At 65.7% G+C, this 57,671-nt stretch carries 42 protein-coding genes (1 of these 42 running past the window's edge); 31 read left to right on the top strand and 11 right to left on the bottom strand.

Annotated features, from left to right (window positions below):
• The 4 genes from kduI to FHR21_RS17000 all read left to right on the top strand — a co-directional run.
• Positions 1–172: the final stretch of a 5-dehydro-4-deoxy-D-glucuronate isomerase gene (kduI, locus tag FHR21_RS17015; protein WP_184100572.1), read on the top strand. It extends 665 nt beyond the left edge of the window; 172 of the gene's 837 nt are visible here — the last part of the coding sequence; the start codon falls outside the window, past its left edge; it ends in the stop codon at positions 170–172.
• On the top strand, positions 172–927 hold the full coding sequence (gene kduD, locus FHR21_RS17010; protein ID WP_184100488.1) for a 2-dehydro-3-deoxy-D-gluconate 5-dehydrogenase KduD: 756 nt from the start codon (positions 172–174) through the stop codon (positions 925–927). The genes kduI and kduD overlap by 1 nt, the downstream gene beginning before the upstream one ends.
• Positions 928–1,059: 132 nt before the next feature.
• Positions 1,060–2,070, top strand: a complete 1,011-nt coding sequence (locus FHR21_RS17005) for a sugar kinase (RefSeq protein WP_184100486.1) — start codon at positions 1,060–1,062, stop codon at positions 2,068–2,070.
• Positions 2,057–3,562, top strand: a complete 1,506-nt coding sequence (locus tag FHR21_RS17000; protein ID WP_184100485.1) for a carboxylesterase/lipase family protein — start codon at positions 2,057–2,059, stop codon at positions 3,560–3,562. Before FHR21_RS17005 ends, FHR21_RS17000 begins: the two co-directional genes overlap by 14 nt.
• A gap of 207 nt (positions 3,563–3,769) precedes the next feature.
• Here the strand turns inward: FHR21_RS17000 and FHR21_RS16995 are convergent, their stop codons facing one another.
• The 3 genes from FHR21_RS16995 to FHR21_RS16985 are packed head-to-tail and all read right to left on the bottom strand — an operon-like array spanning position 3,770 to position 6,545.
• Positions 3,770–4,750, bottom strand: coding sequence for an alpha/beta fold hydrolase (locus FHR21_RS16995; RefSeq protein WP_184100483.1), 981 nt, complete (start codon positions 4,748–4,750; stop codon positions 3,770–3,772).
• Positions 4,747–5,157: a cupin domain-containing protein gene (locus tag FHR21_RS16990; RefSeq protein ID WP_184100481.1), complete on the bottom strand. Its 411-nt coding sequence runs from the start codon at positions 5,155–5,157 to the stop codon at positions 4,747–4,749. The genes FHR21_RS16995 and FHR21_RS16990 overlap by 4 nt, the downstream gene beginning before the upstream one ends.
• Complete coding sequence (locus FHR21_RS16985) at positions 5,154–6,545, bottom strand: pectate lyase family protein (RefSeq protein ID WP_420825296.1); 1,392 nt, start codon at positions 6,543–6,545, stop codon at positions 5,154–5,156. The genes FHR21_RS16990 and FHR21_RS16985 overlap by 4 nt, the downstream gene beginning before the upstream one ends.
• A gap of 263 nt (positions 6,546–6,808) precedes the next feature.
• Between FHR21_RS16985 and FHR21_RS16980 the strand changes: the two genes are divergently transcribed.
• A complete protein-coding gene (locus tag FHR21_RS16980; RefSeq protein ID WP_184100479.1) occupies positions 6,809–9,601 on the top strand; it encodes a TonB-dependent receptor in 2,793 nt (930 codons plus the stop codon).
• 90 nt (positions 9,602–9,691) lie between these two features.
• On the top strand, positions 9,692–11,302 hold the full coding sequence (locus FHR21_RS16975) for a family 43 glycosylhydrolase (protein WP_184100477.1): 1,611 nt from the start codon (positions 9,692–9,694) through the stop codon (positions 11,300–11,302).
• A 3-nt stretch (positions 11,303–11,305) separates the two neighbouring features.
• On the opposite strand, the gene FHR21_RS16970 is transcribed toward FHR21_RS16975, so the two are convergent.
• Positions 11,306–12,361 (bottom strand): LacI family DNA-binding transcriptional regulator, encoded by a 1,056-nt coding sequence (locus FHR21_RS16970; protein ID WP_184100475.1) that lies wholly within the window; start codon positions 12,359–12,361, stop codon positions 11,306–11,308.
• A gap of 169 nt (positions 12,362–12,530) precedes the next feature.
• Here FHR21_RS16970 and FHR21_RS16965 point away from each other — a divergent pair, with 169 nt between their 5' ends.
• From FHR21_RS16965 to FHR21_RS16880, 18 genes are all read left to right on the top strand, one after another.
• Complete coding sequence (locus FHR21_RS16965; RefSeq protein ID WP_246427291.1) at positions 12,531–13,328, top strand: 2-keto-4-pentenoate hydratase; 798 nt, start codon at positions 12,531–12,533, stop codon at positions 13,326–13,328.
• Positions 13,329–13,352: 24 nt separating this feature from the next.
• On the top strand, positions 13,353–14,639 hold the full coding sequence (locus tag FHR21_RS16960; RefSeq protein WP_221235234.1) for an MFS transporter: 1,287 nt from the start codon (positions 13,353–13,355) through the stop codon (positions 14,637–14,639).
• A gap of 125 nt (positions 14,640–14,764) precedes the next feature.
• On the top strand, positions 14,765–15,802 hold the full coding sequence (dgcN, locus tag FHR21_RS16955; RefSeq protein ID WP_184100472.1) for an N-acetyltransferase DgcN: 1,038 nt from the start codon (positions 14,765–14,767) through the stop codon (positions 15,800–15,802).
• Positions 15,760–16,749, top strand: a complete 990-nt coding sequence (dgcA, locus tag FHR21_RS16950; protein ID WP_184100470.1) for an N-acetyl-D-Glu racemase DgcA — start codon at positions 15,760–15,762, stop codon at positions 16,747–16,749. Before dgcN ends, dgcA begins: the two co-directional genes overlap by 43 nt.
• Positions 16,750–16,785: 36 nt before the next feature.
• Positions 16,786–18,426 carry an N-acyl-D-amino-acid deacylase family protein gene (locus tag FHR21_RS16945; RefSeq protein ID WP_184100468.1) on the top strand — a complete coding sequence of 547 codons (1,641 nt, stop codon included), beginning with the start codon at positions 16,786–16,788 and terminating at the stop codon, positions 18,424–18,426.
• 81 nt (positions 18,427–18,507) lie between these two features.
• Positions 18,508–21,333: a TonB-dependent receptor plug domain-containing protein gene (locus FHR21_RS16940; protein WP_184100466.1), complete on the top strand. Its 2,826-nt coding sequence runs from the start codon at positions 18,508–18,510 to the stop codon at positions 21,331–21,333.
• Positions 21,334–21,345: 12 nt separating this feature from the next.
• A complete protein-coding gene (locus FHR21_RS16935) occupies positions 21,346–22,920 on the top strand; it encodes an N-acyl-D-amino-acid deacylase family protein (protein ID WP_184100464.1) in 1,575 nt (524 codons plus the stop codon).
• A gap of 72 nt (positions 22,921–22,992) precedes the next feature.
• A complete protein-coding gene (locus FHR21_RS16930; protein ID WP_184100462.1) occupies positions 22,993–23,877 on the top strand; it encodes a LysR family transcriptional regulator in 885 nt (294 codons plus the stop codon).
• Between the two features lie 116 nt (positions 23,878–23,993).
• Positions 23,994–25,235 carry a dicarboxylate/amino acid:cation symporter gene (locus FHR21_RS16925; protein ID WP_184100460.1) on the top strand — a complete coding sequence of 414 codons (1,242 nt, stop codon included), beginning with the start codon at positions 23,994–23,996 and terminating at the stop codon, positions 25,233–25,235.
• A gap of 443 nt (positions 25,236–25,678) precedes the next feature.
• The gene (locus tag FHR21_RS16920) at positions 25,679–27,256 is read left to right on the top strand and encodes an alpha/beta hydrolase-fold protein (RefSeq protein WP_184100458.1); all 1,578 of its coding nucleotides are present in this window, start codon (positions 25,679–25,681) and stop codon (positions 27,254–27,256) included.
• Positions 27,257–27,266: 10 nt separating this feature from the next.
• Positions 27,267–27,992 (top strand): hypothetical protein, encoded by a 726-nt coding sequence (locus tag FHR21_RS16915; RefSeq protein WP_184100456.1) that lies wholly within the window; start codon positions 27,267–27,269, stop codon positions 27,990–27,992.
• A 147-nt stretch (positions 27,993–28,139) separates the two neighbouring features.
• Positions 28,140–28,709, top strand: a complete 570-nt coding sequence (locus FHR21_RS16910; protein ID WP_184100453.1) for an RNA polymerase sigma factor — start codon at positions 28,140–28,142, stop codon at positions 28,707–28,709.
• Positions 28,681–29,655, top strand: a complete 975-nt coding sequence (locus FHR21_RS16905) for a FecR domain-containing protein (RefSeq protein WP_184100451.1) — start codon at positions 28,681–28,683, stop codon at positions 29,653–29,655. Before FHR21_RS16910 ends, FHR21_RS16905 begins: the two co-directional genes overlap by 29 nt.
• Positions 29,656–29,733: 78 nt before the next feature.
• Complete coding sequence (locus tag FHR21_RS16900; protein WP_184100449.1) at positions 29,734–33,096, top strand: TonB-dependent receptor; 3,363 nt, start codon at positions 29,734–29,736, stop codon at positions 33,094–33,096.
• A gap of 56 nt (positions 33,097–33,152) precedes the next feature.
• Positions 33,153–35,081: a S9 family peptidase gene (locus FHR21_RS16895; RefSeq protein ID WP_184100447.1), complete on the top strand. Its 1,929-nt coding sequence runs from the start codon at positions 33,153–33,155 to the stop codon at positions 35,079–35,081.
• Positions 35,078–36,886 (top strand): DUF885 family protein, encoded by a 1,809-nt coding sequence (locus FHR21_RS16890; RefSeq protein ID WP_184100445.1) that lies wholly within the window; start codon positions 35,078–35,080, stop codon positions 36,884–36,886. Before FHR21_RS16895 ends, FHR21_RS16890 begins: the two co-directional genes overlap by 4 nt.
• Positions 36,883–38,691 (top strand): DUF885 domain-containing protein, encoded by a 1,809-nt coding sequence (locus FHR21_RS16885; protein ID WP_184100443.1) that lies wholly within the window; start codon positions 36,883–36,885, stop codon positions 38,689–38,691. Before FHR21_RS16890 ends, FHR21_RS16885 begins: the two co-directional genes overlap by 4 nt.
• On the top strand, positions 38,688–39,911 hold the full coding sequence (locus FHR21_RS16880) for a M1 aminopeptidase family protein (protein WP_184100441.1): 1,224 nt from the start codon (positions 38,688–38,690) through the stop codon (positions 39,909–39,911). The genes FHR21_RS16885 and FHR21_RS16880 overlap by 4 nt, the downstream gene beginning before the upstream one ends.
• 16 nt (positions 39,912–39,927) lie before the next feature.
• Here FHR21_RS16880 and FHR21_RS16875 read toward each other — a convergent pair whose 3' ends face one another.
• From FHR21_RS16875 to FHR21_RS16855, 5 genes are read right to left on the bottom strand one after another with little or no spacing between them, the layout of a single operon-like run.
• Positions 39,928–40,767 (bottom strand): ABC transporter permease, encoded by an 840-nt coding sequence (locus tag FHR21_RS16875; RefSeq protein WP_184100439.1) that lies wholly within the window; start codon positions 40,765–40,767, stop codon positions 39,928–39,930.
• A complete protein-coding gene (locus FHR21_RS16870; RefSeq protein ID WP_221235233.1) occupies positions 40,764–41,930 on the bottom strand; it encodes an ABC transporter permease in 1,167 nt (388 codons plus the stop codon). Before FHR21_RS16870 ends, FHR21_RS16875 begins: the two co-directional genes overlap by 4 nt.
• A 7-nt stretch (positions 41,931–41,937) precedes the next feature.
• Complete coding sequence (locus FHR21_RS16865; RefSeq protein WP_184100435.1) at positions 41,938–42,984, bottom strand: ABC transporter substrate-binding protein; 1,047 nt, start codon at positions 42,982–42,984, stop codon at positions 41,938–41,940.
• On the bottom strand, positions 42,984–44,102 hold the full coding sequence (locus FHR21_RS16860) for an ABC transporter ATP-binding protein (RefSeq protein ID WP_221235232.1): 1,119 nt from the start codon (positions 44,100–44,102) through the stop codon (positions 42,984–42,986). The genes FHR21_RS16865 and FHR21_RS16860 overlap by 1 nt, the downstream gene beginning before the upstream one ends.
• Positions 44,096–45,292: an aminotransferase-like domain-containing protein gene (locus tag FHR21_RS16855; protein ID WP_184100433.1), complete on the bottom strand. Its 1,197-nt coding sequence runs from the start codon at positions 45,290–45,292 to the stop codon at positions 44,096–44,098. The genes FHR21_RS16860 and FHR21_RS16855 overlap by 7 nt, the downstream gene beginning before the upstream one ends.
• 157 nt (positions 45,293–45,449) lie before the next feature.
• On the opposite strand from FHR21_RS16855, the gene FHR21_RS16850 reads away from it, so the two are divergent.
• The 5 genes from FHR21_RS16850 to FHR21_RS16830 are packed head-to-tail and all read left to right on the top strand — an operon-like array spanning position 45,450 to position 51,472.
• Entirely contained in the window at positions 45,450–46,835 is a 1,386-nt protein-coding gene (locus tag FHR21_RS16850) for an amidohydrolase (protein WP_184100431.1), read from the top strand.
• The gene (locus tag FHR21_RS21220) at positions 46,832–48,112 is read left to right on the top strand and encodes an amidohydrolase family protein (RefSeq protein WP_221235231.1); all 1,281 of its coding nucleotides are present in this window, start codon (positions 46,832–46,834) and stop codon (positions 48,110–48,112) included. Before FHR21_RS16850 ends, FHR21_RS21220 begins: the two co-directional genes overlap by 4 nt.
• Complete coding sequence (locus tag FHR21_RS16840) at positions 48,109–48,831, top strand: hypothetical protein (protein ID WP_221235230.1); 723 nt, start codon at positions 48,109–48,111, stop codon at positions 48,829–48,831. Before FHR21_RS21220 ends, FHR21_RS16840 begins: the two co-directional genes overlap by 4 nt.
• 14 nt (positions 48,832–48,845) lie before the next feature.
• Complete coding sequence (locus FHR21_RS16835; protein ID WP_246427290.1) at positions 48,846–50,219, top strand: amidohydrolase; 1,374 nt, start codon at positions 48,846–48,848, stop codon at positions 50,217–50,219.
• The gene (locus tag FHR21_RS16830) at positions 50,216–51,472 is read left to right on the top strand and encodes an amidohydrolase family protein (protein ID WP_184100427.1); all 1,257 of its coding nucleotides are present in this window, start codon (positions 50,216–50,218) and stop codon (positions 51,470–51,472) included. Before FHR21_RS16835 ends, FHR21_RS16830 begins: the two co-directional genes overlap by 4 nt.
• 8 nt (positions 51,473–51,480) lie before the next feature.
• Here the strand turns inward: FHR21_RS16830 and FHR21_RS16825 are convergent, their stop codons facing one another.
• Entirely contained in the window at positions 51,481–54,282 is a 2,802-nt protein-coding gene (locus tag FHR21_RS16825; RefSeq protein ID WP_184100426.1) for a M16 family metallopeptidase, read from the bottom strand.
• Between the two features lie 34 nt (positions 54,283–54,316).
• The gene (locus tag FHR21_RS16820) at positions 54,317–55,651 is read right to left on the bottom strand and encodes an amidohydrolase family protein (protein ID WP_184100425.1); all 1,335 of its coding nucleotides are present in this window, start codon (positions 55,649–55,651) and stop codon (positions 54,317–54,319) included.
• Between the two features lie 146 nt (positions 55,652–55,797).
• On the opposite strand from FHR21_RS16820, the gene FHR21_RS16815 reads away from it, so the two are divergent.
• Together FHR21_RS16815 and FHR21_RS16810 are read left to right on the top strand one after the other, a co-directional pair.
• The gene (locus FHR21_RS16815; RefSeq protein WP_184100424.1) at positions 55,798–56,721 is read left to right on the top strand and encodes a 4-hydroxy-tetrahydrodipicolinate synthase family protein; all 924 of its coding nucleotides are present in this window, start codon (positions 55,798–55,800) and stop codon (positions 56,719–56,721) included.
• 411 nt (positions 56,722–57,132) lie between these two features.
• Positions 57,133–57,671, top strand: a 539-nt coding sequence (locus FHR21_RS16810) for a S4 domain-containing protein (RefSeq protein ID WP_184100423.1), incomplete at its 3' end; no start/stop codon positions are given.

Here is a 57,671-nt window from a genome sequence, read left to right as displayed (position 1 = left end):
GCCGGATTCGATGCGGCACATCGTGATCGCGAACGAGGAGGCGGTGATCAGCCCGCCCTGGTCGATCCACATGGGATCGGGAACGAAGAAATATGCCTTCATCTGGGCGATGGGCGGAGAGAATCTCGACTATACCGACATGAACGTTCTCGACATCTGCCAGCTCAAGTGATGGTCGGCATGTTCGATCTTTCGGGCAAGGTCGCGCTGGTCACCGGCGCCAATACGGGCATTGGGCAGGGGATCGCGCTCGCGCTCGCCGAAGCCGGAGCCGATATCGCCGCCGCGGGTCGCTCGCCTGCGACCGAGACGGTCGAGAAGGCACGCGCGCTCGGCCGCAAGGCGGAGAATTTCGGCGCCGACCTGTCGAACGTCGCGGCGGTGCAGCCGCTCGTCGATGCGGTGCTTGGCCAATTCGGCCGCATCGACATCCTCGTCAACAATGCCGGCATCATCCGCCGCGCCGATGCGGTCGACTTCACCGAGGCCGATTGGGACGCGGTGATGGACACCAATTTGAAGACGCTCTTCTTCCTCTGCCAGGCGGTCGGCAAGCATATGATCGCGCGCGGTTCGGGCAAGATCATCAACATCGCCTCGATGCTGACCTTTCAGGGCGGTATCCGCGTGCCGAGCTATACCGCGTCGAAATCGGGGGTGGGCGGCCTGACCAAGCTGCTCGCCAACGAATGGGCGGCGAAGGGGGTGCAGGTCAATGCGATCGCGCCGGGCTATATCGCGACGAACAACACCGCCGCGCTGCAGGCGGACGCGACGCGCAATCGCCAGATCGTCGAGCGCATCCCGGCGGGGCGCTGGGGCGATCCCGCCGATATCGGCGGCGCGGCGGTCTTCCTCGCCTCAAAGGCTTCGGATTATGTTCAGGGTCATATCCTCGCGGTCGACGGCGGCTGGCTCGCGCGCTAACGAAGAGGTGCCTCAAAATTTCCGTTCGCCCTGAGCTTGTCGAAGGGCTGTCCTTATCTTGAATGGCCGGAAGGAAGAAAGAACGGTGCTTCGACCAGCTCAGCACGAACGGATTTGGGGAGGGACGCTGCGATGACCGGCCGTCTCGTCTTTTTCGGCGAATTGCTGATCCGCCTGACCGCGCCGGGCAATGAACTGCTGATGCAGTCGCCATCGCTGGCGCTGCATGTCGGCGGGGCAGAGGCCAATGTCGCGGTGGGGCTTGCGCATCTCGGCCATGATTGCGCGATGGCCAGCCGGGTTCCGGGCAATGCGCTGGGTCGCGGCGCGGTGGCGGCGGTGCGCGGCGCCGGCGTCGACTGCGCCGCAGTCTCGACCGGACCGGGTCGCATGGGCCTCTATTTCCTCAGCGTCGGTGCCGGACTGCGCGCGTCGGAGATCGTCTACGACCGCGCGGGGTCGAGCTTCGCGGCGACTGGGTCGGGGGATTATGACTGGGACGCGCTGCTGACCGGTGCGCGCCTGCTCCACCTGTCGGGCATCACGCCGGCGCTCGGGCCGCGCTCGGCCGACGCGACGCTTGCCGCAGCGCGCGCGGCGAAGCGACTCGGGGTGCCGATCAGCTTCGACGGCAATTACCGCGCGATGCTGTGGGAGGCGTGGGACAGCGACCCGCGCGCGATCCTTTCCGAGCTGATCGGGACCGCCGATATCCTCTTCGGCAACCACCGCGACCTGTCGCTGGTGCTTGGCCGCGACTTTTCGGGCGACGGCGCCGGTCGGCGGCGCGAGGCGGCGGAGGCGGGTTTCGCGGCCTTCCCTGATCTGAGGCTCATCGCCTCGACGGCGCGGCACACGGTCACCGCCGACCACCACCGCATCGCGGCGCGCGTCGACCTGCGGGATGGATCGCACCAGACCGACGAGGTCGACGTGACCGGCATCGTCGACCGCATCGGCGCTGGCGACGCCTTCGCCGCGGGGGTGCTCCACGCGCATCTGTCGGGCGGTGACGCGCGCGCGCTGGCCGAGACCGGCCTCGCGCTCACCTGTCTCAAGCATTCGCTGCCGGGCGATGCCAGCCGCTTCGGACAGGCCGACATCGACGCCTTCCACGGCGGCGGGCTCGATGTCCGCCGCTGACGGGATCGGCCGCCGGGCCGTTCTGGGCGCGGGTGCCTGGATCGGCCTCGGCGGCTTCACTTTCGGCGCGGGCGATGCGGCCGACGGCGTTACAACGCCCGACGGTTTCTACCGGAGCCGGGAAAATGTGCTGGTCGCCCATCCGCTGCGCTCCTTTCCGGGAATCCGCTATGGCCGGGCCGACCGCTTCCGGGCGCCGGTTCCGGTCCGCAGGGCCGAGCAGCAGGCCGGCGGTTTCGGTCCTGCCTGTCCGCAGCGCGGCGACCGCTACCGGCCGCAATCCGAGGATTGCCTGTTCCTCAATGTCTGGACGCCCGACCCAGAGGTGGCGGACAAGAAGCCGGTCATGGTCTATTTCCACGGCGGCGCCTATTCGACCGGCAGCGTCACCGACCCCATCAACGATGGCTCCCGCCTCGCGACGCGCGGCGATGTCGTCGTGGTCACCGTCAACCACCGGCTGGGCGCGCTTGGCTATCTCTATCTCGCGCGGCTCGATCCGCGCTTCCCCGATAGCGGCAATGCGGGGCAGCTCGACCTGATCGTCGCGCTCCAATGGATCCAGCGCAACATCGCGGCCTTCGGGGGCGATCCGGGCAATGTCACCCTCTTCGGGCAGTCGGGCGGCGGCGCGAAGATCGCGACGCTGATGGCAATGCCCGAGGCGAAGGGCCTGTTCCACAAGGCGATCACGATGAGCGGGCAGCAGGTCACCGCCTCGGGTCCGCTCAACGCCACCAAACGTGCCGAGGCGTTTCTCGCGCAGCTCGGCCCGGGCGTCGATCCCGCGACCGCGCCGGTCGAGCCGTTGATCGCGGCGCTCTCCGCGACCGACCCGATCCTCGGCGGCGGCGTCTATATGGGGCCGGTGCTCGACATGGCGCATCTGATGCGTCACCCCTTCTGGCCCGACGCCGCGCCGCAGTCGCTCGGCATCCCGATGATGCTCGGCAATGCGGTGATGGAAACGCGCGCCTTCTACGCGTCCGACAGCCGGCAGCTTGCCGGGCTGGACTTCGGCAATCTCGCCGCACGGATCGCGCCCGAGATGCGGATCGACATCCATTCCGAATGGGTCGTGGCGCAGTTCCGCGCGCGCTATCCCGACGCCGCGCCGCTCGAACTCTTCCACCGCATCGTCACCGCGGCGCGAAGCTGGCGCGGGCAGGTCGAGGAGGCCGAGGCGCGGGCGAAGGCGGGGGCGCCCGCCTTCGTCTATCAGCTCGATTTCGAGGCTGCGAAGCACACCGACGATATCGGCCTCAGCTTCGGCACCATCCCCGACCCGACGCCCGCGCAGCAAGCGATGAGCGATGTCATGATGGACGCTTTCGTCCGCTTCGCGCGCACCGGCGATCCAGGCTGGGCGGCCTATGATCTCGCGAAGCGGCAAACGATGATTTTCGATGCCGAGAGTCGCGCCGAGAATGATCCGCGTCGCTGGGAGCGTGAGCTGTTCGCGCGGGTGCCCTATATTCAGCCGGGGACGTAGACGAATCTGCGTCCGTACCTCTCCTCCCCCTTGATGGGGGAGGCAGCGAGACTTGCGAACTTGTTCGCTAGTCGCAGCGGTGGGGGTGCGGTGTCGGCCTTTGGCGACGGTGCGATGACGCACTCTCACCCCCATCCAACTTCGCCTAATCGCTTCGCGATAAGGCTCCATATCCTTCCCCCATCGAGGGGGAAGGGGGTGTGAATCTCAAACGATCCCATGACTGCCGAGCCAGGCCCACAGCAGTTCGGGCCACGCGGCGACCGGCAATCCCGCAGTCTTCATCAGTCCGAAGCCATGCCCTCCGCGCTCGAAGAAATGACTCTCGCATGGCGTGCCGACCGCGCGCGTCGCCGCACGCAAGCAAAAGCTGTTTTCGACCTTGACGACATTATCGTCCTCGGCGTGGAGCAGGAACAGCGGCGGCTGGTCGGGGCGGGCATTGCGTTCGGGTGAGTAGAGCGCCTCGCGCGCCGCTTCGGAAGCCGCCCCGAGCAACTTTGCGCGGCTCCCGGCATGGGCGATCGCCGGGTCCATCGACACCACCGGATAGAGGCCGGCGAGCGCATCGGGCCGCGCCGGGAGGACGTCGGCGCCATCGACCGGATCATAGACGCCGGCGTTGAAGCGCGTCAGCAGGCTGGTCGCGACATGACCCCCGGCCGAAAAGCCGCCAAAGGCGACGCGCGCCGGGTCGATGCCGTCCTGCCTGGCGCGGCTGCGCACCAGCCGCACCGCGCGCTGCGCGTCGGCGAGCGGCACGTCCGCGCCGTTCGTCCAGCCGTCGCCCGGCAGGCGATAGAAGAGGACATAGACGGTGACGCCGCGAGCCGCGAGCCAGCGCGCCAGTTCATAGCCCTCCTTGTCGATCACGACATAGCGATAGCCGCCGCCGGGCGCGAGGATCATGGCGGCCCCATTGGGGTTGGCTGGACGGAAGATGTCGAGCCGTGGCCGGACGATATGTTCGAGCATCCGGTCGCTGGCCTGCGGGTCGTCGCTGCGCTGGACGACGCGCTCGGTGAGGCCTTCAGGCGCGGTGAGATAGCGGTCGGGCCAGAGCGCGACGCTCGCGTCGGGCGCGAGGCCCGCGGGCCGCGTCCACGCCTCCTTCGCTCCGGTCGCGGCGGCGGTCGCGAAGGGCAGTACGAGGCCCGCGGCGAGCAGGCCGCGGCGGCCGAGCGTCACTGTCCGGCCTTCGGCGGATTGGGGTAGGCGACGATCAGCACCAGCGGCTCGTTTCCCGTCTGGCGGATGCCGACCTGCGCGCCCGTGTAGAGCCAGGCCGCCATGCCGGGCTTCAACGCTTTCTCCTCGCCGTCCGAATGGACGATGCCGGTGCCCGAGACGACATAATAGATTTCGTCGTGGGCGATTCGGTGCACGCCGATCGCGGCGCCGATGTGCAGCGCGCGCTTCCTGAACTCGAAGCTGCGCGGGGCGGGGACGGCGTCGCTGATCCGCCACGCGGTCGATAGGCCGATGGCGCCGTGCGGCGGCGCTTCCTCGCGCACCGTCGCCGCCTCGTCGATCACGATCATCGCGGGCGCGGGCGCCGCGGCACCGCCGAGCAGCAGCGCGAGCAACGCGCTCATTTCACGCCCCCGCGCGAATCCCCACGCGAATCGAGGTCGCGCGCCGACAGATGCTCCTGCGGCACCGGCGTGGTCTGCGCGGGGTAGCGGCCCGATTTCGGCTCCATCGTCGCGAGGTTCCATTCGGCCTCGACGAACGGTGCGCGCACGGGTTCCTCGACCTTGGGATAGGCGCTGACCTGCTTCTCGTCGTCGATGATCTCGCCGCGCCCTTCGGCGATGTAGAAGAGGATGCGAATTTCCTCGTCGTCGCGTGCCCAGGGCCGCGCGCCTGCGGTCGCGAGGACCGAGGTTTCGACATCGCGCGTCGGCAGGATGTCATAATCCGCGACTGGCGCCAGGGGCGCCTTGGCGCGGATCAACTCGGCGCGCGTCTCGCCATAGCGGCCGAATTCGGGGAGCGGATTGCCGTGGCGGTCGACCGCGATATTGTCCTTGCCATAATATTGCAGGTCGCCGTCGCCGCCGAGCATCAGGAAGGGCAGGCCCTCGTCGGTGTCGTTGCCGCCGCGCATCACATTGCCGATCGCTGTGATCTGGCCCGTGACATAGTCGTGCCCGACCCATTCGAGGTTCATCAGGTTGTAGTGCACCGCGCGGTGCCCGGGATTGTAGATCAGATTGTTGATCATCAGCACCTGTGCCCCGCCCTTCACCAGCGGCGCGCGCTCGACATTATGCGCCCAGATGTTGCGATAGAAGACGATGCCGGTGGTGTTGTCGTGGACGAGCGAGCCCTTGCTGTGCTCTCCCTTCGGATGGCTTGCGTCGGCAAGCCCCTCGGCGGCGAGATTGTTTGAAAAGGTGACATCGTGGCTGGTGCCCTCGCGCCATTCGGCGACGGTCTTGCCGTCGAAGCGCGGGCCCGACGCCGACATATTCTCATCGAGCGCCCACAGGAAAGTGCAATGGTCGATCACGACATTGTGTGCGCCCACGGTCGACAGCGCGTCGGCCTCCCATCCGCTGCGTTTCGGCTGACCATCGACCCCGGTATAGACGCGGAGGTGGCGCATCACGACGTCGTGGGTCTTCACGTCGATGCCGGTGCGGATCAGCGTGATCCCCGGTCCCGGCGCGGTCTGGCCGGCTATGGTCAGAAAGGGCTCGGTGATCGTCAGCGTCTTGCGTCCCATGTCGATCACGCCACCGACTTCGAACACGATAATGCGCGGCCCCTTCGCCTCGGCCGCCGCCTTGAACGAGCCCGGACCGTCGGGCGCCAGCGTCGTCACGCGGATGATCTTGCCGCCGCGCCCGCCCGGAGTCGCCGCCGCCGGACCGACCGCGCCGGGGAAGGCGAGCGCCGCCGAATCGGCCGCGAAAGCGGGGTTCGCGGGCAGGGCGGGGGCCATCAGAAGCGCGGCGACCAACAGCTTTTTCAGCATCCATTCTCTCCCGTATCTCTCATCGCGATTGGGGTCTTGACATAGGCGCGACAATCCTTCAATCATTTTTGACACCGGTTACCTAGACCGGCAAAGAGATAATGGGGGAGAGGGCGTCCCGACCGGCCGCATTCGGCACGGGCCCACGCACACTCCTGACAGATGATGGGACGAACGATCGGTTCGATTCGTTTGGTTCATGAAAGTAACCGGTGTCATTCCTTGCCAAAGGCAGGGATGCGCTGCGAAAAGGGAGGATGATGATGGCTATGCAGAATAAATGGGGCATTCGCAGTTGGACCCGGCTGGCGTGCGGCGCGTCGCTCGCGGCGCTGGCGGTCTCGCCGGGCCATGCGCAGGAGGCGGGCGCGACGGCCGCGAGCGGCGACGAGATCGTCGTCACCGGCTTCCGCGCCTCGCTCGACAAGGCGCTCGACCAGAAACGCAATGCGACCGGCGCGGTGGACGTGATCGTCGCCGAGGATATCGCCAAATTCCCCGACCAGAATCTCGCCGAATCGCTGCAACGCATTCCCGGCATCTCGATCCAGCGCGACGCCGGCGAGGGCCGCGCGATCACGGTGCGCGGCCTGGGCGCGCAATTCACCCGCGTCCGCCTGAACGGCATGGAAACGATCGCGACCTCGACCGACGGCGCGTCGGCGAACCGCGACCGCGCGTTCGACTTCAACGTCTTCGCGTCGGAACTGTTCACCTCGCTCGTCGTCCACAAGACGGCGTCGGCGTCGCTCGACGAAGGGTCATTGGGGGCGGTGGTCGATCTCAACACCGGAAATCCGCTGGCCGGCAAGGAAGGGCTGACGGCCGTGGTCTCGGTGCAGGGGCGCTACAATGATCTGACCAAGGATGTCGATCCACGCCTCGCGGGTCTTGTCGCCTGGGCCAATGCCGACCGCACTTTCGGCGTTTCGGCCTCGGTTGCCTGGGCCGACTATACGACGCACGAACTGGGCAACAACAGCGTCCGCTGGGCGCAGGCGCCGTTCCGCAGCGTCGATGGCGAGACCTGTCTTGCCGGCAGCGATTTCGTCGCCGACCCGTCGGCCGGCTGCATCGAAGTCGCCGAGGCCTTCCACCCGCGCATTCCGCGCTACGGCCTTGTCAGCCACGCGCGCGAGCGGCTCGGCGCCACCGCGTCGATCCAGTTCGAGCCGACCGAGAATACCAAGATCTCGATCGACGGCCTCTATTCGACCTTCAAAGAAACCCGCGACGAATATTGGGGCGAGGTGTTGCTGCGCAGCGAAGAGGCCGGCATCGACGTGTCCAACTACACGATCGACGCGGATAATAATCTGATCTCGGCCGATCTCGACAATGTCTATGTCCGCACCGAACGCTATTCGCGCCAGAGCAAGACCAAATTCTATCAGCTTTCGGGGCGGCTCGAACAGCGGCTGACCGACAGTTTCAAGCTCAACCTGCTCGGCGGCTTTTCGAAGTCGAAGGCCGATATCCCGGTCGAAACGACGCTCGCGTTCGACGACACCGACGCGACCGGCTATCATTACGACTATTCGAACATGAAATACCCGCTGCTCAGCTTCGGCGCGGGGATCGACGATCCGACCGCGTTCGAGCTGGCCGAGTTCCGCGACCGCCCGTCTTTCCTGACCAACAAGTTCAAGACCTTTGCCGCCGATTTCGACTGGGACGTCGCGGACCGCTTCAGCCTGCTCGGCGGCGGCTTCTTCCGCCAGTTCGATTTCGACACCATCGGCTATCGCCGCGACAGCAGCTATTGCGCGGCCTTCACCTGCGCGCCGGGGACGAACGGCCTGCCGGTCACCGGCGACATCGCGGAGATTTTCGAACTCGGCAAGGCGGGCCAGCCGTCAGGCAACACCAATGCCTGGGTCGTGCCCGACCTCGACGCCGGCACCGCGCTGGTCGACCTCTATGGCCGTCCCGCGGTGCTCCAGCAGGGCGAGCAGCGCTCGGTCACCGAAAAGACCTATGGCGGCTGGTTCATGACCGAGTTCGAGACCGATGTGCTCGGGATGCGCGTCACCGGCAACGCCGGGGTCCGCTATGCGAAGACCGACCAGAGCTCGTCGGGATTCAACAGCGGCACCTTCGTCACGGTCGAGCGCAGCTATGACGACTGGCTGCCCTCGTTCAACCTGAACCTGCACCCGACCGACAATATCATCCTGCGCGGCGCGATCGCGAAGGTCATCACCCGTCCGACGCTGGGCAGTCTGACGCCGGGCGGTTCGGTCGACCAGTTCAACTTCCGCATCACCTCTGGCAACCCCTTCCTCGACCCCTATCGGGCGACGACCTATGACCTTGCGGCCGAATGGTATTTCGCGCCGGGCGCGATCGCGTCGGTCGCGCTGTTCGTCAAGGATATCGTCAGCTTCCCGCTGTCCGATTCGTTCCAGGGCACCTATGCGGACAGCGGCCTGCCGACGTCGCTGCTGACCGTGAACACGCCAGCCTACAATGCGGTGGTGCGGGGCGACGATCCCAATCGCGAATTCGAATATCGCACGACGATCAACGGCCCCGGCGCGAATCTGAAGGGCGTCGAGCTGTCGCTCCAGCTTCCCTTCTCGGTTTTCTCCGACTCGCTGCGCCATTTCGGCGTGCTCGGCAACGCGACCTTCGTGAAGAGCGACGTCGACTATGCGATCCGCGGCGCGCTGGAATATGACCCGGCCGAGAATGATCTGGTGGCGCCCCCGGCGGGCACCTACACCCAGCCGCTGCTCGGCCTCGCCAAACGGGCGTGGAACGCCACAGTCTATTATGACGACGGCAAGCTGTCGGTCCGCACCTCGGCCGCGTGGCGCTCGGGCTACAACGACAGCACCAGCGGCAACAACAATGTGTTCGAAGGTTATGGCAGCTCGTTCAACCTCGATGCCTCGATCCGCTATGCGCTGACCGACCATATCGAACTGTCGATCGAGGGCACCAACCTGACCGACGATTACCGCTATCGCTTCGTCGACCTCGAGGCGAACCGCAATTACGAGAATAATCATTACGGCCGCACCTTCCTGTTCGGGGCGCGGTTCAAGATCTGATTGTGCAGACATAGTCCCTGGTACATCCCCATGACCCGGTCCTCGCTATCGAGGACCGGGTATTTTTTCGTCTAGGAAGGAAAAAAGCCGATGACCGACCGCCGCGACCTGCTCAAGCTGGCGGGGGCTGGCGTCTTCGCGTCGGGCTTCACCGGTCCTGCGGCCGCCGCCGCCGTGCAGCCGGCCGCGGCCTGCGCGCCGCTCGCCGCGCCGCGCTGGGCGCGCGGGCTCGATGGACAGCGCAAGGCCGATCTCGGCGACGGGCGCTTCCTCAACCCGATCATGGCCGGCGACCATCCCGACCCGTCGATCCTGAAGGACGGGCGCGATTATTACATGACCTTCTCGACCTTCGATTCCTATCCGGGGCTCGTCATCTGGCATTCGCGCGACCTGGTGAACTGGCGGCCGGTCGGGCCGGCGCTGACCAGGAACATCGGGTCGGTCTGGGCGCCCGAGCTCTGCAAGCATGATGGGCGCTATTATCTCTACATCCCGACCAAGGGGCCGAACACGAGCTGGGTGATCTGGGCTGATCGGATCGAGGGGCCGTGGAGCGACCCCGTCGACTTGCATCTGCCCGATCATATCGACCCCGGCCACGCGGTCGGCGAAGACGGGTCGCGCTGGCTGTTCCTGTCGGGCGGCGACCGGGTGCGCTTGTCGGACGATGGCCTCAGCCGCATCGGCGAGCCGGAGCATGTCTATGATCCGTGGCGCTATCCCGCCGACTGGGTGGTCGAGGGTTTTGCGCCCGAGGGGCCGAAGATCGCGCGCCACGGTGACTATTATTACCTGGTCACCGCGGTCGGCGGCACTGCGGGACCGCCGACCGGCCATATGGTGATCGCGGCGCGCTCGCGCTCGATCCACGGCCCGTGGGAGAACTGCCCGCACAATCCGCTCGTCCACACGAAGTCGAGCGCCGAGACCTGGTGGTCGCGCGGCCATGCGACGCTGGTCGAAGGGCCGGCGGGTGACTGGTGGAGCGTCTATCACGGCTATGAGGCGGGCTATTGGACGCTCGGGCGCCAGACCTTGCTCGACCCGGTCGAATGGACCGACGACGGCTGGTTCCGGATGCGCGGCGGCGACCTGTCGCAACCGCTCGCCAAGCCCGCGGGCGGCGCGGCGGGGCCGCACGGCATGGCGCTGTCGGACGATTTCGGCACCCTCGCGCTCGGCGCCAAATGGAATTTCTTCCGCCCCGCGGCCGACGAGCGCAGCCGCGCCCGCGTCGCGGACGGCGCGCTGATCCTGACCGCGCGCGGCACCGCGCCGGTCGATTCATCGCCGCTGCTGACGATCGCGGGTGACCAGGCCTATCGCTTCGAATGCGATATCGAGATCGCGCCGGGCGGCACCGCGGGACTGATCCTCTTTTACGACGACAGGCTCTATTGCGGCCTCGGCTTCGATGCGGAGCGTTTCGTCACTCATCAATATGGCATCGAGCGCGCGCGGCCAGCCAATCCGCACGGGCGCCGAATGCGGATGCGCGTCACCAACGACCGCCATATCATCACTTACGACACCAGCGGCGACGGCGGAAAGACGTGGACGCGCTTCGACCGCGGCATGGAGGTATCAGGCTATCACCACAATGTGCGCGGCGGTTTCCTGATGCTGCGTCCCGGCCTCTATTCGGCGGGGGAAGGGGAGGCGCGCTTCTCGAACTTCACCTACCGCGCGCGCGATTGAGGATCAGCGAGGCGGCGGCGGCGCGACCGACTGGCGCTCGATGAAGGTCGAGGGCAGCACCGGGCTTTCGTCCTCGGCAAGCTTCGCCTCCTTGCCCAGGAAATCGGCGACCAGCGTGCGCGCGGCGCGCACCCCCATCTCGCGGATCGGCCAGCGCACCGTGCTCAGCGTTGGCCAGATATGCGTCGCGGTCGGCGAATCGTCGAAGCCGATGATCGACAGCTCGCCCGGCACCGCCATGCCCTTGCCGTGCGCGACGCTCATCACCCCCGCCGCCATCTCGTCGTTCGAGCAGAAGATCGCCGTCGGCGGCTCGGCCAGCGACAGAATTTTCTCGCCTGCCTCGACCCCCGCGGTGTAGCGGTAATTGCCCGGCGCATAATGGTCGTCGGCGAGCGACAGGCCCGCCTCTTCGAGCGCCTCGTGAAAGCCCTTTTCGCGTTCGGCGGCCGAACGGAAGCCGGCGGGGCCGCGCACGAAGCCGATGCGGCGATGACCGAGCGCGATCAGCTTGCGCACCGCTTCCGCCACCACCTCGCGGTCGTTCGACGACACGCAATGCCGCGCATCGTCGAGCAACGCCGAGCCGACGCGGACATAGCGCACGCCCAGGCTCTCGCAGAGCGCCGCGAGTTCGTCATTCTCCGAAATCGGCGGCAGCAGCATCGCGCCGATCGGCCGCTGCTTTTCGAGGAAGATGCGGACATCCTCCAGCATCGCGCCCGACCCGCGGTCGACCGGGCGGACGAGCAGCGCAAGGTCGCTGTCCTTGATCGCGTCGAGCACGCCCTGCTGGAAATTGAGCACTGTCTGCGCGTTCGGATTGTCGTGGAGTAGCGCGATCAGGAAATTGCGGCGAAAGGCGAGCGCGCGCGCCTGTGGATTGGGGACGAAGCCCAGCGTCTCGATCGCCTGCTGCACCGCCAGTCGTGTCTTTTCGGTGATGAATTCAGATCGGTTGATGACGCGGCTGACCGTCTTCTTCGAAACCCCGGCGAGCGCTGCCACATCGTTGATTGTCGGTTGCTTTCCGCTCTTTCCGGTTGCGCGTGCCGCCATAGGGTCTGCTTTCCTTTGCCGGGGGATCGCCCGCGCCGGGCGTCGCCGCCGCGCGTTTTCCGCCCTTGGGCCATTGATGGGCGTTCGCAGGGGCAAAATCAACCGCATCGGCGATGGAGTGCTTGCTTTTGACACCGGTGTCTTTTACAGCATCCGGCACGAGAGGGAAATGACGACGATGCGGGCGACCGACGAACAGAAAAATGTGGCCCGCGCTTTCGTTGCGGCGCGCGCGGAAAAGACACCGCTTACCGTCTATCCCGGTGTTGTGCCGCGGACGATGGCCGACGCCTATGCGATCCAGGACGCGGCGATTGCGCTCGACGGGCGGCCGATCGGTGGCTGGAAGGTGGGCCGGATCGCGCCCGACCTCGTCGATCGGTACGGCGGCAACCGCTTGACCGGCCCGATCTTCGCCGACGAGATTATTGATGCTGGCGACGGCCATGTTCCCGCGATGGGCGTCTACGCTGGCGGTTTCGTCGCCGCCGAGGCCGAGGTGCTGCTTTGTTTCGGCGAGGTCGCGGAACAGGATTACGACATCGACAGCGTCAGGACCTGTATCACCGAAATCCGCACGGGTATCGAGATCGCGAGTTCGCCCTTCGCAGGGATCAACGCGCACGGTCCCGCGGTGACCGCGTCCGACTATGGCAACAACAAGGGGCTCGTGCTCGGCCCGCCGATCACTGACTGGCGCACCATCGACCTGATCGGCATGCCGGTCGAATTCCTGATCGACGGCGTATGCGTCGGCGCAGCGACCATGGCGACGATGCTCGATGGCCCGTTCGGCTCGGCGCTCTTCCTGATCCGCACGCTGCGGGAGCGCGGCATCGCGATCCCGCCGGGAACCTGGCTGTCGGCCGGCGCGATCACCGGCGTTCACGAAATTGCGGCGGGGCAGCGCGCCGACGCGCGCTTCGGCGGCACGATTTCGGTCGCCTGCACGGTGGCGCATCTTTGACGACATAACAAAGGGAGAGGGACATTGGCGCAGGCAATCGAGTCGGGAGGGGCGCCGCCGGCGCCCAATGTCGGACGCTATCGCTGGCTGATCGTCGGCCTGCTCTTCCTCGCCACCGCGATCAACTATGTCGACCGCCAGATGATCGGCGTCCTCAAGCCGACGCTGCAGCAGGAGATGGGCTGGACCGAGGGCGATTTCGCGACGATCGTCTTCTGGTTCCAGGTCGCCTATGCCATCGGCTATATCGGTTTCGGCCGCATCGTCGATCTGATCGGCGCGCGGCTCGGCTATGCGGTTGCGATCGTCATCTGGACGGTCAGCCACATGGCGCACGGGCTGGCGAATGGCGTTACCCAGTTCGCGCTCGCGCGCTTCGGCCTCGGTATCGGGGAATCGGGCAATTTCCCGGCGGGCATCCGCGCGGTGACCGACTGGTTCCCGCAAAAGGAACGCGCCTTCGCGATCGGCCTGTTCAACGCCGGCGCCAATGTCGGTGCGATTGTGACGCCGCTGCTCGTGCCCTTCCTGGTGCTGATGTTCGACTGGCGCGTCGCCTTCTATATCACGGGGTTGCTGGGTATAGTCTGGCTAATCGCCTGGTGGGCGCTCTATCGCCATCCCGATGAGCACCCGAAGCTGTCAGCGGACGAGAAGGCGTGGATTCAGCAGGATCCCGCCGATCCGGTGACGCCGATCGGCTGGCGCCGCCTGCTCGGGGTCAAGGAGACCTGGTCCTACGCGCTCGGCAAATTCTTCATCGACCCGATCTGGTGGTTCTTCCTCTTCTGGCTGCCCGGCTATTTGTTCGAGCGCTACGACATGGACCTCAAGAGCTTCGGCCTGCCGCTCGCCGCCATCTATCTGATATCCGACCTCGGCAGCATCGCCGGCGGCTGGCTGTCGTCGCGACTCATCAAGGCCGGCCACACGCCCAATTTCGCGCGCAAGGTCACGATGTTCCTTTGCGCCTGCTGCGTCGTGCCGGTCTATTTCGCGCAGGATATCGACAATGTCTGGACCGCGGTGCTGATTATCGGCCTCGCGACCGCGGCGCATCAGGCCTTTTCGGCCAATCTCTATACGCTGCCGTCGGACATCTTTCCGCGCGGCGCGGTCGGATCGGTCGTCGGCATCGGCGGGATGCTGGGCGCGGTCGGCGGCATGAGCATGGCACTGTTTACCGGCTACATCCTCGAAAAGACGAGCAATAACTATCAGATATTATTTGCTATTTGCGCCAGCGCCTATTTTGTCGCGCTGCTCGCGGTGCATATGCTGTCGCCCAAACTGGCGCGGGTCGAAGTCTGAAAGCAGAGGTTCCGGCCACGGAGCCGGATATATAGCCTGGGGTTATAGGAAGGTGTCGTCTTCGAAGACGCGCGGGCGCCGCCCTTCGGCCATGATGGCCGTATCCAAACCCGAAGAGGCTGTTGATGATCGCCGCTCCCTATCTGCTTTACCTCGGCAATGTGAACGACGAGGTCGGAATCAAGACGTCGCGTGGTCTCGCCGTCTTTAGGCCCGACGAGTGCGTCGGCGAGTTTCGGCACGACGGCTGCGAGCTGACCCTCGGCTTGCCGCGCATGGGCTTCGCCGAGGCCGTTGCTGCGGGTGCCCGGACGCTCGTCCTCGGCATCGCCAACGCCGGCGGCAAGCTCGGGGCCGAACTGGTCGCCGATGCGCAGACGGCAATCGAGGCGGGGCTCGACGTCGCCTCTGGGCTGCATCACCGCCTGCGCGACGAACCGGCGCTGGTCGAGGCGGCAGCGCGCCACGGACGGCAGCTTCATGACGTGCGCGATCCGCGGCCCGACATTTCCGTCGGCAACGGCAAGCCCCGCGCCGGGCGGCGCCTGCTGACCGTCGGAACCGATTGCTCGGTCGGCAAGATGTATGCGACGCTCTGCCTTGAAAAGGGCATGCGCGCGCGTGGTATGAAAGCCGATTTCCGCGCCACCGGCCAGACCGGCATCCTGATCGCGGGCGGCGGGGTGCCGCTCGACGCGGTGATCGCCGACTTCATCTCGGGCGCGATCGAGCAATTGTCGCCGGCGCGCGACGCGGACGGCTGGGACCTGATCGAAGGGCAGGGCTCACTCTTCCATCCGTCCTTTGCGGGAGTCTCGACCGGTCTGCTCCATGGCGCGCAGCCCGATGCGATCCTGCTGTGCCACGATCCGGTGCGGCCGCATATGCGCGGCCTTCCGCATTATGCGATGCCGGGCCTCGAAGAGACGCTCGAGGCCAATCTGCGCGTCGCACGCCTGACCAACCCCGGTGTTCGCGCCGTCGGGATCGCGCTCAACACCTCCAAGCTTTCGTCCGCCGAGGCGCATCGTATGTGCGGCGAAACGTCCGATGCGCTCGGCCTGCCGTGCGTCGACCCCTTTTCGATGGGAGTGGACCCCATTATCGACTGGATCAACCAATGCTTCGAACCCTCGTCGCGCGCCGCGATGCCTTCCCTCTGAGGACCCCGTTCCGCATCTCGCGCGGAGTCAAGACCGTCGCCGACGTGGTGACGGTAGAGATTTCGGCCGACGGTGCGACCGGACGCGGGGAGGGGGTGCCCTATCCGCACTACGGCGAGTCGGTCGAGGGCGCGCTGGCTGCGATCGAGGCGGCGCGCGGCGCGATCGAAGGCGGCGCGACCCGAGAGGAGTTGCAGGGCGCGATGGCGGCGGGGGCGGCGCGCAACGCGGTCGACTGCGCGCTCTGGGACCTTCAGGCCAAATTGTCTGGACGCAGCGTGACCGAACGGCTTGGCCGGCCGGCAATCGCGCCGACGCCGACCGCGATTACCGTCAGCCTCGACCGGCCCGGCGCCATGGCCGAAGCCGCCGCGGCGCTCGCCGACGCGCCGCTGGTCAAGATCAAGGTCGACCGCTCAGACCCCGAAGCCCAGATTCGCGCCGTGCGCGCGGCGGCGCCCAGGCCGCGCGTGATCGTCGACCCCAATGAAAGCTGGACTATCGCCGAGGTCGAGCGCCTGCAGCCGCTGCTCGCCGAACTGCGGATCGACCTCCTCGAACAGCCCCTTCCAGCGAACGACGACGATGCGCTCGAAGGTCTCGCGCCGCTCGTCCCGATCGCCGCCGACGAATCGGCGCATGTCGCGGGCGATGTCGATGCGCTCGCGGGCAAATATCAGGTCATCAATATCAAGCTCGACAAGACCGGCGGGTTGACGGGCGCCCTGGCGCTCGCCGATGCGGCCGCAGCCGCGGGGCTCGGCGTGATGACCGGCAGCATGATTTCCTCGTCGCTGTCGATTGCGCCGGCGCTGGTGATTGCGGCGCGCTCGGCGTTCGTCGATCTCGACGGGCCGCTCTGGCTTTCCGCCGACCGGCCCGGCGGGGTGAACGGCGCGGGGGGTGTCTTGACGCCACCGGCGCCGGGCTTTTGGGGAACGAGCTAGGTCGTTCCGATCGCAAAATAAATAGGGGTGTCGCCAATGAAATATTCCATCCGATATGCCGCCGCAACGCTTGCGCTTCTGTCCGCGGCGGCGATTCCGGCATCCCCCGGCACCGCGCAGCAGGCCGCCCAGGCCGATCTCATCCTTCGCGGCGGCACCGTCTATCCGGGCGGCGCGGCGCCCTTCACCGGCGACGTCGCGATTCGCGGCGATCGCATCACCTATGTCGGCCCGAAGGCCCCAGGCGGCGCGGCCAGGATCATCGACGCCACGGGACTGATCGTCGCGCCCGGCTTCATCGATCCGCACACCCATGTAAACGATGCGCTGACGTCGACCGATCCAGCCTCGCGGCTGGTTCTGCCCTTCCTGACGCAGGGCGTCACCACCGCCTTCATCGGCGTCGACGGGGGCGGCGACCCCGATGTCGCGCATATCTTCGGCCTGACGAAGCTGGAGGCGGGCAAGGGCGAACTCGAAGGGTTCGGCCAGTCGTCGCGCGATTACGGCATCAATTTCGCGACCTATGTCGGCCTCGGCACGGTGCGGATGAAGGTGATCGGTCCCGACGACCGCGCGCCGACGCCGGCCGAACTGGACAAGATGGTCGGCCTCGTCGACCAGGCGATGTGCGACGGCGCGCTCGGCTTCTCGACCGGTCTCTTCTATGCGCCGCAAAGCTTCGCCAAACGCGACGAGGTGGTCGCGCTCGCCCGGGCGGCGGCGGTGAAGGGCGGCGTCTACGACAGCCATATCCGCGACGAATCGAGCTATACCATCGGCTTGAAGGGCGCGATTGACGAAGCGCTGGCGGTTGGCCGCGATGCGAAGATTCCGGTGCATATCGCGCATATCAAAGCGCTCGGCGTCGACGTGCACGGCGAGGCGCCGCAGATCATCGCCGAGATTGAGGCGGCGCAAAAGGCCGGGCAGGTGGTTCACGCCGATCAATATCCCTGGTCGGCGTCGGGGACTGGCCTGTCCGCGGCGCTGCTGCCGCGCTGGGCGCAGGATGGCGGCCGTCCGGAAATGCTGAAGCGCTTCGCCGACGCGGCGACGATGGCGAAGATGCGGCCGGAGATTGCCGACAATCTCCGCCGCCGCGGCGGCCCGGCGTCGCTGCTTATCACCTCGGGCGCGCCCGACGTCGAGGGCAAGACGCTCGAAGAGGTGGCCAAGGAGCGCAAGGTCGATCCCGTCGACGCGGCGATCGCCATCCTGACCCAGCGCGAGACGGGGGTTGCATCGTTCAATCAGACCGAGCCCGACATCGCCGCCTTCATGAAACAGCCCTGGGTGGTGACGAGTTCGGACGCGTCGCGTGGACACCCACGCTATTATGCGTCCTTCGCGCGCAAATATGCGACCTATGTCAAGGACAAGCAGGTCATAAACCTGCAGGATTTCATCGACCGCAGCACGTCGGTGACCGCGCAATTGTTCGGACTCGACGGGCGCGGAACGCTGAAGGCCGGTGCCTTCGCCGACATCGTCGCCTTCGACCCGGCGACCTTCGCGCCACGCGCCGATTTCACCCATCCGACACTGTTCTCGACCGGCATGCGCTTCGTCGTCGTCAACGGCCAGTTGGCGATCGAGAATGGCGAACCCACCGGAATCGCGAGCGGTCGCCCGTTGCCGCATCGCCCGGCACCGGGCACCTGTCCATCGTCATAAGAGGGGATGATCCGTCGGTGGGGCTCCGGCGGTTCCGGGAGGCGCCCTCCACGCACAGAGATAGAAAAAAGGGGAAAATACATGTCCAGATCCACGTCGATCGTATCGGCCACCGCGCTCACCGTCGCACTGCTGTGGAACCTGCCCGCACAGGCGCAGGACGCCTCCCCGGCGCCCGCCGGGACCGTCGCGCCGCCCGATGCCGAAATCACCGTTACCGGCACGCGCATCCAGCGCGACGGCTATCAGGCGCCGACGCCGCTGACCGTCCTCGGTGCCGAGGATATCGAGGCGAGCGCGCCTGCCAACATCGCCGACTATGTCAACGACATCCCCTCGCTCGTCGGCAGCGTGACGCCGGCCAGCTCGAACCTCAACATCAGCGCCGGTACCGCCGGGGTCAATGCACTCAACCTTCGCGCGCTCGGGACGGCGCGGACGCTGGTGCTTCTCGACGGCCAGCGCTCGGTCGGCTCGACGCTCGGCGGGCTCGTCGACGTCAACACCTTCCCGCAGGGACTGATCAAGAGTGTCGAGATCGTTACTGGCGGCGCCTCGGCTGCCTATGGCTCCGACGCGGTGTCGGGCGTGGTCAACTTCATCCTCGACAAGGAATATACCGGGCTCAAGGCATCGGCCGAATATGGGCTCACCGCCTATGGCGACGCCCCCAGCTACCGCGCGACGCTGACGGCGGGCAAGGCCTTCGCCGCCGGCCGCGGCCATATCCTGCTCAACGGCGAAATCGCGGTGAAGCAGGGACTGCACCGGGTGCCGCGCGACTGGAACCAGCAGGGTTGGTACATGATCAACAACCCCGCTTATGTCGCAGGCAATGGTGAGCCTGAGCGCCTTGTCGTCCGCGGTGCGGGCCTCAGCCTTGCGACGCCGGGTGGCATCATCACCGATACCGAACTGCGCGGCACGACCTTCGGTCTCGGCGGGGCGGTCGGCCAATTCGACTATGGCACGGTGCGCAACCCGTGGATGATCGGCGGCGACTGGCAATCGACGCAGGTCAACAGCTATCAGTCGCTCGACCCGTCGGAGAACAGGAAGAGCCTGTTCGGTCGCCTCAGCTACGAGGTCGCCGACTGGCTCAATCTCTTCGTCCAGGCCTCCTATGCCAAGTCGAAGAATATCGGCCACCTCGGCATTCAGCTCAACCAGGGCAATGTTACGATCCGGTCGGACAACGCCTTCATCCCCGAAGAGGTGCGTACCCGGCTCGACGACCTTGGCATCGCCGAATTCAAGCTCGGCACGACCAACGCCAATCTGCCGGTGCGCAAGAACGACACGCGGCGCGAGTTGCAGCGCTACGTCGTCGGCGCGAACGGCAGCTTCGACCTGTTCGGGTCCGAAGCGCGCTGGGACGCCTATTATCAAAAGGGCATCAGCCGCACGCGCGAGATGGCGCGCGACATCTCGAACAACGCCCGCCTCGCGCTCGCGCAGGATGCGGTGTTCGCGCCCGCCGGCAACGCGCTCGGCGTGCCCGAGGGGACGATCGTCTGCCGCTCGTCGCTGACCGATACCGACAATGGCTGCATCCCGTTCAATCGTCTCGGCATCGGCACAGCGAGCCAGGAGGCGCGTGATTGGGTGCTCGGCAATCCCTTCCGCAACCAGAAATTCCAGCAGGATGTCTTTGCCGCCAACCTGTCCTTCGACCCCTTCGATCTGCCGGCGGGCCCGGTCTCGGTCGCGATCGGCGGCGAGCACCGGCGCGAGAAGGTGTCGGGCGAGGTGCTGCCCGAATATCAGTCGGGCTGGTTCGTCGGCAATTTCCTGCCCAGCTTCGGTTCCTATCATGTGACCGAAGCCTATCTCGAACTGCTGGTGCCGGTGATCGAAGGGCTGGACCTCAACGGCGCGGTGCGCGGGACCGACTATTCGACGTCGGGCTATGTCACGACGTGGAAGGCTGGGCTGACCTTCGAACCCATTCCCGACATCCGCATCCGCGCGACGCGCTCGCGCGATATCCGCGCACCCAATCTTGGCGAATTGTTCACCGCCGGCTCGACGCGCATCAATGTGCTGATCGACCCGACGCAGAATAATGCCTCGGTGCAGTTCGCGGGTACGACCCGCGGCAACCCGGCCCTCAAGCCCGAAACAGCCGATCAATGGGGTGTCGGTGTAGTGCTGCAACCGCAATTCCTACGCGGCTTTGCATTGTCGGTCGACTATTACGACATCAAGATCAAGGGCGCGATCGGTTCGGTCGACGCCCAGACGATCGTCGATCGCTGCGCCGAGGGCGTCCAGGAATTCTGCAGCGCGGTCGTCCGCGGACCCAATGATTTCGGCAATAATCTGCAGGTCTTCGAAAGCCCGTTCAACTTCGCCGTCCAGCGCGCGAAGGGGATCGATTTCGAAAGCAGCTATCGCGTGCCGGTCGCCTCGGGCAACCTGACGCTGCGCGCGATGGCGACGCGCTACATCAAGAATTATTTCGACAATGGCATCGAGGTGCCGACCGACACGGTGGGCCAGAACGCCCCCGGCGGGACGCCGAAATGGCTCTATCGCGTCCAGGGGACCTATTCGAACGACGACTTCACCTTCAATCTGACCGGACGCGGGGTGAGCAGCGGGGTTTACGACACCAGCTTCATCGAATGCACGGCATCCTGCCCGGTCTCGACCGTGACGAACCGGACGATCAACGACAATCGCATCGCCGGGGCCTTCTATCTGGACGCCTCCCTGACCTTCAATATCGAGGCCGGGGGCAGGGAGATGCAATTCTATCTCGCCGCCAACAATCTGCTCGACAAGAATCCGCCGGTCGTCGCGCCGGGGCCTGCGGGCAGCGCCTATGCGACGCCGGCGACCAACCAGTCGCTCTACGACCTGCTCGGCCGGACCTTCCGGGTCGGCGTCCGCTTCGAAATGTAAGGGAGACCGGAGATGAAACGCCTGGCATTATCGCTCACCGCCCTGCTGACCGCAGGCTCGCCCGCCCTCGCCCAGCATTATGACGTGCTGATCCGCGGGGGCACGGTCTACGACGGCAGTGATACGCCGGGCCGCACCGCCGATGTCGCGATCGCCAGCGATCGCATCGCGGCGGTTGGGACGATCCCGGCCGCCGCGACCGCGACGACGCTGATCGACGCGAGCGGCAAGATCGTCGCGCCGGGCTTCATCGACCCGCATTCACACGCCGCGCCGAACATTCAGACGGCGAAACTGGCGGCGGCGCTGCCGATGCTGCACCAAGGCATCACGACGCTGATGATCAACCCCGATGGCGGTGGCCCGGCCGACCTCGGCCCTCAGATCGCAGAGATCGAAACCAACATCCCCGGCGTCAACGTCGTCCCGCTGATCGGCCACAACGCCGTGCGCCGCGCGGTGATGGGCGACGTCGACCGGCTGCCGACGTCCGAGGAACAGGCGAAGATGGAGGGGCTGGTCACCGCGGCGATGAAGGCGGGCGCCTATGGCCTGTCCGACGGACCGTTCTACATTCCCGCCAAATATTCGAACACGGCGGAGATCGTCGGCCTCGCCAGGGCCGCGGCGCCATTTCCGCACGCGATCTACACCAGCCACGTCCGCGACGAGGGCAATTACAATATCGGCGTCGTCGAAGCGGTCGAGGAGGTCATCACCGTCGCGCGCGAGGCGAAGATTCCCGGCGTGGTGACGCACATCAAGGTGCTGGGGCCACAAGTCTGGGGCAAGTCGGCCGACGTCATCGCGCATATCGAAAAGGCGCGCGCCTCGGGCGTCGAGATCTGGGCCGACCAATATCCCTACACCGCCTCGGGCTCAAGCCTGATGGCCTCGCTGGTTCCGGGCTGGGCGCAGGAGGGCGGCGCCGAGGCGCTCGCGAAGCGGCTACAGGACCCGGCGATGCGCGCGAAGATCCGCGCCGAGATGGTGCCGAACCTCGCACGGCGCGCCGGGCCGCACGCGCTGATGATCCGCCGCTTCGCGCCCGACCCGTCGCTCGAGGGCAAAAGGCTCGACGAGATCGGGACGATGCAGGGCAAGGACCCGCTCGACGTCGCGATCGACATGCTGATCCAGGGCGGCGCGCCGACCGTGTCGTTCAACATGAGCGACGACGATGTCGCCGCCTTCATGCGCCAGCCGTGGACGATGACCTCGACCGACGGCGGCCTCCCCGAATTCGGCAAGAGTTCGGAACATCCGCGCGCCTACGGCGCCTTCCCGCGCAAGCTGCGCCACTATGTCCTCGACAACAAGGTCATCGACATGCAGCACGCAATCCACGCCGGCACGGGCCTGACCGCGCAGATATTCGCGATTCCCGATCGCGGGATGCTGCGCGAAGGGGCGTTCGCCGACGTCATCGTCTTCGATCCAAAAACGGTTCGCGACGTCGCCACCTATGAACAGCCGCACGCCTATTCTGTCGGGATGGATTATGTCTTCGTGAACGGAAAGGCCGCGATCGCTGACGGAAAGCCCGCGCCCGAACGCTTCGGTCGTGTTCTCCTGCGCACGCCCTGAACCCGGTGGGGGATCTGGATATGCCGCGGAAATGACTTGCCGCGGCGCGGATAGGCGGCAACGATGGTCGCGATGAACTTGCGACAGATCGAGATATTTCACGCCGTCTATACCAATGGCTCGGTCAGCGCTGCAGCGCGGGCGCTGAACGTGTCGCAGCCCTCGGTCTCGAAGACGTTGCGCCACGCGGAATCGACGCTCGGTTTTCGCCTGTTCGAACGGACCCGCGGCCGGCTCGTCGCCACCGACGATGCCCACGCCCTGTTCGCCGAGGTCCGCGAGATCCAGGAGCGCGTCCTGGCGCTACGCGAGGGCGCGCGTAACCTGCGCCGCGGCGCGGGGATGATGCTGCGCGTCTCGGCGCTGCCGTCGCTCGCGCTCGGCGTGCTGCCGGAGGCGGTGGCGCGTTTCCTGCCGAGCCATCCCAACGTTCAGTTCGACCTCCAGACGGTCCACCACGACGATCTGGTGCGCAAGCTGCACGAGCGCGAGACCGACATCGCGATCGCGGTCGAGGTGCCGCGGAACGCTCCGGTCGGAAGCCGCTGGCTCGGCGAGGGTGAACTGGTGGTGCTCTACCGCGAAGAGGATATGCCTGCCGCGCCGTCGCGCCTCGAACTCGCCGACCTGAAAGGCCATCGCTTCATCAGCGTCGCCTCGAGCGGCCCGATCGGGGAGATTTTCGTGTGCGAGCAGCAGCGGCTCGGCCTCGCGCTCGACAACGCCATATCGACCCGCACCTTCTTCATCGCCACAGCGCTGGTCCGGGCCGGTGTCGGGCTCACCGTGGTCGACAGCTTCACCGCGCAGGCCGCGCTCGCCCCGGGACTGGCCGTCCGGCCGCTGAAGCCGCCGCTGACCTTCGATCTTTACGCGATGCACCTGCTGAACCGGCCGCCCACGGCGGTCGCGACCGATTTCCTGAAGGTCGTCTCGGCGGTGATCGACAGCATATAGCGGGGGGTTATGGGGGCGAGCACATATGATATGCGGTGGGCATGGATGCGCGCGCCTAGGATGGGCCGGATGATCGACTCCATGCGCCCAGCCCTTCGTCCCACGGATATTCGCTGATGCGCGGCTGGTTCGCGATTCCGCTGTGGAAACGTGTGCTCGGCGGGCTTTTCCTTGGCCTGCTCCTCGCCATCGTCTGGCCCCAGGCCGCACCGAGCGTTGCGGTGTTCGGCGATCTTTTCGTTCGCGCGATCCGCATGCTGGTCGCGCCGATCGTCCTCGTGACCATCGCCGCCGGCATCACCTCGCTTGCCGACCCGAAGCGGCTCGGACCGCTCGGCGGGCGGACGGTCGGGCTGTTCGCGCTGACCACCGCCATCGCGGTGTCGATCGGCATGCTCGTCGCGGTGGTCCTGCAACCCGGCGTCGGCGTTCCCATCGGTCAGGCGGCGCCCCAGGCGCTCGGCGATCCGGTGCCGCTCTATGACCAGCTCGTCGGGATCGTGCCGACCAATATCGTCGAGGCGCTGGCAAAGGGCGACATGCTGGCGCTGATCTTCGTCGCCATCCTGACCGGCGTCGGTACCGTGTTCTCGGGCGAGGCGGGCAAGCCGTTCGCGGCGTTGCTGCAATCGCTGTCGTCGGTGTTGCTGCGTATCGTAGGGCTGGTGATGGAGGCGACCCCGATCGGCGTCTTCGCGCTGATCGCCAATGCCGTCGCCGACAATGGCGCCGCGGTGTTCGTCAATATTGGCTGGCTGGCGCTCGCTGTGGTGCTGGGGTCTCTGATACAGATCCTGCTGGTGCACAGCCTGCTGCTGCGGCTGCTGGCGCGCCTGCCGGTGGCCCCTTTTTTCCGCGGCATCGTCGATGCGCTGGCGGTCGCCTTCTCGACCGCTTCTTCCTCGGCGACGCTGCCCGTCGCGATGACTGTCGCGGGGCGCAATCTCGGCGTTTCGTCGACGGTCTATTCGACCGTGCTGCCCCTCGGCGCGAGCATCGGCAAGGACGGCACGGCCATGTATGTCGGCCTGCTCAGCATCTTCAGCCTCCAGGCCTTCGGGGTGCCGCTCGACGCGGGCGTGGTGCTAATCGTCCTTCTGACCGGCGCGCTCGCCGCCTTCGGGACCGCGCCGGTGCCCTCGGCCTCGCTGTTCATGCTCGCGGCCGTGCTGTCGGCGGTCGGCATCGCACCCGAACAGACCGCGCTGATCGTCGGTTTCGTACTGCCCTTCGACCGCCTGCTCGACATGACTCGCACCGTGCCGAGCGCCTGCGCCAATCTGGCGGTCGCGACGACGGTTGCACGCTGGGAGGGCGAACTCGACGAAGGAATCTACCGCGCTCCGCCGCAGCGCTGACGGCGCGGCGCGGCGGGCTCAGGTCGAGCGTGGGCGCAAGCATTCTCTGATCGGGCCGAGCCACCGATGCCTGTGCACGGGACGGAACTGCGTACCTTCATCCGAGCGGTGGTGAGCGTCCGACTGAAGCTATCCGGTGTTGCTGGGTGGACGCCTGGAAGCAGCCATTCGTTAGCCCGGATGCCAGCGTGACGGGAGCAAATGTCGCCGGCGTCGGCCATCGATCTGCAGCGCGATAGCGGCGGGCGAGGCATTCGGGTCTTCGGAATGGAGGAAATCGCCTTCCGGTTCATCGTAGCCATTGGAAAGATATCAGAGGGGGAACGGCGATGATAGACCGCTGTGGAAAGCGCTTCGTTGCAATTTTAATCGCCTTTGTCGGGCTTGTGTCATCTGGGTCAGCGCTTGCGCAGATCAGCTTCACGGTTTCGCTTCCGCAGACCTTGGTCGACGCGCCCGTCACGGGGCGCCTTATCGTCGTCGCGACCGCGCAGTCGAAAGATGCCGAGGCAAAGGTCGAACCCCGTCAGATGATCGGAATGAACGGTCCACCCGCTTTCGGTGTCGACGTGGAACATCTGGCGCCCGGCGGCACCGTGACCGTCGATGCGAAGGCCGACGGCTTTCCGTTCGGCCTCGACCGGCTTCCCGCGGGTGACTACACGGTTCAGGCGGTTCTCATCCCCTATACCAGAGCGAAGCGCGCCGACGGCCACATCATCTGGGTTCCGACCAGCGATCAGCGTGTCATCGCTCCGATGTTTCCGGGCAATCCCTATAGCAAGCCCGTGAATGTCCGGCTCGATCCGGCTGCAGGGGCGCCGGTGGCCCTGACGCTCACCGAAAAGATCGCGCCCGTCGCGCGCGAACCCGATACGCCATGGATCAAGCGCGTTCGCATCAAGAGCAAGATATTGTCGGATTTCTGGGGCCTTCCGATGTCGATTGGGGCGGAGGTCCTGCTTCCTCGGGATTTCGACGAACATCCCGATGTTCGTTATCCGGCGATCTATACGAATGGACACTTCGGAGGCTCGTTCAACTTCGACACCGATCCCGCCAGCGATACCGAGGCGGCGCGACGTAGCGCGGCCGATGCCAATGTGAAGACCGGCTATCAGTTCGCGAAAGAATGGTCGGGCGAGAATTTTCCGCGCATGGTTGCGATCACGCTTGAGACACCCGGCCCCTATTTCTTTGAATCCTATGCGCTCAACTCGGCCAATAACGGCCCTTGGGGCGATGCCATCACAAAGGAGCTGATGCCTTATCTCGAAAAGACCTTCCGACTGATCGACCAACCCTATGGCCGGATCGTCGAGGGTGCCTCGACGGGAGGCTGGGAGGCGTTGGCGATGCAGCTCCATTATCCCGACCTGTTCGGCGGTGCGTGGGTATTCAACCCGGACCCGATCGACTTCACCCGCTACCAGCTCACCGATATCTACAAGGAGGACAATATGTTCACCTTGAAGATCAACGACTGGATCACGCAGGAAAAGCCGTTCCGGCGCAGCCGCGAAGGGCAGCCGCTGATCGACCTTCGCACGCTCGCCGCGTTCGAGGGGATGTTGGGATCGAAGGGCCGGTCCTATTATCAGCTCGATATCTGGCAGACGACGCACGGTCCGGTCGGCCCCGACGGCTATCCCGTGCTGCTCTATGACAAGAAGACCGGAGCCATCAACAAGGAGGTCGTCCGCTATATGCGCGAGCATGGTTTCGACCTGTCGGGCTATGCCCGCGACAATTGGGCGACCCTGGGGCCGAAGCTGCGCGGCAAGCTCCATTTTTTCGCCGGCGAGATGGACGATTTCTACCTCAACCTCGCGGTGTATCGCTACCAGGACATGATCGCCGAGGTGGCGGGCCCGGATTACCCGATCCGCTTCGAATATGGCCGGCCGAAAAAGGGGCATAACTGGCATCATACCGACTGGGCGGGCGTCGTTCGCGAGGTAGCCGATCACGTCCGCAAGACGGCGCCCGAAGGCGCGCCGGTCGCAAGCTGGAATTATTGAGGAGAAGGCGATGAACGGCAAGCGAATGGGACAGATGATGCTCGTCGCAGCGGGCTTCGCGGCGGGCGCGGCGACCCCCGCGGCGATGGTCATGGCCGACGCGGGGGCGCAGGTAGGCGTGTTCGACGAGATCAGCGTCAAGCGCCTGAACATCGTCGAGTCTGACGGCAAATATCGCCTGGTGCTCGCCAATTCGGAACGCTTTCCGGGCCTGTTCATGGGGGGCAAGGAATATAAGCACCATAGCCGCGACACCGGCGGCATGCTCTTCTTCAACGACGAGGGCGACGAAGTCGGTGGTCTGACCTTCGACAGCAAGAGCGTCGGCGACGCCCGGCGGGCGAGTGCGTCGCTGATGTTCGACCAGTATAAGCAGGATCAGACGGTCGGCATCCAATATGCCGAAGCCAATGGCGAGCGCATGGCAGGGTTGCGCGTCTGGGACCGGCCCGACTGGTCGATCAAACCGTTGATGGAAATGAGCGAACGCGCCGCAAAAGCGCCCGATGAAGCGGGGCGCGATCGCATTCGCGAAGAAATGCGCGCCTATGCGAAGGCGAATGGCGGCGCCGGGGCCGAGCGGCTGTTTGTCGGCAAGGCGTCGGAAGAGGCGGTTGTCAAGCTCGCCGACAAGGACGGCAGGACCCGCATGTTGCTGAAGGTCGGAGCGACTGGCGAGCCGAGTATCGAATTTCTCGACGCGGCCGGGAAGGTGGTGAAACGGATCACGCAATAGCCGCGAGGCGCCCAACCTTTCGGACAAGGCGGCCGGGACTTTTCCGGGTGCCTTGATGTGCGTTATAACTATTTGTATATAAATAAAAATTTATCCAAAATCGCGATTTTTCTTGACCGCAGACGCTATTGCTGATGCGATTGCGGGATGGATCATGGGGCGCGACTTCGCTGGTTTGCCCGGGACGTGTTGCCGCACGAACCCGATCTGCGCAAATGGCTTGCGGGCCGCTTGCGCGGGCTCGATTCCTGCGACGTGGACGAAGTGGTGCAGGAGGCTTATGCGCGGCTGTGGACCGCCGATGCCGAAGCCATCCGCAATACGCGCGCCTATCTTTATGTGACCGCGCGCCATATCGTCGGCGAGCAGGTCCGGCGGTCACGGATCGTCGCGATCGACCTGGTGGCGGATTTGGATGCGCTGAACATCGTCGATGAAGAGATGAACGTCCATCGACGCCTGAGCGGACAGGAAGAACTGGCGCGTTTGCACGAAATATTGCAGACGCTGCCCCCGAAATGCCGCGAGGCGTTCGAGTTGAAAAAGTTCCAGGACTTCTCGCAGCGCCGTATCGCCGAGCATATGGGGATCGCTGAAAGTACGGTCGAGAAGCATCTCGCCAAGGCACTGCGGCTGGTTTCCGAGGCAATGAAGCAGGCGCCGGCGGGCGCAGAGAATGGAAAAAGGCGTGAGCGCAAGTTCTGGAAATGGGGCTGACATCGACGCCCGGGCGTCCGCCTGGGCGATCCGGTCGGCCGAACGCGCGCTCGGGGAGCAAGAGCAGAAGGAACTCGATTCCTGGCTTGCCGCCGACAGCCGCCATTTGGGTGCCTATGTCCGTGCGCAGGCCTTGTGGCTCGATCTCGATCGGGTCGCGGCGCTCGACGGCGGTGCCCGGCGCAATCCATCGCCTCCCGCCCGCAAGCGCGTCTGGCGTCGCTACGCCATGGCGGCGTCGCTCGCGGTCGTTGTCGCGGGCGGTGCGGTCGCATACGATCAGTTGGCGGGCCGCGTTGCGACCGGGCGAAGCGAGGTCAGGCGTATCGCGCTCGAGGACGGCTCGATCGTCACGTTGAACGGCAATTCTGCGGTGCAGATACGCTATGAGGACGATATCCGGCGCGTGGTCCTGAGACGCGGCGAGGCATCGTTCGAGGTCGCGCACAACAGTGAGCGCCCTTTTGTCGTCAGCGCCGACGGGGTGAAGGTGCGCGCGGTCGGGACCGAATTCGTCGTCGGGATCGAGGATGACGGCGTCGAGGTGACGGTCGAGGAAGGGGTTGTCGCGATCGCCGGTCGGGCGAGTGGATTGGCCGCGCCGCGCTATATCCGGCGTAACGAACAATTCGTCGCCGCCGCCACGGGTCCGCGAAAGGCGATGCTCGATTCCGTCGACGTTGAGCGCCGGATCGCCTGGCGCAAGGGACTGCTGGTCTTCAACGGCCAGCGTCTCGGCGATGCGGCGGCCGAGGTCAATCGTTACTCCGATCTGCGCGTCACGATCGACGATCCGACACTTGCGCGTGCCGAATTCATGGGTGTTTTCAAGCTAGGCGACGCGCGCGCCTTCGCCAATGCAGCGGCCAGCGCCTTCAATGGCGAAGTGCATCGCCGCGGCAATGAACTGGTGCTGGTGCGTCAGCAGAATTCTCCGTCGCACTGATAGCGGATTTCCGCCGGTCGTCCCTCGTTCGCTTGTGGAAGCACCACTTTGCTTCGGGGCATTAGGGAGGGCAGGACGATGAGCAGGGGGACAGACCGGAAGCATTTGCGTGCGCTGCTGATGGCGGGTGTGGCCGCGGCGATGTGCTGGACGGCGCCGGCTGTCGCACAGGAACGCCAGCGCTATGCGATCCCGTCCGGCGACGCGGTCGCCGCCGTGCAGCGACTTGCCGTCCAGTCGGGGGTGCAGGTCATGGTCCCCCAATCCGATCTGAAAGGGATCACGACCAACGACATCAATGGCAGCTATACGCCCGTCGAGGCGCTGCGTCATATGCTTGCGGGCAAGGGCTTGGAGGTCGTCGAGAACCGCGACGGAGTGGTGGTGATTCGTCGCGCCGACCGGTCGATTGTCCAGCCGACTGGTGGGGAGCCGCGCGAAGAGATTGTCGTCACGGGCTCGCGCATCGAGCGAGCGGGCTTCGATACGCTCCAGCCGGCGACCGTCGACGATGCCGCGCAGATCGAAAAGCGCGGCTATGTCAACGTCGCAGAGGCGCTCGAGGCCAATCCCCTGTTCGGGACGTCGGACAGCAGTGCGGTCGGAACCAATCAGGCGATCAACGGCACCGGGCAGCGTTTCGTCAACATGTTCAGTCTCGGCTCGCAGCGGACATTGACGCTGGTCAACGGGCGCCGCTTCGTGTCGGCCAATTCGGCCGCGGCGAGCGGCAACGCTTCGGCGGGTTCGCAGGTGGATCTCAACCTGATTCCGGCCGGCCTGGTGGATCGGGTCGAAACCATCGCGATCGGCGGCGCACCCATATATGGCTCGGATGCGATCGCGGGCACCGTCAATATCATCCTCAAGGACGATTTCGACGGCGTGCAGTTGTCGGGCCTCGCCGGCATCAACGAAAAGGGCGATGCGACCCAGTATAGCGTGCGCGGCCTTGCTGGCACCAATTTCGCCGAGGGGCGCGGAAATCTGGTCGCGGGGATCGAATATACGCGGCAGAGCGGGCTGCTCTACAGCGACCGCTTCGGCGGTTTCAAGACGACGATCCGCAATCCCGACAATGGCAGTTCCACCGACGGCATTCCCGCGCTCCAGGTCATCGACGATTATCGCTATGCCTTTTTCAACGAAGGCGGGCTGCCTTATTTCGATTCAGGCGCCGAAGCTCTGCTAGGCGTGGATGGACCCGGCGTATCGCTTCCCGGCTTCGGGATCGCGCCGAACGGCAATTATATCTTCGACGCGCAGGGGCGGCCGCTGCAATTCGGTCCGAACGGGACGCTTGTCCCCTTCAACGTCGGCACGGTGGTCGAGGATATTCTGGGAGGAAGCGGTCTCGGAACTTTCCCGCAATCGAGCTCGGGCGGTGACGGCTTCAGCCTTGCAGAGAACAGCTCGCTGCTGACGCCGACCTATCGGGTGCTCGGCAATCTGCTTGCCCATTACGACATCACGCCCGACCTGCGCGTCTTTTTCGAAGGCGCTTATGCGCATAGCAAGGTCGTCCGCCTGTCCGATCTCACTTCGCTGTCGGCGCCAGGGCTGATCGGCGGCCCGAAGCTGACTTTTTCCATCGACAATCCCTTCCTGTCGGATCAGGCGCGTTCTATCCTGCAGGCCAATGGGCTGACCAGTTTCAACCTCAACCGGAATCTCAACGACATCGTCCAGCGCGAGCCGCAGCGCACGGTTCAGAATCTCTATCGCTTCGTCGGCGGGGTCGACGGGCATTTCGACGTCGCGGGCGAGCGTTGGAACTGGGACATTTCCTATAATTACGGGCGCGTTCGCAACAATTCGCGCGTGACCTATGTCGATCCCGACCGCTTCCTCGCGGCCGTCAATGCGGTGGAGGGGTCGGGCGGGTCAATCGTGTGTGGCGGTGCGGCTCCGGCGGGCTGCGTCCCGATCAACCTCTTCGGTTTCGGTTCGCCGAGCGCGGACGCGATCGCTTATGTGACCAACACGGGCCGGTCGCGGAGCACCAATACGCAGACGGTGCTCACCGCCAATGTCGGTGGCAAGCTGCCCTTCGGCATCGCGAGCGAACGGGTCGCCTTCAACGTCGGGGTAGAGCGCCGCGTGGAAAAGGCGGTTTTCGCGCCCGACGCCGTCCTCCAGGCAGGCGACACGCTGCTCGGCGACGGAATCGGCGCTTATTCGCCCGTGACGGGCAAGTTCGGCACGAAGGAAGTCTATGGCGAGCTTGTCATTCCCTTGATTTCCGCCGATCAGGATGCCCCGCTGATCCGCGACGCCGAACTCGACGGCTCGATCCGCTACGTCGACCATTCGCTCGCCGGCGGAGCGCTGACCTGGTCAGCAGGCGGCCGCATTTCGCCGAAGCTCGGCGGAATCGGTGAAGGGTTGACCTTCCGCGGCGTCTATACGCGCGCAATCCGCTCGCCGGCGGTCAGCGAATTGTTCGCCGCCCGGTCGCCCGTCACCGACGGCATCAGCGACCCCTGCGGTGACGGCAGTTATGATCGCGGCAATAATCCCAGCGTGCGAACCGCCAATTGCGCGGCGGCGCTTGCGGCCGTGGGCGCGGACGCGCCCGGCGATTTCATTCCGACCACCGCGGGGCGCTCGGTATCGGGCACGGTGTCGGGCAACCCCAATCTTGATAATGAAAAGGCGAAAAGCTGGTCGCTGGGCTTGGTCTATCAGCCGCCCGCGATCCCCGGCTTCCGTCTGGCCGCCGACTGGACCGATATAAGGCTGACCGGCGGGATCGAGAATCTCGACATCGATGCGACCCTCGCATCCTGTTACGACAGTGCCGATTTTCCGAACAACGCCGCCTGCGGTGCCTTCCGGCGTCTGACCGCCGCCGATATCGCATCGGGCAATGGCACCGGGGGCGCGGCGCGCGAAGTCGGCGACATCGCGAACGGCTTCGCGACAGGTTTCGTCAACACATCGACGCTTCATTTCGCGGGGCTGATCATCGCCGCCGACTATAGTCTGGACATCGGTGGTATCGCGCCCAGCTCGGACGGGCGGAACATGATGCGCTTCGGCACGAAGGTCTTCTATACCGACCGTTACGATCAGCAGCGTTTCGCCGGGGAGCCGGTAACGGAGGCGGCAGGCACGGTCAGCCTGCCCAGATGGCGGGTCCAGACCAATGTCGGCGCGACGCTTGGCGACATCGACCTCGATGTCCAATTGCTCTGGCGCGACAAGACGAAATTCAGCCTGATCCAGACGATCGAGGATACGCCGATCAACGAGGTGGGTGCCTATACGCTGGTCAACGGAACGATAGGCTTCAACGTCGCGGACCGGTTCCGGCTTCAGTTCATCGTCAACAATCTCTTCGATCGCGAGATGCCCTATCCCGCGATCGTCCGCCGCAGCTTCGGGGCGTTCGATATTCTCGGCCGCAGCTATCTGGTCACTGCCAGCGCCAGCTTCTGACGATATGCGGGGCGTGGCGTGCGGCGGCGCCCCGACGCGCTCCGGGGGAGACAAGGATGCGTAAAACCCTGCTGTTTGCCATCGGGCTTCTCGGCCTGGCTTCGCCAGTCTTCGGCGAAGACATGGCGCCGAAACGCTACACGATCGAGCAATTGATGGACTCGGACTCGATCGGCGGCCTGTCCTGGTCGCCCGATGACCGCAAGCTGATCTTCACCAGCAACCGCACCGGTATCGCCAATATCTACGTCATGCCCTCGGGCGGTGGCGATGCGGTGCCGTTGACGCATTCGACGAAGGAGACCGTCCGCGCGATCGGCTATTTCCCGGAGGACGAGCGCATTCTCTTCTCGAGCGATCAGGGCGGCAACGAGCTTGCGCATATCTATGTCCGCGAGCGCGACGGGACGACCCGCGATGTCACTCCCGGCGATCGCCATGTCGCGCGCTTCGTCGACTGGGCGCACGATGGCCAGTCCTTCTTCGTCCAGACCAACGAGCGCGATCCGCGTTTCTTCGATCTCTATGAGATCAGGACCGACACATATGCGAAGACGCTGCTGTTCGAGAACGACAAGGCGTATCAGGTGCGCGCGGTCAGCCCCGATCGCCGCTATGTCGCGCTCAGCCGGATCGTCGATAATGCGACCCGGCATTGCTATGTCTATGACCGCACCGAGGCCAAGCTGATCCAGCTTACCGAAGAGGGAAAGCCCGTCGCCTGCGAGCCGCAGGCCTTTGCCGACGAAGGGGCGAAGCTCTACTACACCACCGACGACGGCGGCGAGTTCGCTTTCCTCGTCCGGCGCGATCTGGCGACCGGCGAACGCGTGACCGTGTTCAAGCCCGAGTGGGATGTCGAGGGCGCGAACCTGTCGCGCGATGGCCGTACGCTGGTCGTCTCGGTCAACGAGGATGCGCGATCGCGCCCTTATCTTTTCGATGCCAACAGTTTTCGGCCGATCGCCTTCGACAATCCGATGCCTGCTGCGAGCGCCGGGCTTCTTCTTGCCAATCATGCCCGCAAGGCGCTGCTCAGCGCTTCGAACGGGGCGACGCCGGGCGAGATTTTGCTCCTCGATCTCGCCAGCGGAAAGCGCACGCCGTTGCTCGACGCGCGGGCCCCCGGCGTCGCACCCGACGATCTGGTTCCGGGCGAAGTCGTGCGCTTCAAATCCTATGACGGGCTGATGGTGCCGGGCATCCTCTATGTGCCGAAGGACGCGCGGAAAGGCGACCGGCGACCCGCGGTGATCCACGTCCACGGCGGCCCGGGCGACGAAAGCACCATCGGCTATCGCCCGCTGCCGCAATATCTCGCCAATCACGGCTATGTGGTGTTCGAGATCAACAATCGCGGCAGCAAGGGGTCGGGGCGGACCTTCTATCATCTCGACGATCACAAGCATGGCGATGCCGATCTCGACGACGTCGTTGCGGCCAAGCGGATGCTCGTCGATACCGGCTTCGTCGATCCGACGAAGATTGCGATCCAGGGCCAGAGCTACGGCGGATATATGACGCTTGCGGGGCTCGCCTTCCGCCCCGATGCGTTCGCCGCGGGGATCGACATCTATGGTGTGTCGAACTGGCCGCGCCTGCTCGCCAACACGCCGAGCTGGTGGGAGGATCTGCGGCGGCTGCTGTTCACCGAAGTCGGCGACCCCGAAAAGGACGCCGATTATCTGCACAAGATATCGCCGGTCTTTCACGCGCAGAACATCAAAAAGCCGCTGCTCGTGCTGCAGGGCGCGAACGATCCGCGGGTGCTGCCGGTCGAATCGGAGGATATCGTCGCCAAGGTCAAGGCGAATGGCGTGCCGGTCGACTATATCGTCTTCCCCGATGAAGGGCATGGCTTCCGCAAGAAGGCGAACCAGATCGCCGCCTATCGCGCGATCCTGCAATTCCTCGACACCCATGTGAAGGGCGCGACCGGGACCCCAAAGGTCTCGCCGCTCGGCGACTTTCCGAACGGCCAGTGAGCAGCGTTTTGTTCAGTCGGCGCGAACTGGTCGCCGCGGGTGCGCTCGTCGCCGTAGCGCCCGCATGGGCATCGACCGCGGACGAGACCGAGCGACTGAGCGCCTTTTTCGAGCGTGTCTTTCAGCGCGACCTCGCGCGCAATCCCGCGGCGCGGTCGGCGTTCGGCGGCAAGGGCGCCCAGCGCGGCTGGCCCGACGTCAGCCAGACCCGCGCCGATGAAAATGTCGCGCTCGTGCGGCGCGACCTCGCCGAGCTACGCGGTTTCGACCGCGGCGCGCTTGGCGCCGATGCGCAGCTCAGCTACGACCTCTTCGCCCATGATGCCGAAGAGGCGATCGAGCGACATCGCTGGCGCGGCAATCACTACCCCGTCTGCCAGATGCGCGGCCCGCAGCGCGACATTCCGCAGACGCTGATCAACAATCATCCGATTGCGAGCGTCGCCGATGCCGAGGCCTATGTCGCGCGCCTTCACGCCGTGCGGTCCTATCTTGCTTCGGTGGTCGAAGGGCTTGAGCGCCAGGCGGCGCTCGGGGTCGTCCCGCCGGCCTTCTCGATTCCGCTCGTCGTCGGCAATTGCGAGAAGCTACTCGTCGGTGCGCCGTTCGAGCCGGGCAGGGGCGACAGCCCGATCCTTGCCGATTTTCGCGCCAAGATCGCAGCTCTGGCTATTTCGGATCGAGAAAAGGCGCGCTGGGTCGGCGAGGCGGAGCGGGGCCTGCTCGACGGTTTCGGACCCGGTTTTCGCCATCTGATCGATCATCTGCGCGCCGTTCCGTGCGGGGCGAACTGCAATGCCGGCGTCTGGCATCTCCCCGACGGCGACGCCTATTATGCCACGCAGTTGCGCTGGAACACGACGCTCGCCGTCTCGCCGCAGGAAGTGCATCGGATCGGCCTTGCCGAGACCGAGCGGCTGCGCGGCGAAATGCGGGCCGTGGCGAAACGTGCTGGCTTCAGCGGAACGCTCGCCGACCTGTTCGCCCATGTCCGCACGGCGGATCGCTTTTATTATCCGAACACCGCCGAAGGAAAGAGCGCCTATCTTGACACGATGCGCGCGAAGATCGCGGCGGTGACGGCGCGGCTCGGCGAGCTTACCAACCATGTTCCCGGCGCTGAGGTCGTGGTAAAGCCGGTCGAACCCTGGCTCGAGGCGTCCGCGGGGACGGCCGGCTATTTCGCCCCTTCGGCCGACGGATCGCGGCCCGGCATTCTCTATGTCAACACGCGCGACATGCGCAATCTGCCGATCTACGAGTTGTCGGCGCTGTCCTATCATGAAGGGGTTCCGGGCCATCATCTCGAAAAGGCGGTAACGCGCGCGCTGACGGGGCTGCCCAAATTCCGTGCTTTCGGCGGCTATACCGCGTTCAGCGAAGGCTGGGCGCTCTACGCCGAGCAGCTTCCGTTGGACATGGGTCTCTATGACGATCCATGGCAGGAGTTCGGCCGCCTGTCGATGGAACTGATGCGCGCCGGGCGACTGGTCACCGACACCGGCGTTCATGCGCTGCGCTGGAGCCGTGCGCGTGCGATCGCGTGGCTCGACGAGAATAGCCCCGCCAGCCACGCCGACAATATTACCGCAATCCAGCGCTATATCGTCACGCCGGGGCAAGCCTGCGCCTATGAGATGGGCAAGCTCAAACTCGTCGAACTGCGCGACCGTGCGAAGGCCGTGCTTGGCGATGGCTACGACCTCGCTCGCTTCAACGACCGCGTGCTCGGCGGTGGCCCGCTGCCGCTGCCGCTGCTCGAAGCGCGCATCGACGAATGGATCGGCAAGGGAGGACAGGCATGATCGGACGGCGGCACTTCATCGGATCGGCGGCGTTCGCGGGGGCGATCCTGGTCACGCCGCCGGTCTTCGCGATCGGGAACGACGAGGATGCCCGGCTCGATGCCTTTTTCGAACGCATTTTCCAGCGCGCGCTCGACCGCAGCCCGACGCGTCAATCCTCGCTCGGTATCCGCCGCGACCAGGACAAATGGGACGATATCAGCGAGGCGCGCGAACGCGAGGATCATCGCCTGCGCGAGTCGGATTATGCCGAGCTCAAGACGTTCGACGTCGCGAAGCTGTCGCCGCAGGCACGGCTCAGCCACCGGATGTTCGCGCTCCAGTCGGAACGGGCGCTGCGCAACTTCAAATGGCGGCACCATGACTATGCGATGACGCAGATGGGCGGCGTGCACACGCGCGTGCCGAGCACGCTCACCAACAGCCACCCGATCACCAGCCGCGCCGATGCCGAAGCCTATATCAAGCGGCTCGAGCGCGTCGAGACGCTGATGAAGCAGGCGGTCGACCGGCTGGCTGCGCAGGAGGCATCGGGGATACAGCCGCCGCGCTTCGTCTATGCCCTGGTGCTCGAACCCTGCCTCAACCTGCTCAAGGGCGCTCCGTTCGGCGGCGAGGGCGATAGCCCCATCTTCGCGGACTTTCAGGCCAAGCTCGCGAAGGCCGGTTTCTCCGAAACCGAGCGCGCAGAATTGCTCGCGCGCGGCACTGCGGCGCTCGCCGGTGGCTTCGCGAGAGGATATCGCGCGCTGATCGCCCATTTGCGCGCCGCCGAGGCCAAGGCCGATGCCGTCGATGGTGTGTGGAAGCTCCCCGACGGTCAGACCTATTATGAGGCGCAGCTCGAGGCCTATACGACCCTGCCGCTGAAGGCGGCCGACGTCCATGCGCTCGGCTTGCGCGAAGTCGCGGCGATTCACGATGATATGCGCGCGATCATGAAACGGACAGGCTTCGAAGGGGGGCTCCAGGATTTTTTCGCATTCATGCGCACCGACCCGCGCTTCTACTATCCGGACAGCGACGCGGGACGCGCCGCCTATGTGGCCGAGGCCAATGCGCTGCTCGACGAGATCCGCGCGCGGCAGGGAGAGCTGTTCGGCCATCTTCCGAAGGCCCCGGTCGAGGTGCGCCCTATCGAAGCCTGGCGCGAGAAATCGGCGCCCAAGGCGCATTATCGCAACCCGCCGCAGGACGGCTCGGCACCAGGTATCTTCTATATCAATCTCGCCGACATGAAGGCACAGCCGCGTTACCAGCTCGCCGCGACGCTCTATCACGAGGCGATTCCAGGGCATCATATCGAGACCTGTATCGCGCACGAGATGGAAGGGATTCCGAAATTCCGGCGCTTCGCAAGCTATGCAGCCTTCAGCGAGGGCTGGGGGCTCTATTCGGAACTGCTACCCAAGGAAATGGGGCTCTATGCTGATCCCTATTCGGACTTCGGCCGCCTGTCGCTGTCGCTGATGCGCGCTTGCCGGCTGGTTGTCGATACCGGCATCCATTCGCTCAAGTGGAGCCGCGAGCAGGGGATCGCCTATTTCGACGCCAACATGCCGTCGAGCCATTATGACAATCAGCGGGAGGTCGAGCGCTATATCGTCCTCCCGGGGCAAGCCACCTCTTATTATATCGGTATGCAGAAGATCGTCGAGCTTCGCACGCGTGCGCGCGAAGCGCTCGAAGACAAGTTCGATCTGCGCGCCTTCCACGATGTTGCGCTTGGCGCCGGGCCGATGCCGCTGCCGTTGCTCGAGGAGCGGATTGATGCGTGGATCGTCAAGGGAGGGCAGGCGGCATGAGGATCGCTTTCGCCTTGGCGGCCGCGGCGATCGCGGTGGGTCCCGCCTTCGCCGCGCCGCCGCATTATAAGGTCGCGGCGCACTTCGATCCGCAGGGAGAAGTCGACGCCGACGTCACGATCACGCTCAGCGAAGGCGAGACGGAAAAGGCCTTTCTGCTTTCGCGGCGCTTCGCGGTGGAACCGATGGCGCTGCCGCCGGGGGTGACCGTGACGGTCGGGCCCGCCGAGGAGCCGATGCCCGCGCTCAACAAATATGTCTTTCATTTCGCCGACCCGGCCACCGAACCCGTCGCGCTCCGCTTCCGCTACGCCGGACCGATCAACACCGAACATGACAGCGGCAACAAGCCGCTGCGGCCCGAGGGCTATGAACTGTTCCTCGATCATATGTGGTATCCGGTCGGGGCCGACATCCAGACGCGCTTCACCGTCGATGCGACGATCGATGGGCTCGCGCCCGATCTGGTGGTCGTCGCGCAGGGCGATGTGACACGGACGGCGGGCGGCGTGCATATCGAGCGCGATTTTCTGGACATCGACTTGCCGTTGGTGGCGATGCGCGGTCTCGAACGCGCCGAGGCGCACGGTGTCGAATTCTACTCGCGCGACCTGTCGGCGTGGCGATCGCAGCAATATATCAAGCATAGCGAGGCCGCCGCGCGCTATTTCGAGGCGATGTTCGGCCCCTTGCCGCGCAAGGTGCGGATGGCGCAGGTCTGGCGCGAGCGCTCGATGGGCTATGCGCGTACGGCCTATACCGTTGTCACCGAAGGGCGGGCAGGGAATCCCGGTGATTCCGAAGTCGGTCCCGCGCGCCATGTGGCGCATGAGATCGCGCATGCCTGGTGGATGCTCGCAAGCCCGCTGACCGACGATTTCTGGCTCGTCGAATCGGCGGCCGAATATATGTCGATGCGCTATGTCGAGCATGCGTTCGGGCCGGAGGAACTGGCGAAGAATATCGCCGAAAAGCGCAAGGCGACCGTAGACGTCGGCCCGGTCATGGGACACGGCCGACCCAATCGGCTCCAGCTCTATGGCAAGGGGCCGCTGCTGCTCGTCGAGCTTGAGAACCGCATCGGGCGTCCTGCGATGGACCGGTTGATGATCGCGATGGCGAAGGAGCCCGCGCACACGACCGCGATCTTCCTGCGTCACCTGACCGAAATCGCCGGCGCCGACGCAGCACGCGATTTCGACGCGGCGCTTCACGCCTGACTCTGGCAACCTCTGGTTATACGCGGACGTGTGGGGCGCTGGCGCCGGAGCGCATGCGCTCGCCGCGGCGGCGCAGCAGTTCGGCGGTGCCGAGCAGCAGCGTCGAGGCGACGACCAGCAGCGTCGCCGCCGCCGCAATGGCGGGGCTGATCTCTTCGCGGACGCCCTCGAACATCTGAATCGGCAGCGTGCGCTGCTCGGGGCCAGCGATGAACAGTGCGATCGTGGTCTCGTCGAACGAGGTCATGAAAGCGAAAACCGCCCCCGCGGCGATGCCCGGACCAATGAGCGGCACGAGGATGCGGACGATCATGGTGAGCGGCGGCGCGCCGAGGCTGGCGGCAGCGCGCAGCAGGCCGAAGTCGAGGCCGGTCAAGGCAGCGTGGACGACGATCACGACAAACGGCAGCGCGAGCGCCGTGTGCGCGACCACGAGTCCTACCGGGCTGTTGACGAGTCCCAGCGGTGCGAAAAGGAAATAGAAGGCGACCGCGACGACGACGACCGGCACGACCAGCGGGGCGCTGATCAGCGCCACGATGATCGGCTTCGCGCGCGAACGCATGGTCGCGAGGCCGATCGCGGCGAGCGTGCCGAGCGGCGTTGCGATCAGCGTCGTGGCGGTCGCGATCTTGAAGCTGTTCGCGAAAGCGCGCGTCCATTGCGGCGATTCACCGAGCGTCCGGTACCAGCGCAGCGACAAGGCCTCTTCGGGAAATACCAGAAAGCTTCCCGGGTTGAGCGACAGCGGGATGACCGCAAGGATCGGCAGCATGAGGAAGGCGAAGACCAGCGCGCAGAAACCGGGCAGCGCCAGGCGCCCGAACCGTGAAAAGGACATGCGAGGCGGCTTCATGCCGGCACCGTGCGGACCATCGTCCGCCCAGCGAACAGCATGAGCAGCAAAGGCAGCAGGAGCAGCAGGCTGAGCGCCGCGGCCATTCCCCAGTTGAGCGACTGGCTGGTGTAAAAGGCGATCGACGCGCTGATCATCTGGTCGGCCCCGCCGCCCACCAGTGCCGGAGTGACATAATAGCCGACCGCGAGGGTGAAGACGAGGACGGCGCCTGCCGCGACGCCGGGCAGGCTTTGCGGCAGATAGACTTTCAGAAAGGCAAGCAAAGGCGGCGCGCCGAGCGAGCTCGCGGCGCGCATCGCCGTCGGGTCGATGCCCTTCATCACCCCATAGAGCGGCAGGATGAAGAAGGGCAGCAGCACATGCGTCATCGCGACATAGACCCCGAGCCGGTTGTAAATGAGCTGCACCGGAGCGTCGACGAGCCCCATATATTGCAGGAGATCGTTCACGACGCCGTTGGTCTGGAGGAGTACCGCCCATGCCGCCGTTCGCACCAGCGCCGACGTCCAGAACGGGAGCAAGACGAGGATCAGCAACGGATTGGCGATCCGCCGGGGCAGCGATGCGAGCAGATAGGCCACCGGATAGCCGAGCAGGGCGCAGAAGAGCGCGACGAGCGAGGCGATCTTGAATGTCCGCAGGAAGATATCGACGAAGACCGCCTGTTCGCGCGGCACGCGAAGAATGTGGCCTCCCGTGTCGATCCGCCGGTCGAGCGCGGCAAGCAGATAATAGCTGGTCAGCGGCCCGTCGGCATGGCGCATCACCGTCCAGATATCGGCGCGCGCCCAGCGCCGGTCGATCCGCGCAAGGTCGGCGAGTGTCTCGCCGGGCGCGCCCGCGGCAAGGCGGTCGGCGGTCGTGTAAAGCAGGCTGCGTGAGCCGACGAGATCATAGTTGAGGCGATTGGCGACGCGATTGAGGGTTCCGGCGCGATGTGCGGCGAGCATTTCGCGCGCGACCGTGCGAGCGAGCGCGTCGGGCGGCAACCCCTCGCCATCCCAGGTGCGCAGTGCCGCCGCACTCGCGGGCCACGTCCGATCGAGATCGCGATCGGTCACCGCGCGCGCAAGCATGAGCAGAACGGGGACGATGAAGCTGACGATCAGGAAGGCCAGCAATGGCGCGATCAGCGCGAAAGAAACCCATCGCCGCGTCATCGGCGCCTCAGCGCGCAACCCAGGCGTTGAACCGCTGGGTGAGCTGATCGCCATATTCGACCCAGAAATCGGCATCGAGTTCGAGCGCGTTGGTCATGTTGGCGGGGTCGCTCGGCGTGTCGCGCTTGAGCTTGGGATCGACACGGCGGTTCGCTTCGATGTTCGTGAGGCCAGTGGGGATGAAGCGTGCGAGGCGCATCTGGTTTTCGGGACGTGTCATGAAGCGGAGCAGTTGCTCGGCCTCCTGCTTTCGCGGGCTGTTGGCGAGGATCACCCAATAATCGACCGCATAGATGTTGCCGTCCCATCTGAGCTTGAAATGGCGGCCTTCGGTACGATTGGCAACGACGAGCCGGCCGGGGCTGGTCACCGACATCACCACTTCTCCCGACCCGAGCAGGTCGGGCACCTGCGAGATCGACGACCACCAGACGACGTTCGGCTTGATCTCGTCGAGCTTGCGAAAGGCCCGGTCGATTCCCGCCGGCGTCCGCAGCGTCGGATAGACCTGGTCGGGCGGCACACCGTCGGCCAGCAGGGCGAATTCGAGCGAATATTTGGGAGTCTTGCGCATCCCGCGCTTGCCGGGGAAACGTTTGACGTCCCAGAAATCGGCCCAGTTTCTGGGGCCTGCTCCCTTGATCCGGTCGCCATCGTAGCCGATCACATAGGACCAGAGCATAGCACCGACCCCGCAATCATGGACGGCTGTCGGAATAAAGGCCTCGCGCCCCCCGAGCGCGGACCAGTCGAGCCGCTCGAACAGCCCTTCCTCGCAGCCGAGGATCAGATCCTCGGTCTCGACCTGAACAATATCCCAGCTCGTGTCGCCGCCCATGACCTTGGTACGGATGACCCCGACCCCGCCGCGCCAGCTATCCTCGCGCAGCGGAATACCAGTCGTGCGTGAAAAGGCTGACCAATAAGCCTGGCGATGCGCATCCTGCGACGACCCGCCCCACCCGACGACGGTCAGCGGGCGCAGGTCCGACCCCGATCCGCACGAAGCGAGAAGCAGGGGAGCGAGCAAGGCGAGTAGGGCGCGCCTGGTCATCACGAAGTTTTTCCTGGCTCGATCTCGCTCGCGGAAAAGGCGAGACAATGATCGATGCACCAGCCGATCGTCATCCGGTCTCCGCGCTGCGCCGCCATATCGACGGGCACGCGGATGATCAGCGATCCGGCGCCCGGCACGTTGGCGGCGATGCGGCGATGGTCGCCATGATAGGCGAACTCGTCGACGTCGATTTCGAGCGTGCTGCAACAGGCTGGCGGCACCGCGCCCGGCTGGACATGCTCGGGACGGATCATCGCGACCACCTTGTCCCCGGGCAGCAGCGGATCGGCGGCCGTCGCGCGAATGATCTGCCCTCCCGCAAGCTGGATCGCGCAGCGGTCGCCCTGCCGGGCAACGAGCGTGCCGGCAAGGCGATTATTTTCTCCGACGAAGCCCGCAACAAAGGCATTGGCCGGATGCTCGTAGATGGCGCCGGGGGTGCCGACCTGCTGCATCCGCCCTCCCGCGAACACAGCGACCCGGTCCGACAGCGCGAGCGCCTCGCCCTGGTCGTGGGTCACATAGAGGATCGTCAGGTCCAGCGCGCGTTGAATCCGCTTGATTTCGATCTGGAGGTGTTCGCGAAGCTGCCGGTCGAGCGCGCCCAGCGGCTCATCCATCAGCACGATGTCGGGCTCGAAAATCAGCGCGCGCGCCAGCGCGACGCGCTGCCGCTGCCCGCCGGAAAGCGCGTGGGGCCGGCGGTCGCCGAGGCCGTCGAGCTTGACGAGGGTGAGCGCGGCGACGACCTTGTCCGCTGCCTTGCGGCCTTTCACCCCGCGAACCCGCAAGGGGAAAGCCAGATTCTGCGCGACGCTCATGTGCGGAAAGAGGGCGTAATTCTGGAACACGACCCCCATGTTGCGCTTGTGCGGGGGGCGATCGGCAAGCGATCGGCCGCCGAGACGAATGTCACCGGCGGTGGGTGTTTCGAAACCCGCGAGCATCATCAACGTCGTCGTCTTGCCCGAACCCGAGGGGCCGAGGAGGGTCAGGAATTCGCCCCGCCCGATCGCGAGATCGAGCGCCGCGACGGCCGCGGCGCTTCCTCCGGCATAGCGTTTCTCTACGCCGCGAAATTCGACAAGCGGCAATCGGGTGCCCGCCATCAACATGCGATGGTCCGATACACGGCGCCGAGCCGGCGAATGCCATCTTCGATCTGATGCGGTGTCGCATAGCTGAACGACAGGCGCACATGGTGGCGCGGTGCGTCGTCGGACGACCCCGCGAAGAAACGGCTGCCCGCGATCAGATGCACCCCGGCGTCAGCAGCGCGCGCGGCGAGCAGATCGCCGTCGACGCGATCGGGCAGCGTCAGCCAGACATAATAGCCTCCCCCGGGAATCGCTATCCGGGCTTCGGGAAGGTCGCGTCCGACCGCAGCCAGGATGCAATCGCGGCGCACGCGATACTCTCGTTGCACCTTCGCAATATGGTCCGGAAAGGCCGACGAATTTGCGAAATCATGGATGATCCGCTGGATCAGCGGCGACGAGCCGCCTTCGGATTTGAGCTGGATCAGCCGCGCGATCAGGGCAGGCTCCGCGACGATCCAGCCGATGCGGAGTCCCGGCGCCACCAGCTTGGAAAAGGTGCCGAGGTGAAAGACGATGCCCGAGCGATCGAGCGCCTTCAGGAGCGGCTGGTCCTCGCCGTCGAAGCGGACGCGTCGATAGGGACTGTCCTCGAGAATCGGAATTTCGCGGGCTTCGGCGAGCGCGACCAGCGCCGTGCGCCGGGCGCCGGTCATCGTGGCGCCGGTCGGATTGTGGAATTCGGGTATGTTATAAATGAACTTGGGTGGCGGCTTGCCTTCGGCATCGCGACGGGCGAGCAGCGCGTCCAGCGCGGCGACATCGAGACCGGCGGCGTCCTGTCCCACCTCAATGAATTCGACCCCGAAATTGCGAAAGATCGGAATGGCGGTGAAATAGGTCGGTGCGGTGACGACGATCGCATCGCCTTCGTCGAGCAGCAGGCGGCAGACCAGGTCGATCCCCTGTTTGGCCCCGTTGGTGACGAGGATATGATCGGCGGTGACATCGCAGCCATCGGCGTTCATCCACTCGGCCAGCCATGCGCGCAGATACGGCTGCCCGCGACCCGACGCATATTGCAATGTCTCATCGCGATGCTCGGTCAGCGCGACTGCGGCATAAGGAGCAAGATCGGGCAGCAATTGCGGCGCGGCGAAGCCTGAATCGAAGAGAATGACCTCCTCGCCGAACTCGGAAGGAAAATGGGGGGAGGGCAGTCGCGTCGACAGCGGTCTTGCCCGGCGTGCCAGACGATCGTCACTCAACAAGTTGGAAGCCCCTCCTTCGCTTCGCTTTTTGCGAAACCATGCACCCTGCCCGAAACGATGGTCCGCATCGCCGAATCCGCCACCGGATCGCGCGCAAAAATTGCGATGGCGGATTTGGATCTCCCGTCGCTCGTGGTGATGGGGAGACCGAAAAATGGGATTGCGCCTGAAGCATCTGGGGGAGTGTGTGCGATGGGCGTTGCTGGCCGCAGCGATGGGCATGGCATCCGGTCCGGCCGGTGCCGCCGAGGGGCCGTTTCCCAGCACCTATCGCCCCGCGCCCGCCGCGCCGGTGGCTATCGTCGGGGCGACCATATTGACGGGCACGGGGGCAGAGATCGCGAACGCGACCTTATTGATCCGCGACGGGCGGGTCGAGGCGGTAGGCAGGGGCGTGGCGGTGCCCGATGGCTACACTCGCGTCGATGGCCGCGGGAAATGGGTGACCCCCGGCATCATCGACGCCCATTCGCATCTCGGCGTCTACCCTTCGCCGGGCACGCCGTCGCATCAGGACGGCAACGAGGCTGTTGCGCCGAACACCGCCGAAGTCTGGGCCGAACATTCGGTATGGCCGCAGGATCCCAAATTCCGCCTCGCGCGCGCCGGCGGCGTCACGACGCTGCTGGTCCTTCCCGGCTCGGCCAATCTGTTTGGCGGGCGATCGGTGACGCTGAAGAATGTTCCGTCGGTGACGACGCAGGGCATGAAGTTCCCGGGCGCGCCCTATGGCCTCAAGATCGCGTGCGGCGAGAATCCGAAGCGGGTCTATGGTGGCAAGGGCCGCGCACCGTCGACGCGGATGGGTAACGTCGCGGGCTATCGCAAGGCGTGGATCGACGCCGCCGACTATGCGCGCAAGTGGGACAAGTGGGAGAATGACGGCGGGAACGGGAATCCCCCGAAGCGCGATCTGCAGTTCGAAACGCTCGCAGGGGTGCTGAAGGGCGAGATTCTCGTCCAAAATCACTGCTATCGCGCCGATGAAATGGCGGTGATGATCGACATTGCGCGCGAGTTCGGTTTCAGGATCAGCGCCTTTCACCACGCCAACGAAGCCTACAAGATCGCGCCGCTGCTCGCGCGCGAGAATATCTGCGTCGCGACCTGGGCGAACAGTTGGGGCGCCAAGATGGAATCGCTCGACGGGATCGAGGAGAATGCGCCGATGATCGATGCCGCCGGTGGCTGCGCGATCATTCATTCGGACGACGGACTGCTGATCCAGCGGCTCAATCAGGAAGCGGGGATCGCGATGGCCGCGGCGAATCACGCGGGCTTGTCGGTCAGCCGGGGGCGGGCGATCCGATGGATCACCGCCAATCCGGCGAAGGCGCTGGGCATCGCCGACCGGGTCGGCACGCTCGAACCGGGCAAGATGGCCGATGTCGTCTTGTGGAGCGCCGATCCGTTCAGCGTCTATGCTCTCGCGGAACGCGTCTGGATCGACGGGGTGTCGATGTGGGACCGCGGTGACCCGCGCTATCGCGCCCCTTCCGACTTCCTTCTCGGTCAGCCCGGACAGGAGTTTCCCCGGTGATCCGGCTCGGTGTGCTCCTGCTCGCGCTTGCGGCCACTGCGCCCGCGGCTGCGGAAACGATCGCCATTACCGGCGGGCGTATCGTCACCATGGGGCCGGCGGGTGAAATCGCGAGCGGGACGCTGCTGATTCGGGATGGCCGCATCGCCGCGGTCGGGGCCGATGTGGCGGTGCCGCCCGACGCGACACGTATCGACGCGAGCGGGAAGGTGGTGACACCCGGTCTTGTCGCCGCGGGCACTGCGCTCGGATTGATCGAGGTACGCATGGTGGCGGCGACCGACGATCGCGGCACGCACAAGCGCGACCTCAGCGCCGCGTTCGACGCCGGCTATGGGCTCAATCCGGACTCGCTGCTCGTGCCGGTCGCGCGGTTGGGCGGGATCACCCGCGCGATCGCGACCCCCGCCTATGACGACGCGCCCGGTCGCGAGCTTCTCTTTGCCGGACAGGCGGCGGCGGTCGCGCTGGCTGGCCGGCCGATGCTGATGCGGCGCGGTGTCGCGATGGTGCTGGAAATGGGAGAAGGTGGCGCGGAGCGGGCCGGGGGTGCGCGCGGCGCCGAGCTTGTGATGCTGCGCGCGCTCTTTGCGGAGGTGCGCGACTACAAGATGCGCCGCACGGCCTATGATCGCGGCGAGACGCGGGACTATACGCTCTCGCGCGCCGACATGGAGGCGCTGATCCCGGTGATCGAAGGCCGGATGCCGCTGCTCGTCACCGTCAACCGCGCCTCCGACATTCGCGATGCGCTGGCGATGGCGCGCGGCGAGGGCGTGAAACTGATCCTCGAAGGCGTCGCCGAGGGCTGGCGCATCGCGGGCGAGATCGCCGCCGCGAATGTCCCGGTGCTCGTCACGCCGATCGAAAATACGCCAGCCTCGTTCGAGGCGCTGGGAGCGACGCTCGCCAATGCGCGCCGACTCGCCGACGCGGGGGTGCTGGTCGCGATCGAGGGCAACGGCAATCACCGCGAGCGCGAGATGCGGTACAATGCGGGCAATGCCGTGGCGAACGGCCTCGATTGGCGCGCCGGTCTTGCCGCGATCACGATCAATCCCGCGCGCATCTTCGGCCTTGCCGATCGGGTCGGCTCGCTCGAAGCCGGAAAGGACGGCGATGTGGTCGTCTGGGACGGCGATCCTCTCGACACGCTGACGCGCCCGGTTGCAGTGCTGATCCGCGGCGAGCGCCAGCCGATGACCTCGCGCGCCACCGAACTGCGCGACCGCTATCTTCCCGCAATCCTGGCCCCTATTGAAGGAGAAACGCCGTGAATGCCAACCGACTGCTGATGCTCTATTCGGGCGTGCTGACCGCCGCTTTCGCTCTCGCCGTCGCCACGAGCGCGGGCGCCGATACGAGGCCGGGCAAGGCCGTGTTCGACGAGATCGACGTCAAGCGGATCAATGTGCGCGAAGACGATGGAACGATCCGGATGATCGTTTCGAACACGAGCCGGGCGCCGGGGATCATCATGCACGGCAAGGAGCGCCCGCACCCGAGCGGCAACCGGGGCGCCGGGATCATCTTCTACAACAATGAAGGGTCCGAAAACGGCGGCCTGACCTTCAGCGGCCGCACCGGCCCCGACGGCAAGGTATCGGGCGGCGGGCATCTGAGCTTCGATCAATATGAGCAGGACCAGGTGATCCAGCTTACCCAGAGCGAATATGACGGGCGCCGCTGGGCGGGGATGATCGTCAACGACCGGCCCGAGACGCCGCTCGACTTCGACCTCGCCGAACGCCTCTCGAAAATGCCCGACGGGCCGGAGAAGACGGCGGCGCTGCGGAAGGTGGAGGCCGACGGCAGCTTTGGCCGCCAGCGCCTATATGTCGGAAAGACGCGCGATCGCGATTCGGCGGTGATGCTCAGCGACGCGATGGGGCGGCCGCGCATTCTGATGAAGGTGACGCCGGACGGCAAGGCGTCGATCGATTTCCTGGACGACAAGGGCGGCATACTCCGCTCGGTGACCCCCGACGCGAAATGAGGGCGCGCGCGCTCATGATCGCCGCCGCCGCGGCGCTTGCCGGTTGCACGGCATCCGCGCCGCCGCCGTCGCCGGCATCGAGCGCTCCGACCGTCGATCACGACCCCTTCCCCAGCAGCTATCGCCCACCTGCCGCGCGGCCCGTGGCGCTGGTCGGCGCTACCGTGCTCACCGCGACGGGCGAGGAGATTGCGAACGGCACACTGCTGATGGAGGGAGGCAGGATCGCTGCCGTCGGTGCCGCCTTGCCGGTGCCTCCAGGCTATCGGACGATCGATGCGCGCGGCAAATGGATCACGCCCGGCGTGATCGACGCCCATTCGCATCTCGGCGCCTGGTCGCAACCCGAGACCGTCGATGCGCATAACGACGTCAACGAACTCACCGATCCCAATACCGCGCAGGTTTGGGTCGAACATTCGGTCTGGCCTCAGGACCCCGGCTTCGACACCGCGCGCGAGGCGGGGGTGACGACGCTGATGATCCTGCCGGGATCGGGCAATTTGTTCGGAGGGCGTAGCGTCACGCTCAAAAATGTTCGGTCGGTCACCGTGCAGGGGATGAAATTCCCTGGGGCGCCCTATGGGTTGAAGATCGCGTGCGGTGAGAATCCGAAGCGCGTCTATGGCGGGCGCGGCCGTTCGCCGTCGACGCGCATGGGCAATGTCGCGGGCTATCGCAAGGCGTGGATCGACGCGGCCGATTATGCGCGCAAATGGGACGCTTGGGAGCAGGGCGACCGCGCGGGCGACCCGCCGAAGCGCGACCTGCAACTCGAAACGCTCGCTGGGGTGCTGAGGGGCGAGATTCTGGTCCAGAATCATTGCTATCGCGCCGACGAGATGGCGAACATGATCGACATCGCGCACGAATTCGGCTTTCGCATCCGCACCTTTCACCATGCGAGCGAGGCTTATAAGATTGCCCCGCTGCTCGTGCGCGAGGACATCTGTGTCGCCACCTGGGCCAATTGGTGGGGCTACAAGATGGAGGTGTTCGACGCGATCGAGGAAAATGCCGCGCTGATCGACGCGGCGGGCGGCTGCGCGATCATCCATTCGGACGATCCGATCCTGATCCAGCGGCTGAATCAGGAAGCCGCCGCCGCGCTTTCCGCCGCGTGGCGCGCGGGGATCGAGATCAGCAAGGCGCAGGCGGTGCGCTGGTTCACCGCCAATCCGGCGAAAGCTCTCGGCATCGCCGACAAGGTGGGCACGCTCGAGCCCGGGAAGAATGCCGACGTCGTGCTGTGGAGCGCTGATCCGTTCAGCATCTATGCCCGCGCCGAGAAAGTCTGGATCGACGGCGCCATCGTCTTTGACCGGGCTGATCCCGCCTATCGCCGTCATTCCGACTTTCTGATCGGCCAGGCGGGAGAGCGCCGATGATCCGCCTGCTTGCAACCTGCGCCGCGCTCGCCCTCGCGGCGCCCGCCGCCGCTGAGACGGTGGCGATCGTCGACGCGACCCTAATGACGATGACCGACGCTGGCGAGATCGCGCAGGGCACGATCGTGATCCGCGATGGCAGGATTATGGCTATTGGCCCCGACGTGACAGTGCCCGCGGGCGCGCGGGTCGTCGACGGGCGGGGAGGCGTCGTCACCCCTGGCTTTATCCAGGCTGACAGCACGCTCGGCGCGGTCGAGGTCAGTCAGGTCCCGGCGAGCGCGGACCGCGCGACGCACAGCCGCTCGATCAGCGCCGGTTTCGATATTTCGCTGGGGCTCAACCCTGATTCGATCCTGCTTCCCGTGTCGCGGCTGGCGGGGATCACGCACGCGGTCACGACGCCGCTCTATGATGATCGTCCGGGGCGCGATCTGCAGTTTTCGGGGCAGGCGGCGGTGATCGATCTGGCGCAGCGATCCGATATGGTCACCCGTCCGCGCGTCGCGATGGTGCTCGAAATGGGCGAGGGTGGGGCCGAACGTGCCGGCGGGGCGCGGGGCGCGGCGATCGTCGCCCTGCGCGCGACGCTGGACGATGTTCGCCACTTCGCGCGTCATCGCGCCGCCTATGATCGGGGCGAGGGGCGCCCGCAGAGGCTGTCGCGGATCGATCTGGAAGCGCTGGTACCGGTGGCCGAGGGACGGATGCCCCTGATCGTCAAGGTCGATCGTGCTTCGGATATCGTCGATATGATCGCCTTCGCCCACGACGAAGGCCTGCGGATCATTCTCGACGGCGCGGAAGAAGGATGGCGCGTGGCTGCGGCGATTGCGGCCGCGAAGGTGCCTGTGATCGTCGATCCGCTCGCCGATTTGCCGCGCAGCTTTTCACAGATCGGCGCCTCGATGGACAATGCGGCGCGGCTGCATGCCGCCGGGGTTACCGTCATCCTGAAGACTGGCAGCGGCGTCGCTCACCGCGCGCGCGAACTGCGCTACGGTGCGGGCAATGCGGTGGCGTGGGGGCTGCCGCACGCAGCCGCCGTCGCCGCGATCACGATCAACCCCGCGCGCGTGTTCGGCGTCGCCGACCATGCTGGGTCGCTGGCAGAAGGCGGGGCGGCCGATCTCGTGCTATGGAGCGGCGACCCGCTCGAACCCCTGTCGCAGCCGCGCCTGATCTTCGTCGAAGGCATCGAGACGCCGCTCACCGCGCGGCCGCTCGATCTGCGCGATCGTTACGCACCCTGACCGGGCGGTCAGGGCAGCGGTCGGCCTTCGGTGTCGATCAGCTTCACGTCGGGATGACGCTCGCGTAGCGCCGCGATCCATTGCTTCGAATCGCCCGCGAGGATCAGCGTCACCTGTTGGGGTGCGATATGGTCGGCTACTGCCGCGGCGACGTCTGCGGCCGACGGTGGCGATGCCGCCGAAATCTCGGTCTTCAGCACCTCGATTCCGGTATCGCTCGCGACCAGCGAAGCAAGATAATCGGCGAGGCCGGCGGCGCGTTCGGTCTGGTTAGAAAGCCCGTTGGCGAGATAGGTCGCGCGGTCGGCGATGCGCTCCGCGCTCATCGGTTCGCTGCGAAGTCGCGCAATCTGATTCAATACCAGCCCCGCGACTTCGATCGCGGACTCATTCTTCGTCTGCGTGGCCGCGAGCAGGAGCGCGGCGTCGCGGCGCGTGTCGAGCAGGCTGCCGGCGCTGTAGCTCAGCCCGCGCTTGACTCGGATTTCCTGCGTCAACCAGCCCTGAAAGCCGCCGCCCAGCCCCGCATTTGCGATCCGCAAGGCAGCCCAGTCGGCATCGTCGCGCCCGACGGTCGGCATCGCCGCGATGACCGCGGTCTGGCCGGCGCCGGGCATATCGACCGCGATGATCCGCGGGCCGGACGGTGCAGCGGTGCGCGGTGTTTCAGCCGCAGAAGCTTTCCCGGTCCAGTTCGCGAACAGTCGCTTTGCCAGCGCGAAACCCTCGTCTGGCGAAAGCGCGCCGACGATGATCAGGGTCGCGGTTTGCGGCATCCACCCACGCTGCGCTGCCGCCAGATCGTCGCGCGTGATTGCCTCGATCGATGTTTTGGTCGGTACCAGCCCATAGGCGCTCGCGCCGAACATCGCGGAAGGCAGGACGCGCAGCGCGGCCTGGATCGGCTGTTTGGATGCGACGGTGATCGCGGCGAGTTGCTGGCTGCGGATGGCCGGCAGCGCGGCGTCGGGGAAGGTCGGCCGCATCGCGACATCGGCCAGGACGCGCGCTGCTGCTTCGGCATTGGCGGCGGGCACATTGACCGAAAACAGGGTTGCGTCGGGCTCCGAGCTTGCGGAAATCGTGCCGCCGAGCGCGGCGATGTCGCTCGCGATCGCCTCGGCGCTGCGGCCGTCCGCGCCCTTGAGTGCCAGCGCTGCGGCCATATCGCCCCGCCCGGCCAGCGCCTTCGGGTCGGCCGCATCGCCGCCATCAAGCACGAGCTTCATCGACACAAGGGGAACCTCCGACGATTTGGCGACGATGACGCGAAGCCCGTTTTCGAGGCGCTGGTCGGCAAGCTGTGGCGGCTGTGAGGGTACCGTCGGGCCGGGCTGCGGCCGTGTCTCGCGGTCGGCGTCGCTCGCGATCGTGACCGGAGCGGCGGACGCAGGGGGCACCTTCGGTCCCATCGCCGACAGGTCGGGCGGACTGTCGCCCCGATACCCGGCCGGGCGCAGGCTTTCGTCGCGATAGCGAAGGGTCACGCGCGTCCCATCGCCCAGCCAGCGTTGCGCGAGGCGCTGGACGTCGGCAGGCGTCATCGCGCGGACGGCCGCCAGCCGTTCGTCGGCGAGATGGGCGTCGCCGGTCAATGCTGCGCCGCCGCCAAGCTCCCAGGCTCTGCCGCGCGCGGTTTCGCGGGCGGAGAGCGCATCGCCGAACAGGCCGTTCTTTGCTGCGGCCAGTTCGTCCGCACCGATGCGTTCGTTGCGGAGCCGCGCGATCTCCGCGGAAAGCGCCGCTTCCGCTTCGTCGATGTCATGGCCTTTCGCCAATGTGACGACGAGCGCGAAGGCATGGCCGTCGCGTGCCGGTAGATTGTAGCTGCTGATCGCCGATGCGATGCCTTTCTCGTCGATAAGGGTGCGGCGCAGCCGCGATGCGGCGCCGCGCGTCAATATCGCGTCCATCAGGTCGATGCCGGCGGCGTCGCGATCGGCCGCGAAGGGCGCGCGCCAGGCGAAGACGAGCGCCGGCAGCGGTACGTTCGGCGCATAGGCATCGATCGTCCGTGCCGCGATCGGCCGTCCCTTCGCGGGATCGCGCGGGATCGCGCGCGTCGGCCGCGGGATCACGCCGATATAGCGATCAGCCCAGGCGTCGAGCCTGGCGGGGTCGAAATTGCCCGACACGACGAAGATGGCATTGTCGGGGCGGTAATAGGCCTCGTGAAACGCGCGTACGTCGGTCAGTTCGGCCTGGTCGAGGTCGGAAATCGTCCCCCCTATCGGGCGCGCATAGGGGTGGTCATCAAAAGTGAAGGCGGGAATCAGCGTATAGAGGATGCGGCCATAGGGCTGCGCCAATATCCGCTGGCGCAGTTCCTCCTTCACCACGTCGCGCTCGGAGTGGAAGCTCGCCTCGTCGATCACCAGATTGCGCAGCCGTTCGCCCTCGATCCACAACATGGCCTCGAGCTGGTTCGCGGGTGCGGTGATATAATAGTCGGTATAGTCGAACAGCGTCGAGGCGTTGGTGCTGCCGCCTATCGCATTGACCGCGTCGAGCACGCCGCCGGGCAGGTTGCGCGTGGTCTTGAACATCAGATGCTCGAACAGATGCGCAAAGCCACCGCGTCCGGGCGGGTCGTCGCGCTGGCCGACATCGTACCAGATGTTGATGGATACCGTGGCCGTGGCGGTATCGCGAATGGCGTAGAGAGTAGCTCCATTGGCGAGAACGCGCTTCGTGAATTGAAGCTTCGGGACATCGAGCAGAGCGGGCGCCGCCGCTTCGGTTTGGGCTACGGCCGACGCGAGCGGCAGGGGGCTGACGGCAAGAAGCAGCAAGGGGATGAGGCGACGCATCGATATCTCCCGAAATTCGGCGAATGGGCAGCGGTCAGCGTAGCAGCGAAACACCGTTCCGGCGGACGATGCGGCCGCGCTGCATGACGAACGACGGATGTTCGGTCGCGCGGATGTCGGTAACGGGGTTGCCCGGCACCGCGACGATATCGGCCCATTTTCCTGGCGTGAGCGTTCCGATCTCGGCGTCGAGGCCGAGGAGCCGCGCCGCATTGCTGGTACCGGCGAGGAGGGCTGCGCCGGGGCGCATGCCGGCATCGACCATCAGCGCGAACTCCATCGCGTTGCGGCCATGGCCGTCGGGGCGAACGGTCGCATCTGTGCCCAGCGCAACCGGCACGCCGATCCGCAATGCGGCGCGGAACATGTCGCCGTGCGATGCCGCCGCGACGCGTGCCTTTTCGGCGATATTGGGTGGATAACCGTCGGCGTTGGTCGCCACCCAGTCGAGCGCCATGAAAGTGGGAACGAGGAAGACTCCCTTCGTCTTCATCAGCTTCAGCGTATCTTCGGACAGAAAGCTGCCGTGCTCGATCGAGTCGATTCCAGCCTCGACCGACAGGCGCGCGGCTGTGTCGCCGTGCGCGTGCGCGGCGACCTTGCGCCCCCACCGATGCGCTTCGCCGATCGCGGCATCGAGTTCCGCGCGGGTCAGTTGGGGAACGTCGACGGGATCATAGGAGAGAACTCCGCCCGAGGCGCAGACCTTGATGACGTCGGCGCCCCATTTGATCTGGTCGCGCACCGCCTCGCGGCATTGATTGGCCCCCGTGCAGACGCCCTCGCGCGGGGTGAGCGGCGCGACGCGCTGGGCGGGAAAAGGCGGCCGGTCGCAACTGCCGCCGGTTGCGGTAATCGCATTGCCGGCGGCCAAGATCCGCGGACCGTCGGTCAGATTTGCGGCGATGGCATTGCGCAAGCCCACGTCGATGAATTCGCGCCCGCCGACATGGCGAACCGTCGTGAAACCCGCTTCGAGTGTCCGGCGCGCATTCGCGGCGGCATAAAAGGCCATTTCGGTCGGGTTGCGCATCAACTCGTTGAGCGTCTTGCGATAATAATTTTCATCGGGCTCGAGCGTCAGGTGCGAGTGGACGTCGATGAAGCCCGGCATCAGTGTCGCATCGCCAAGGTCGATGATTTCGGCGCCTTCCGGAATAGCTGCTTCGCCGCCGACCGCGACGATTTTTCCGCCGTGCACGATAACGACCGCATCGTCGCGCAGCCCTTCGCTCGTCGCGTCGAAAAGATGGGCGGCGCGAAGGGCGATCGTCCGGGTGCCGTCTTCCGCCGCGCCGCTGGATCCCATGCAGAGGAGCAGGCCCGTCCCCAATAGCGTGCACGCGATCCGCTGGATGCCTTTCAGCATGGCATTCTCCCCCTGATCCTCTCGCGATGACGCACCGTCCTATGGAGTAAGAGGGCCGAGCGCTCAAAATCCGCCAGCCGCGATAGCGGATTTTGCCGCGCCGCCCATCATATCCCGAGCGTACAGGCGAGAAGGGGAGCCGTTTCATGTCCAGGAGCCGGGTCGAAGGATCCTTCGTCGCGACCGTCACGCCTTTCGATGCAAGGGGCGAAATCGATTTCGGTGCGTGGCGGATGCTGATCGAGCATCAGCATCGCCACGGAACCGCCGCGATGCTGTTCATGGGTTCGACGGGCGAGCCGTCGCTGCTCTCGCCTGAAGAAAAGAAGCGGGTGGTCGTCGAGACCGCGAAAATGCGCCCGCCGGATATGGCTTTCTATTACGGCTGCACCGGCGCTTCGACCGAGCAAGTGATCGAGAATGTGCGCTTCGCCGCGGCCAATGGCGCCGATGGCGCGGTGATCGCGGCACCCCCTTATATCTGCGCTTCCGAGGCCGACATCGAGCAATTCTACCTCGACGTCGCCGATGCGTCCGACCTGCCGCTCGGCATCTACAACAATCCGCCGCGGGTGAAGACCGATCTTCATTGGGATCAGTTGCTCCGGCTCTTTCAGCATCCCAACATCGTGATTCACAAGGAATCGACCGCGCGCGTCGGCCAGATCGCACAGATTCTGGCCGCAGCGCCCGATGTTTCGGTGATGTGCTGCGATTCCCCCAATCTGGGGCTGGTCGTCCCGACGATGGCGCTCGGCGGTCATGGCACCGCCAATATGGGCGGCAACATCGCGCCTGCCGAAATGGCCGCAATCTCGAAGCCCTGGGCGGATGATGGCGATGCCGAGGCGTTCCGCGCCCAGTATCTGGCGCTGTTGCCGCTGCTCCATTTCAACTATTCGGCGATCAACCCGGTCGCCATCAAGTCTCTGATGCGGGCCTGCGGCCTTCCGGTCGGTGGTCTGCGCAAGCCTCTTCGCGAATTGCCGGAAGATGAAATCGGAAAGGGCCTCGCCATCCTCCGCGCGGCTGGATTGGGGCATCGATACGGTTACGATGTGTCAGGCTGAGCATATGAGTTCGCATGGCGCGGGTGAATCGCGCCGCGCTCCGGATACAGACACCGTCTTCGGCTAATGAAGAGCTGGCTTCCCGTCCGACGTCAGTCGTTCCCCCTTTTGGTTGGATCGTGCCTGAAGCTTGTCGTTGGACCGGCGTGCGTTGAATCGGCATCGCCTATCCCCGTCCGCCCTGAGCGTGTCGGCATTGCCGTTGCGCGCCGGGGGCGGTAGAAGCGCGCGGTGGAACGCCGCCGCCTCCTTCGCGCCTTGCGCGCCGGCAGACAGATCGCCGGCCTCTAGCCCGGGCATCGCCGCTTTGCGCGATGTCCGGGATCGGATTTCCTTGGCGGCAGCCGCACCAAACTGCTTTATTCCCTATCCTATCCGGCAAGATGCGGCGCGCCGGTCGCGAGATTGTGCATGTCGCGGCGCTTCCCGTCCAGTGCGCGGCCCAACCGGGCCGGACCTGCTAAAACCCGGTATCATGACAGCGTGGTCAGCCTGCCGCGCGCGCTGTCGAAGCTCGGCTTTTGTTCCCGCACCGAGGCCACTGCCCTGATCGATCAAGGACGGGTCATGGTCGATGATCGCCCGGTCCATTCTCCGTCGCAGCGCGTCGACCTGCGGCGGGCGCGGATCGCGGTCGACGGGCGGAGCGTCATCGCCGAACGTCCCCTATATCTCATGCTCAACAAGCCGCGCGGGCTGGTCACGACCCGTCGCGACCCGCAGGAGCGGGGAACGGTTTATGACTGCCTCCCCCCGGACCTGCCGTTCCTTTCGCCCGTCGGGCGTCTCGACAAGGCAAGCGAAGGGCTGCTGCTTATGACCAATGATACCGGCTGGGCTAATTATCTGCTCGATTGCTGCGCGACAATCAGGGTGAGAATTGCCGACAATCAGGATGAGAATGGCGGCGGTGTGTCTGTCGGGACGAGGGGCGAAGCCCCGAGGAGCGA

It is taken from the genome of Sphingopyxis panaciterrulae, assembly GCF_014199295.1.
GTDB lineage: Bacteria > Pseudomonadota > Alphaproteobacteria > Sphingomonadales > Sphingomonadaceae > Sphingopyxis > Sphingopyxis panaciterrulae.
The sequence above is the reverse complement of the archived record's forward strand: the minus strand, read 5'-3'. Positions and strand labels throughout refer to the sequence as shown.

Coding starts and splice junctions, on each gene's coding strand:
- kduD (WP_184100488.1), top strand. CDS start 172: ATGGTCGGCATGTTCGATCTTTCGGGCAAGGTCGCGCTGGTCACCGGC.
- FHR21_RS17005 (WP_184100486.1), top strand. CDS start 1,060: ATGACCGGCCGTCTCGTCTTTTTCGGCGAATTGCTGATCCGCCTGACC.
- FHR21_RS17000 (WP_184100485.1), top strand. CDS start 2,057: ATGTCCGCCGCTGACGGGATCGGCCGCCGGGCCGTTCTGGGCGCGGGT.
- FHR21_RS16990 (WP_184100481.1), bottom strand. CDS start 5,157: ATGAGCGCGTTGCTCGCGCTGCTGCTCGGCGGTGCCGCGGCGCCCGCG.
- FHR21_RS16985 (WP_420825296.1), bottom strand. CDS start 6,545: ATGCTGAAAAAGCTGTTGGTCGCCGCGCTTCTGATGGCCCCCGCCCTG.
- FHR21_RS16980 (WP_184100479.1), top strand. CDS start 6,809: ATGGCTATGCAGAATAAATGGGGCATTCGCAGTTGGACCCGGCTGGCG.
- FHR21_RS16975 (WP_184100477.1), top strand. CDS start 9,692: ATGACCGACCGCCGCGACCTGCTCAAGCTGGCGGGGGCTGGCGTCTTC.
- FHR21_RS16970 (WP_184100475.1), bottom strand. CDS start 12,361: ATGGCGGCACGCGCAACCGGAAAGAGCGGAAAGCAACCGACAATCAAC.
- FHR21_RS16965 (WP_246427291.1), top strand. CDS start 12,531: ATGACGACGATGCGGGCGACCGACGAACAGAAAAATGTGGCCCGCGCT.
- dgcN (WP_184100472.1), top strand. CDS start 14,765: ATGATCGCCGCTCCCTATCTGCTTTACCTCGGCAATGTGAACGACGAG.
- dgcA (WP_184100470.1), top strand. CDS start 15,760: ATGCTTCGAACCCTCGTCGCGCGCCGCGATGCCTTCCCTCTGAGGACC.
- FHR21_RS16945 (WP_184100468.1), top strand. CDS start 16,786: ATGAAATATTCCATCCGATATGCCGCCGCAACGCTTGCGCTTCTGTCC.
- FHR21_RS16940 (WP_184100466.1), top strand. CDS start 18,508: ATGTCCAGATCCACGTCGATCGTATCGGCCACCGCGCTCACCGTCGCA.
- FHR21_RS16935 (WP_184100464.1), top strand. CDS start 21,346: ATGAAACGCCTGGCATTATCGCTCACCGCCCTGCTGACCGCAGGCTCG.
- FHR21_RS16930 (WP_184100462.1), top strand. CDS start 22,993: ATGAACTTGCGACAGATCGAGATATTTCACGCCGTCTATACCAATGGC.
- FHR21_RS16925 (WP_184100460.1), top strand. CDS start 23,994: ATGCGCGGCTGGTTCGCGATTCCGCTGTGGAAACGTGTGCTCGGCGGG.
- FHR21_RS16915 (WP_184100456.1), top strand. CDS start 27,267: ATGAACGGCAAGCGAATGGGACAGATGATGCTCGTCGCAGCGGGCTTC.
- FHR21_RS16910 (WP_184100453.1), top strand. CDS start 28,140: ATGGATCATGGGGCGCGACTTCGCTGGTTTGCCCGGGACGTGTTGCCG.
- FHR21_RS16900 (WP_184100449.1), top strand. CDS start 29,734: ATGAGCAGGGGGACAGACCGGAAGCATTTGCGTGCGCTGCTGATGGCG.
- FHR21_RS16895 (WP_184100447.1), top strand. CDS start 33,153: ATGCGTAAAACCCTGCTGTTTGCCATCGGGCTTCTCGGCCTGGCTTCG.
- FHR21_RS16885 (WP_184100443.1), top strand. CDS start 36,883: ATGATCGGACGGCGGCACTTCATCGGATCGGCGGCGTTCGCGGGGGCG.
- FHR21_RS16880 (WP_184100441.1), top strand. CDS start 38,688: ATGAGGATCGCTTTCGCCTTGGCGGCCGCGGCGATCGCGGTGGGTCCC.
- FHR21_RS16875 (WP_184100439.1), bottom strand. CDS start 40,767: ATGAAGCCGCCTCGCATGTCCTTTTCACGGTTCGGGCGCCTGGCGCTG.
- FHR21_RS16870 (WP_221235233.1), bottom strand. CDS start 41,930: ATGACGCGGCGATGGGTTTCTTTCGCGCTGATCGCGCCATTGCTGGCC.
- FHR21_RS16865 (WP_184100435.1), bottom strand. CDS start 42,984: ATGACCAGGCGCGCCCTACTCGCCTTGCTCGCTCCCCTGCTTCTCGCT.
- FHR21_RS16860 (WP_221235232.1), bottom strand. CDS start 44,102: ATGTTGATGGCGGGCACCCGATTGCCGCTTGTCGAATTTCGCGGCGTA.
- FHR21_RS16850 (WP_184100431.1), top strand. CDS start 45,450: ATGGGATTGCGCCTGAAGCATCTGGGGGAGTGTGTGCGATGGGCGTTG.
- FHR21_RS16835 (WP_246427290.1), top strand. CDS start 48,846: ATGATCGCCGCCGCCGCGGCGCTTGCCGGTTGCACGGCATCCGCGCCG.
- FHR21_RS16830 (WP_184100427.1), top strand. CDS start 50,216: ATGATCCGCCTGCTTGCAACCTGCGCCGCGCTCGCCCTCGCGGCGCCC.
- FHR21_RS16825 (WP_184100426.1), bottom strand. CDS start 54,282: ATGCGTCGCCTCATCCCCTTGCTGCTTCTTGCCGTCAGCCCCCTGCCG.
- FHR21_RS16820 (WP_184100425.1), bottom strand. CDS start 55,651: ATGCTGAAAGGCATCCAGCGGATCGCGTGCACGCTATTGGGGACGGGC.
- FHR21_RS16815 (WP_184100424.1), top strand. CDS start 55,798: ATGTCCAGGAGCCGGGTCGAAGGATCCTTCGTCGCGACCGTCACGCCT.